Here is a 57,671-nt window from a genome sequence, read left to right as displayed (position 1 = left end):
CAGCGCGCCGGTGATCGCGCTCGGCGACCTGGCCGAGGACCATCCGCCGCAGCTCAAGACGCATGACCGATACGGGAACAGGATCGACGAGGTCGTGTACGACCCCGCCTACCACCAGTTGATGCGGCACGCGACGCGGATGGGACTGCACGGCGCGCCGTGGGTGGACCCGGCGCCGCATCCGCACCTGGCGCGCGCCGCGAAGATGCTGGCCTGGATGCAGGTCGATCCCGGGCACCTCTGCCCGATCAGCATGACCTACGCGGTGGTGCCCGCATTGCGCCACAATCCCGAATTGGCGTCCCGGTTCGAGGCCAAACTCGCGTCCCGCGAATACGATCCGGTGCTCGCTTCGCCGGAGTCGAAAGCCTCGCTGATCGCCGGGATGTCGATGACCGAGAAGCAGGGCGGTTCGGACGTGCGGGCGAACACCACCCGAGCGGTGGCGCGGCCCGACGGTTCGTATCGGATCACCGGGCACAAGTGGTTCACTTCGGCGCCGATGAGCGACTTCTTCCTCACCCTCGCCCAAACCGAGGCAGGGGTGACGTGCTTCTTCGTCCCGCGTGTCCTGCCTGACGGCAGTCGAAACACCTTCCTGCTGCAGCGACTCAAGGACAAACTGGGCAACCATTCGAACGCCTCCAGCGAGGTCGAGTACGACGACACGGTCGGATGGCTCGTCGGCGAGGAGGGGCGCGGCGTCCGGACCATCATCGAGATGGTCAACATGACGCGGTTGGACTGCACGCTGGGATCGGCGGCACTGATGCGCAGCGGGGTGCAACAGGCCGCATTCCATACCGCGCACCGTAAGGCCTTCGGGGCGTACCTGAGCGATCAGCCGCTGATGCGCAACGTGCTGGCGGACCTGGCCGTCGAGGCGGAGGCGGCGACGACGGTCGCGCTGTGGTTGGCAGACCTGACCGACCGCGCCGTCGCCGGCGACGGCCGGGCGGCGGCACTGCGCCGGATCAGTCTCGCCGTGAGCAAGTACTACGTATGCAAACGGGGACCGGCTCACGCGGCGGAGGCGCTCGAATGCTTCGGAGGCAACGGGTATGTCGAGGAGTCGCGGATGCCGCGGCTCTATCGGGAGGCTCCGCTGACATCGGTGTGGGAGGGCTCTGGCAACGTCGCCGCGCTGGATGTCCTTCGGGCGCTGGTCAAGCAACCGGAGGTTCTGTCCGTGTTCCTCGACGAGGTGAAGTCGGCGGCCGGCGCCGATGCGAACCTGGACCGCGCCGTCGCCGCACTGGAGTCGCAGTTCTCGGACTTCGAGAGCATCCAGTACCGTGCGCGCGGCGTCGTCGGCCAGATGGCGAAGGTCCTGCAGGGATCGCTCCTGGCCCGCTACGGGCACCCGGCGGTGGCCGACGCCTATGCGGCCTCGCGACTCGGTGAGAACTGGGGCGATGTGCTCGGTACGTTGCCGACCGGTATCGACGTGGGAACCCTCGTCGATCGCGCGACGCCGAAGGAGTGCGCGTGACCGTCGCCGTCGAGAAGCGGGGGGCGGTCACGATCGTCACCCTCGACCGCCCCGAGGTGCGCAACGCGGTCGACCATCACCATGCATCCGCACTCACAGCAGCATTCGAAGCCTTCGACGACGACGCGGATTCGTCGGTGGCGATCCTGCACGGCACAGGCGGGAACTTCTGCGCCGGAGCAGATCTGAAGGCGGTGGCCCGCGGGGACATCAAGATTGCCCAGCCGGACGAGGACGGCCCGGCCGGGATGGGGCCGACACGGTTGCTGCTGAGCAAGCCCGTGATCGCCGCGGTCGACGGCTATGCCGTTGCCGGCGGTCTCGAGTTGGCGATCTGGGCCGATCTGCGGGTGGCCGACCCCGGCGCGATGTTCGGTGTGTTCTGCCGCCGTTGGGGTGTGCCGTTGATCGACGGCGGGACGGTGCGGTTGCCGCGACTGATCGGGCATTCGCACGCGCTGGACATGATCCTCACCGGCCGCCCGGTGGGTGCCGAGGAGGCCAAGACGATGGGCCTGGCGAACCGGGTGAGCGCACCCGGGCGTGCGCTGGAGGAGGCGATCGAGTTGGCCGAGCAATTGGCGCAGTTCCCGCAGACGTGCCTGCGCGGGGATCGAATGTCCAGCTATGACCAGTTCGGACTCACGCTCGACGACGCGATAGCGCGGGAATGGGGACACGGCATGCGCTCGGTCGAGGAGATCTTCTCCGGTGCGGGGCGATTCGCATCCGGACTCGGACGACACGGCAATTTCGACGAGCACCAGATCGGACCGGGGGCGGCGCAATGAGTTTCGGTACTGAAGATCACCCCGGAGCCCGTCCGGCTGCCTGGTACGACAACTGGACGGAGGTGCCTGACTCGCCGTGGAACGGCCGGCCGGCGCCGGACGTCGAGCGCGAGTACACGACGTTGACCTACCAGCGCGACGGTCGGATAGCGCGGATCACCTTCAACAGGCCGGACCACGGCAACGCGATCACGCCGGACACCCCACTCGATCTCGCACACGCGGTAGAGCGCGCGGATCTGGATCCGCGCGTGCACGTGATCTTGTTGTCCGGCCGGGGCAAGGGGTTCTGCGGGGGCTACGACCTCGACATGTTCGCCGAGCGCGGGGGAGCGACCGACGGCCCCGACGAGGTCACCGGGACGGTGCTCGACCCGGTGGTCAACGCGGTCAACCACAACCCGTGGGGGACCTGGGACCCGATGATCGACTACGCGATGATGAGCCGCTTCAATCGCGGCTTCGCCAGTCTGATGCAGGCGAACAAACCGACAGTGGCCAAACTGCACGGGTTCGCGGTCGCCGGCGGTACCGACATCGCGCTGTACTGCGACCAGATCATCTGCGCCGACGACACCAAGATCGGCTACCCGCCGACCCGGGTCTGGGGTGTCCCGGCCGCCGGGATGTGGGCGCACCGCCTCGGCGACCAGCGCGCCAAACGACTGTTGTTCACCGGCGACTGCATCGACGGCGGACAGGCCGCCGAATGGGGCCTGGCCGTCGAGTCCTGCCCGGCGGAGGAGTTGGACGAGCGGACCGAGGCGCTGGTGGAGCGGATCGCGAGGATGCCGGTCAATCAGTTGATGATGGTCAAACTGACACTGAACTCCGCGCTCTATTCGCAGGGGGTTGCCAACTCCGGCATGATCAGCACCGTTTTCGACGGCATCTCGCGTCACACGCGCGAGGGCTATGCCTTCCAGATGCGGGCTGCGACGGCGGGGTTCCGGGAGGCGGTGCGCGAGCGTGACGAGCCTTTCGGTGACCACAAGCGGTCCGGGATGGGCGAGGCGTTGCCGGGTCCGGGCGCGTGATCGAGCGCGGGCGCACTTCCCGTCTCCTCACCGCACGCTCGATGATCCTCAGCGCCTTTCTGGGGGCGCCCGCCGAGGCCAGGGCCTCGGCGATCATCGCGATGGCCGAGGTTCTGGGCCTTCAGGAATCTGCGGTCCGGGTTGCGTTGACCCGCATGGTTTCCTCAGGTGACCTCGAGCGTGACAACGGGTTGTACCGTCTCGCACCGCGATTGCGTGAGCGTCAGGTGCGGCAGGACGAAGCCAGACATCCTCCGATGGTGAGCTGGAACGGGCAGTGGACGGTCGCGGTCGTGGGCGATGGCGGTGACGCCGATCGTGTCGAGGTTGGCGAATCCCTGCAGCAGATGCGTTTCCGGCCCCTTCGTGAGGGTGTGTGGATGCGGCCCAACAACATTGATGTCGCATTGCCCGCCGGTGTGGTGCGGTGCTGTTCGGTCTTCACCGCGGTGCCGGTCGACAGCTCGCGCGAACTGGCCCAGTCGCTGTTCCAGCCCGATGGATGGGCTCAGACGGCGCACGCGCTGCTTGCCGAGTCACCGGATACACCCTCGGCTCGCTTCGAACTCGCGGCGGCGATGATCCGGCACCTGATGGACGATCCACTGCTGCCTAGTGAGCTGACACCCACAGACTGGCCCGGACCGCGACTGCGCGGCGCGTATGAGGAATTCCGTGCCGAGTTCATCGACCTGGCCCGCACGCACCTCGGCCACGGCGGGGTGCGGTGAGTGCCGGAAGGACTCCGGACCTCAGACCATCTCCGCCACATACGGCCGCAGCCCGATCGCGGTGTCGACGCACACCGCCAGCAGGATCTGGACCTGTAGGTCGCCGAGCGGACGCTCCAGCGCCAACCGGGTGCCGACCACCGGCACCGCCACCGGCTTGACGATATGTTCCCACCACGGATCCGAGTGGTCCTCGCGGCACGCCTCGACCAGTCCCTCGCAGTTGCGGATGACGTCGAGCACGCCCACACGCTGACCCGCGGCGGTGATCAGCAGGTGATAGGCCGACGGCGTCTTGGGGTGCGCCGGAGCCGGCAGGAAGCGGAACAGTTCGGTCCCGTCGGGGGCGGACGCTGTGGACACCAGACCGCGGGTGATCAGCGCGACCTCCTGACCGTCGGCGGTGCTGACCACCGTGGGCAGGCCGCATCCGGAGGAGATGTACAGCACCGGCCCGTCGTGCACGGCCAGTCGGTGGATCCCGGAGCCGCCGCTCTCGAAGCCGAGCGACCCGCCCATGCGATGGCCGAGCGCGTCGAAGACCCCCTGGTCGGCGGTGGCGATCGGCTCGCCCGTGCCGCACCGGAAGACGAGCTGCAGCGCATCCTGCGCCGGCTGTTGAACGCGGGCTTCGATCACGAGACCCGCGCCCGATTCTGGGGCCATCCTCGAAGCGTAACCGGAATGTGACCCAAGTAACAGACCTGCGGCCCCGCCTGAACGAATCAGGCAGGGCCGCAGGATGTTTCGGGTGGTCAGTTCGCGCGGTTCACCGCGGACACCACCGCGCGCAGCGAGGCGGCGGTGATCGACGGGGCGATGCCGACGCCCCACAGGACCTTGGTGTCGCCGTTCGCGCACTCGATCGCGCACTCTACGTAGGCGGCGGCCATGGCGTCGTCGCCGGAGGACATCGCGTGCTCTTCGTAGTCGAGGACGCGGATGTTGAACCCGACGGTGGCCAGCGCGTCGACGAAGGCTGCGACCGGTCCGTTGCCGCTGCCGGTGATCTCCCGCTCGACCCCGTCGACCTTGACGGTGGCGATCAGGGTGTCCTCGCCGTGGTCGTCCTCGGCGTTGATGACCTTCTGCTTCATCCGCTCGAGCGGCGAGATGCGGTCCAGGTACTCCTGCGAGAACACGTCCCACATCGTCTTCGGGCTGACCTCGCCGCCCTCGGAGTCGGTCAGCTGCTGGACCAGGCGGGAGAACTCGATCTGTAGCCGGCGCGGCAGCTGCAGGCCGTGGTCGCTCTTCATGATGTAGGCGACGCCGCCCTTGCCGGACTGCGAGTTGACGCGGATGACGGCCTCGTAGGTGCGGCCGACGTCCTTCGGGTCGATCGGCAGGTAGGGCACCTGCCAGGTGATGTGGTCGACGTCCGAGTTCGCGTCGTCGGCGTCGGACTTCATCGCGTCCAGGCCCTTGTTGATCGCGTCCTGGTGGCTGCCGGAGAACGCAGTGTAGACCAGGTCGCCGCCGTAGGGGTGACGCTCGTGCACGGGCAGCTGGTTGCAGTACTCGACCGTGCGGCGGATCTCGTCGATGTCGGAGAAGTTGATCTGCGGGTCGACGCCGCGGGTGAACATGTTCAGGCCCAGCGTCACCAGGCAGACGTTGCCGGTGCGCTCGCCGTTGCCGAACAGGCAGCCCTCGATGCGGTCCGCGCCGGCCATGAAGCCCAGCTCGGCGGCCGCGACACCGGTGCCGCGGTCGTTGTGCGGGTGCAGGCTCAGCAGCACGGAGTCGCGGCGGGCCAGGTTGCTGCTCATCCACTCGATCGAGTCGGCGTAGACGTTCGGCGTCGCCATCTCGACGGTTGCCGGCAGGTTGACGATGACCGGGTCCTCCGGTGTGGCGCCGAGCACCTCGGTGACCGCGTTACACACCTCCAGCGCGTACTCCAGCTCGGTGCCGGTGTACGACTCGGGCGAGTACTCCCAGCGCCAGTGGGTGTCGGGGTACTTCTTGGCCTCGTCCAGCACCATCTCGGCCGCCGAGGTCGCGATCTTCTTGATCTGCTCCTTGTTGGCGCGGAACACCACGCGGCGCTGCAGCACCGAGGTGGAGTTGTAGAAATGCACGATGACGGTCTTGGCGCCGCGGCACGCCTCGAAGGTGCGCTCGATCAGCTCCGGGCGGCACTGGGTCAGCACCTGGATGGTGACATCGTCGGGGATCGCGTTGTCCTCGATGATCTCTCGGACGAAGTCGAAATCGGTCTGGCTCGCGGACGGGAACCCGACCTCGATCTCCTTGTAACCCATACGCACGAGCAGGTCGAACATGCGGCGCTTGCGGCCCGGGCTCATCGGGTCGATAAGCGCCTGGTTGCCGTCACGCAGGTCGACGGCGCACCACTGCGGGGCGCGGTCGATGACCTTGTCCGGCCAGGTGCGGTCGGGCAGCGAGATCGGCTCGACCTCATCCGCGAACGGGCGGTAGCGGAAGGTCGGCATCGAGGTGTTGCGCTGGGTGTTCCACGCCGGCTGGTCGGCCGGTGCGGGCCGGGACGGAACCGAGATGGACGGCGAACCGGAGGTGAAGGCGTCTGCGGGTGACATGGCGTTCTCCGAACGGGTGGGGACCGTCGAGGTGTGCTCGGTGGGGTCCTGTGATGTATCGACCGGCGCGTCGCCTCGAGGCGTGAACAGGCCCGCGACGGGGAGCCAGTCTGTGATCAGACCCCGTCGCGGCAACCAAGAAGGAGCGCACGCTGCATGTCAGGCAGTGTACCGCAGCAGGTCAGGCGCGTCGCGGCTGCCAGGTTGCGAGCGCCCAGATCGCGAACATGTTCAGCGCGATGAGCAGCACCGACCACCAGGGGTAATAGGGCAGCCACAGGAAGTTCGCGACGATCGACAACGCCGCCACGAAGATGGCCAGAACGCGCGCCCACGCGGCCCCGGTCATCACCGCCATGCCGACGAGCACGATGATCACGCCGAGGACGACGTGGACCCAGCCCCAGCCGGTGGTGCTCCACTGGTAGGTGTACTGCGGGCCGGCGACGATGATCTTGTCGGTCGAGATCGCCGAGATGCCTTCGAGGAGTTGCAGCACGCCGTTCATCAGCAGGATGATCCCTACCGCGATCGAACCGAACGCGGCGAAGCCCTGCTTGACGCCGCCGGTCGACGGGTCGACGGACTGGTGTGTGGCCATGACGGGAGTCCTTCCTGTCTGCGCGGGCGCTCCCCGCGCCGGGTCCCCTCCATGTTCGTTCCACGACGGTCGCCGTGGCTTCATCCGTTGTGGGTGAAGCAGCGCGCCCCGCCGGCTGAGAGTGTGGGTGCGTCAGGTGTTGGTGCCGCGGTCCGAAAGGGGGGACGAATGGGGACGTCCCAGCCGAATCCGCCCGACCGGCCCGACGAGCGGTTCACGCTCGCCAGCGAACGGACCTTTCTCGCCTGGATGCGAACATCGCTGGCGCTGATGGCCGGTGGGATCGCGATGATCCACCTGGTGCCGGAGTTCAGCACCTCCTGGGTGCGGCTGACTCTCGGTACCGCGCTCATGGTGCTGGCGGTGATCGCCGCTGTCGGAGGACTGACCCGCTGGTTGCAGGTGCAGCGAGCCCTCGAGCGTGGCGACCCGATGCCCGCGGCGGGTCACCTGTGGGTCATCGCGGTGGTCACCGTCGTCATCGTGCTGGTCGCCGCGGTCGCGGCGGTCGTCAGCGAACTGTCTTGATGCCGAGTCGCTTTGGCGCCTTCCGTGTCATGTCTGAGAAAGACCTACCGGGTGATACTCGCCGCAGAAGCTCGGGTGGCTGCATCACCCTGTGTGGATGACCCAGTGGGGGCGGTTCTCTGTCACGCTCGACGACGCACCGTCGCGTGCTCGCTGTGGACTGGAGGACGATCATGGGTTCATTGCTGCTCGACTTGATCCCGGAACTGCTCGGCATGGCCATCACCCCGGCGGCGATCGCCGGTTGCATCCTGCTGTTGCAGACGAAGCAGGCGTTGAAGAACGCCCTGGCCTTCGCGTCCGCGTTCATGTTGGCGTACATCGCCATCGGCGTCGCTGCCCTGCTCGGCGGTGCGACCCACCAGACGCAGCAGTCGGGGACCATCGCGCACTGGGCGGGCTTGGTGGTCGGGCTGATCTTCGTGGGGTGCGGAGTGGGCACACTGGTTCGTCACAGGTCCGCTGCGCAGCGGGACCCGAAGTGGATGGACCTGCTCGAGAAGGCCACGCCCCGAGTCGCGTTCCTCCTGGGGGCGGCGCTGTCGGTACTCAACCCGAACCTCGCGATCATGGTCTCCGGGATGAGCGTGATCGCCGCGGCCGACACCACTGTCGCCACATCGATAGGCGCCACCGTGTTGTTGCTGGTCGCCGCCGCGCTGGACTTCCTGGTGCCGATCGGCGCGTACGTCGCGTTCGGTGACCGTGCGAAGGCGGCGCTCGAATCCTCCAAGCGGTGGATGCTGACCCACAACGGGGGCTTGAGCATGGCCGTGTTCTTCGGGTTCGGTGCACTTTTTGTCATCCGCGGCGTCGTGGCGCTGGTGTGACGTCAAAATGCCGGCCCGGTCGGCGGATGACCCTAGGATTGGCGTAGATGATGGCAGTTCTCACAGATCGGGGAGACCGACATGAGTGACCGCACACCGGCAAAGAAGGGCGGCATCCTGTCCCGGGTGTCTTTCATGCAGTGGATCGCGCTGGTATTGGTGGTACTCGCCGTCATCTTCGTGCTGCTCAACCGAGAACATGTCTCGGTCAACTTTTTCGGTGTGACCGTGAGCGCCCCGCAGTGGCTGACGCTGATCCTGGTGTTCGCGGTCGGGTGGCTGACGGGCGTGTTCACCATGCGCCGGCGGCACGCGGCACCCAAGGCATAGCGGACGGCGCGGTCACTCCCGGACGATCTGGTGCGTCTGCGCGTCCTGCAATGCCTGCCTGGTCGATTCGCCGAGCAAGGCGGTGGCGTTGAACGTGTGAACCGACAGCCCGAGCCCCTGCAGGCGTTCCTCGTTCCAGTACTCGGCGAGGTCCTTGCTCAGCCCGGTCAGGTAGAGACGTCCGCCGGTCCGTTCGAGCCGGTCGGCGTAGTCGAGCAGCACGGCGAAGAAGGTGGCGCCCAGCGTGGTTCGGCCGCGTAGTCGCAGGATCACCTCCGGCGCTTCGGCGCCGTCGGGGTCGGGCAGCATCACCTGCAGCGTGCGCGAGCCTGCATAGAACAGGCTGCCGTACACGTCCAGGATGACGATGTCGCCGTCGCGCAGGTGCTTCGGCGCACGGACCTCCCGGAAGTCGTGCTCTGCCTCCGGGATGAGCCGAACCAGCCGCAGGTCCATCGCCTCTTGGTTGAGTTGCAGCAGCAGCGACAGGGCCACACCGATGCCGACGGCCGCACTGACCGGGAGCGCGAGTGTGGCGACCAGCGTGGTGACCAACGCGATCACCGAGGTCGACCCGCTCCGCAGGATCGTGGTGATCGTGCCCAACCGGATGGAACCGATCGCCGCGAAGATCAGGATCGCGGCCAGTGTCGGCATCGGCACCTTGCCGACGAGTCCCGAGAAGGCGATGAGGATCAGGACCATCCAGAGTCCGGAGAGGACCCCGCCCCAACGCGACTTCGCGCCGGCCGTGACATTGACCGCGGTCTGCCCGACGGACCCGCCGACGGGTTGCCCGCCGAACAACGCGGAGGCGATGTTGCCGACCCCCTGACCGGCGAAGTCCTGGTTCGGCATCGAGCGCGAGCCGTCGGGATTCGGCGCCACCTCGGCTACGCCGGCTCCCTGGACCAACACGATGACCGCGACGGCGGCCGCCGAAGCGAGTAGCGAAGGCGTCAGCAGTGTGAGATCCGGAATGCCGGGCAACGGGATGCCCCGCGGGATGGTCCCCACATCCGACACCCGGCGCACCGAGTCGAGGCCGAAGCCGATCACGACCATGGTCGAGGCGACCAGCGCGGCGAGTGAGCCGATCAAGGCGAACCGCGTCCGCATCAGCCCGATCAACACGGCCAGCGTGATCACCCCGGTCAACAGAGAACTCAGGTCGATGCGGCCGGGGTGGGTGACCAGATCGAGGGCCTTCGTCGCGGCCACCGATCCGCTGGCCTTGGCTCCGACCAGATCGGGTAGCTGACCGAAGACGATGTTCAGTGACACGCCGGTGAGGAACCCGGTCATCACCGAGTGCGAGACGAAACGCGTGTACCGGCCGAGTTTGAGCGCCGCCGCGACCAGCATGATCACGCCCGCCAGCAGGGTCAGCAGCCCCAGCGCGCGGGCCCGGTCGGGCTCGGGCACGCCCGCAAGCCCGGACCCTGCCGCCAATGCGGCCGCGCTGGTGGTGGCGACCACCATCAACTTCGTCCCGGTCGGCAGACTGCCGAATGTCCGCCCGGCGAAACTTGCGTAAAGACCGTTCACCGGATTGACGCCGGCGAGAAGTCCGCAGGCCATCCCGTCGGGCACGCTGCTGATCGCGCCGGGCAGTCCCGCGACCAGGTCTCGCCGGAAGTGTCTGCGCTCGGGCAGCCGCCCACGGCACCACTGTCCGGCAGCCTGTGTCAGCCGTCCGATGGTGTTGTTCCGCATGGCCCCGCTCCCGTGCTCGTCGGTGGTTCGCCAGTTCGAGGGTGGGGCAGAGACAGCTCCGGCGCGTCACCCGGGTGGGGTGATGCCGTCGGGGCCGAGTGGCACTTTCATCGAAGACCAATGGGCGGCAAGGAGCGTCGAATCCGCCCCGAAACCACGCATCAGGAGGTCGTGATGGATCCATACCCGGGACCGCAGCCGTCGTCGCATCTGCCCCCGGCGCCGAAACCGCCGGTTGTCGACGCGAAGACGTTGTGGGCCGGCGGGTGCGCGGCCGCGGTGGTGGCGGCGCTGATCGTGGTGCTCGGGCTGCTGGTGGTCAGGGGACTGCTCGACACGCCGGTGATCAGTCCACTCGGTACGAACTATTCGCAGGCCGCAACACTCGCGGGCTATGCGGCTGCGGCCGCACTGGTGGCCACTGCGTTGTTGCATCTGCTGCTGGTCTCGACTCCCACCGCGATGTCGTTCTTCAACTGGATCTGCACACTCGCCACGATCATCGCCGCTGTGCTGCCGTTCGCGCAGTACGGTTCGACCGCGTCGAAGGTGGCCAGCGCAATCGTCTACCTGATCGTCGGATTCGCGATCACGTCCCTGCTCGACGGGGTGGCCACCAGTGCCCGGAGGAAGGCTGCGACCAGGCAGCCGCGTCGATGACCTGCGTCCCCGGGCCGAGACGCAGGTCAGTTCAGCCCGCCGATGCCCTTGCCGATCAGCACCACGCCGATGACCAGCAGCAGCACACTCATCACCGCGGCGTTGTTGGCCTGCAGCCACTGTTTGAGCTCGTCGAGCGGTCCGCGCAACTTGTCGGCCGCGAGTAGGTAGCCGACCACCGGGATCACGACCGTGGAGGCCGCGATCACCACGAAGACGACAACGGCGACCGTCGCCTGGCCGGCAGCCAGCCCGGCCGATCCGATCGCGATGCCCGCGGCGATGCACATCAGCAGGTTCTTCGGGTTGACCGCGGCCAGCGCGAACCCCAGCCCGAGGCCCTTCGGCAAGGTCAGGTCGTCGATGGCTTGCATCCATTTCGGTGCCTCGCCGCTCGCGTCGCGACCGCGCCACTGCCGCGCGGCAAGGATCAGCAGCACCACACCGAGGAAGATCTTGATCGCGGCGGTGGCGGTTGACGGCTGCCCGTCCGACTGGGTGCCGCCGCCGACGAAGACGAAGATGACCGCGGCCACGACGATGCCGAGAATCCATCCGATGGCGAATCCGATGCTGGTGCTCTTGGCGCGCGCGGACATCAGCATCAGGATCGCCGCGATGATCGGAATCGGCGAGATCGCGACGCCCACGCCCAGGGGAAGAAGATCACCGATCACGCTGCCCATGTCTGGCCTCTCCGGTATCAGGGTTGTGTGAGGCGACGGTAGGTCTGCACAGTCGACGTCGCGTCACTCTCCGAGGGTGATCCACGTTCCGGTCGGGGCTCACCTCTCGCGGGTGATGTCGCGCGGCGGCGGACGGTGAACTGTGGAGGCAACATCGGCCGCCGCTCGGGGATGAAGGGGTGAACCGTGCACTACGAATTCGTGGTACGGGCACGCATGTCCGATCGCGCTGCCGCTGCGTTTCCGGAACTCACCGCCGAGTACTCCGCCGCGCGCGGCACCACCTCGCTGTTCGGCACCATCGCCGACCAGACGCAGCTACGTGGATTGTTGGCGCGCTTCGATTCGATGGCCTTGGAAATCATCGAATTGCGTCAGTTGCCCGGATTGCCGGATTCGAGCTGAAGCGGTCGACATATCCGTTCGCCGCGCGAACCCATGCGCATCGTGCAACTATTTCGTGAACCGAGAAACTTCCACCGTCGGGGGTGACGATGGTTCACGAGTACAAGGCGAGCAGCACCGTCGAAACGCAAGTTCCGGCAGTGCTGCCGGCACGATTGCAGCCGCCCATCTTCGGATGCGCGCTGATTCCCCGCGCACGGGTGCATCGGGCACTGCCCACACACGACGCCGGCGGCGCCGCGCTGACCGTCGTTGCTGCGCCCGCGGGCTCCGGGAAGACGGCGGCGCTGACCGAATGGACGCATGCGGTTCGTGCGAGCGGAACCCGGGTCTCCTGGCTGACGGTGCTGGCGGAGGACAACGACGTGGCGACTTTCGCCACGGATCTTTGTGCCGCGCTGTGCATCGACGGCGACATGGAGCCGATCCCCGGTCCCGCAGCAGCCACGGCGCAGGAGGCCGCGGACGCGGTCATGGCGGTGGTTGCTCGTCGTCCGGATCCGATCGTGCTCGTTCTCGACGACGTCCAACAACTGCGCAGCCCGGAATCCCTCGAGATGCTCGATTTGCTCGCCAGGTTCCATGCGGGCCGGTTGCGACTGGTGATGGCCGGCCGTTACGAGCCGGCGATGGGGCTGAGCAGGTTGCGATTGGAGGGCGCACTGGTCGCACTGACCGCCGACGATCTGGCGTTCACACCCGCGGAGGCCGAGCAGATATTCGCTCAGCACCTGCTCGCCCTGGACGGGCCCGACCTGGCCGCGCTGATGACGCGCACCGGCGGCTGGGCCGCCGGACTGCGGATGGCGGCGATCGCCCTCGTGGGCAGCGACGATGTCAGTGCCCGTATCGCCGAGTTCTCCGGGGACACAAGGACGGTCGCCGACTACTTGGCCGACGAGATCCTCGGCGCACTGCCGGACGCCATGCGGCTGTTCATGATCGCCACCGCGCAAGCAGACTTCTTCACCGTCGACTATGCGGAAGCGGTGGGGGCAACACCGGACGCGGGGCTGATGCTCGACGATCTCGCGCAGCGCAATTGCATGGTGGTCAGGCACGAGGGCCCCGACCCTCGGTTCAGCTATCACCCGCTGCTGCGCAGCTATCTGCTCGCAGAGCTCAACCGGCAGCCCGAGCGGGTGCGATGCGAGATCCACGGTCGTTTGGCGGAGTGGTTCGCGCGGGCAGGCGAGCCGGTGGCTGCCTTGGAGCATGCGGTCGAGGCCGGTCCCGCCGACGACGCGCTGTCGGACGCGTTTGCGGCACAGGGTATTCGTGCAGTGCTGGACGGTGGATCGGCCGCGCTGCTCGCACTGTTGGCCACCGTGCCCCCCCTCCGTGTCTTCGCTGCCGGGCGCCGCACTCGCACAGGCTGCCGCCGAGATCGACGGTGGTGACCCGGTGGCGGCCGACCTCAGCCTTGCCCGGAGCCTGTTGGGCCGGCGGACCGCAACGACCCGCCTCGCTGAGCAGGGCATCAGGATCCAGCGGTGCCTGTGGGGCGGCGAGCCGACGGATGCCTCGGACCCGTCGCTCGAATCGGAGGCGCCGGCAGACTGCGACGAATCGCTTCGCGCACACCAACTGCTGGGCGTCGGATGGACTCGATTGGTCCGCGGCGAGCGTGTGCAGGCGACAGCGGATCTCGAGGGCGCCGTCGCGCTCGCGAGGTCCGCCGGATGTGACCGCGCCGTGATGGCGGGCCTGTCGGCGCTCGCGATGGTCGCGATCGCGGGCGACACCCTTGCGGCAATGGACGAGCACAGTCGCACGGCGCTCGAATTCGCCGGTACGCATGGGCTGCAGGGCGATCCGACTGCTGTGACCGCCCATCAGGTGGCGGCGTGGGTGGCGCATCAGCGGTGTGACACGGACGCCGCGACAGTTCATGTGACGGCGGCCGAACAAGCCGCAGGGTCGGGCACCTACCCCGCGGTGCACACGTTGACAGCCGGACTGAAGGCCGTCATCGCGCTCGATCGGGCGGAGCGGCCCTATGGCTCGTCGATCACCCTGCACGGGGTGCTGCGCGAGATGGACTGGTCGCGGATGCCGGACCGCGCCACCGCGTGCGCCCTGTTGATTCAGGTTCAGATCGCACTCAGGGTAGGCGAGATCGCCTGGGCGCGCGAGAGTCTGGCGCTCGCGGAGAACCTCATTGCGGAAACTATGGAGACCGAGCTGATCCGGATCATCCTGCATCTGCAGCGTGGCCGCCTCGACACCGCGCGCGACAGGGTCCGGTTGCTCCTCCGCGGCGCCGTCCCGGCTCTCACCATGCGGGCTCCGGTGGATTGTGTGGTGCTCTCCGCCACGCTCGCAGAGGCCGCCGGGGACCACCCGGCGGCGCATCGGGGAATGGCCCACGCCCTGGAACTCGCCGTGCAGGATCGGCTGATCAGGCCGTTCCGTGACGGCGGTCCGGTTGTCGCGGCGGTGCTCGCCGCCGGGATGGGGCGCTTCGGACACCAGGACGACTTCGCGGGGGAGGTACTCGCGAAGCTGGAGGGACCGGACACCCCGCACACGGTGCTGCTGACGACGCGTGAGCTGGAACTGCTGGCGGAACTGCCGTCGATGCGGACCACCGAGGAGATCGCGGAGTCGCTGTACGTCTCGGTGAACACGGTCAAGACCCATCTGCGCAGCATCTACCGCAAGATGGACGTCCGGTCGCGACGAGAAGCCGTCGACACGGCGCGCACAATCGGGCTGCTCTGACCCGCGCGATCACCCCGATCGGGTGAGGTACCGACCAACGGACCGGCCGATGCTGGCGAAGGGGTAGTCAGCACCCGACACCCCACGGAATTCGCAGTCGCCGGTTCAACGCCGGCCCAGAGGGAGGCCAGGACTCGTGACCGGACAAGTAGACGCCACAGTAGCCGTCAAGACCCAGAACGAGCGGGCGGTCAGGGACATGCCGTTCGCAGACGACCAGGACTTCCGCGACGCCGAACGGGGGTTCGTGGGTGCGCTGGAACCGGGCGTGGTGAAGAGCGCCGGCGGGGACGTGGTGTGGGACAGCGACGGCTACGCGTTCCTCGACGGCGAGTGCCCGCCGACCGTGCACCCCAGCCTGTGGCGGCAGTCGAAGCTGTGCGCGATCCAGGGCCTGTACGAGGTGACCGACGGCATTTACCAGATCCGCGGCCTCGACCTCTCGAACATGACGCTCGTAGAGGGCGACACCGGTGTCATCGTGATCGATCCGCTCATCTCCGCGGAGACCGCGGCCGCAGGCCTGGGTTTGTACCGCAAGCACCGGGGCGACCGTCCGGTGACGGGTGTCATATACACGCACAGCCACATCGACCATTTCGGTGGCGTCAAGGGCGTCACCACCCAGGAGGACGTCGACGCGGGCCGGTGCCCGGTACTGGCGCCGGCGGGGTTCGTCGAGCACGCGGTCGCCGAGAACGTCTACGCCGGAACCGCGATGGGCCGGCGCGCGGCCTACATGTACGGTGCGGCGCTGCCGCGCGGTCCGGTGGGCGCGGTCGGTGCCGGCCTGGGCTCCACGACGTCGACCGGCATGGCCACGTTGATCAATCCCACGGTCGACATCGACCACACCGACCAGGTCGAGACCGTCGACGGGGTTCGCATCGAGTTCCAGATGACACCGGGAACCGAGGCGCCGTCGGAGATGAATTTCTACTTTCCCGACCGCCGCGCACTGTGCATGGCGGAGAACGCGACCCACACGTTGCACAACCTGCTGACGCTGCGCGGCGCGCTGGTTCGCGACCCGCACGTGTGGTCGAAATACCTCACGGAGTCGATCAACCGGTACGCAGCGAAGTCGGATGTGCTGTTCGCCTCGCATCACTGGCCGACGTGGGGAACCGAGCGGCTGACGGAGTTCCTCTCGGTGCAGCGCGACCTCTACGGCTACCTGCACGATCAGACCCTGCGCGCACTCAACAAGGGGGCCACCGGCATCGAGATCGCCGAGTCGATCCAACTGCCGCCGGCGCTCGAGCAGTCGTGGAGCACGCACGGCTACTACGGTTCGGTCAGCCACAACGTCAAGGCGATCTATCAGCGATACATGGGCTGGTTCGACGGCAACCCGGCCACCCTGTGGGAGCACCCGCCGGTAGAGGCCGCCAAGCGGCACGTCGAGTTCATGGGCGGGTCTGCCGAGGTGCTGACGAAGGCGCGCAAGTCGTTCGACGAGGGTGACTTCCGCTGGGTCGCGCAGGTGCTGAACTACGTGATCTTCGCCGATCCCGACAACGCCGAGGCCAGGTCACTGCAGGCGGACACCCTCGAGCAACTCGGCTTCGGCTCCGAGAACGGAACCTGGCGGAACTTCTTCCTCATGGGCGCCTACGAACTGCGGCACGGTTCGGTGGGAACGCCGACCAATACCGCGGCCCCCGATATCGCCGGTGCACTGTCCGTCGAGCAACTCTTCGACGCGCTCGCGTTGCGGGTCGACGGTCCGAAGGCCTGGGACGCCGACATCACGATCGACTGGAAGGTCACCGACGCCGATGTGGTGCACCGCAGCCGCCTGCACAACGGTCTGCTGGTGCACTACGACGTCGGGGGCGACCTGCCTGCTCCCGATACCGCGTTCGCGCTGACCAACGTGGACCTGCACCGGGTGCTGCTGGGGGCGGCGGACCCGAGTGAGCTCATCGCGAAGGGCGACATCAAGGTCGAGGGCGACGTCGCCAAGCTGGCCGAGCTGATCGATTACGTCGACAACCCCGACCCGGATTTCGCCATCGTCACACCGTGACCACGCGGGGCCGCTTGCGTCCAGTCCGGAAGCGGCCCCGTTTCGTTCGCCGAACTCTCCCTCACAGTTCTGGAGTACTCGATGCGTACGTTGATCCTCGGTGGCGACGGCTTCTGCGGTTGGCCGACCGCGCTGCACCTGTCCGCTCACGGCCACGACGTCACGATCGTCGACAGCCTGGTCCGCCGCCGGATCGACGACGAATTGGGTGTCCAGTCGCTCACGCCGATCCGGCCGCTGTCCGAGCGCTTGCTGGCGTGGCGGGAAGCGACGGAACGCGAAATCGACTTCGTCCAATGCGATCTGGCGCGGGACTACGACCGGTTGGTCGAACTGCTCGCCGAGAAGAACCCGGAAACGATCGTGCACTTCGCCGAGCAGCGGTCGGCGCCGTACTCGATGAAATCGCCTCGGCACAAGCGGTACACGGTCGACAACAACGCCAACGTCACCCACAACCTGCTGGCCGCGATGGTTCAGGTCGGGTCGCAGGCGCAGCTGGTCCACCTGGGATCGATGGGCGTGTACGGGTACGAGACGGTCCCGCTGGACCTGCCCGAGGGCTACCTCACCGTCACGTATCCCGACAACGACGGCCGGCCGCAGACTCGCGAGATCCTGTACCCGACGCAGCCGGGCAGCGTGTACCACCTGACGAAGTCCATGGACCAGTTGATGTTCCAGTACTACGCCCACAACGACGGGATCCGCATCACCGACCTGCACCAGGGAATCGTCTGGGGCACACAGACCGACGAGACGGATCGCGATGTGCGGCTGATCAACCGGTTCGACTATGACGGCGATTACGGCACCGTGCTCAACAGGTTCCTGGTCGAGGCCGCCATCGGCTACCCGCTGACCGTGCACGGCTCGGGCAGACAGACGCGGGCATTCATCAACATCCGGGACACGGTCCGGTGCATCCGCATGGCCGCAGAATCGGGTGACGAGGTGTCCGGGCGACCGCGGGTGATGAACCAGATGACCGAAACCCACCGTGTGATCGACCTGGCGCACCTGGTCGCGAACACGATCGGCGCGGAGGTGAACATGGTGCCCAACCCCCGCCAGGAGGCGGAGGAGAACCGGCTCAGCGTCCGCAACGACCGGTTGCTGAACCTGGGCCTGGAGCCGACGCTGCTGGCCACGGGGCTTATGCGCGAATCGGCCGAGATCGCGCATGAGTATGTCGGCCGAGTCGACACGAACCGAATCCCGTGCGTCTCATACTGGAACCGGCAACGCGAAACAGCGGCGGAGGGTGCCGATGTCTGACGACGAGGGCAAACACGCGAGCGATGCCCCGGGGGAGGGTGACCGTCCGGCCGATGGTGACGGCCAGGGGGCGGCCGAGCAACCCGAGGCCGACTACTTCCCCGGCGAGAAGGGCCGCCGCATCCCGAGGTCGGCGTGGTGGGTGCTGGGCGTCGCGGTGGTGGCGCTCGTGGCCTTCCTGATCGTCCGCCCGTACTGGTTCAAGGGCAGCACCTCGGACCTGCACGTGCCGGCGGACCGGCACTTCACCAAGACGCTGGCCGGGCTGGGCCAGGCCGACGGCGTCTGGCTGTCCGACGATGCGCCGTCGACCAGCTTCACGGTCCCGCTGCCGGTCGACGCCGAGCCCGGTAAAACCCAGCTGCGGCTGCACGGCTCGACTCAAGTGGCGCCGAACAGCACGGTGTTCCTGGTGGTCGCGATGAACGGGAAGACGGTCTACAAGCGCGCACTTCCGTCGGGCGACAACGTTCTCGACCAGACGATCCAGGTCCCGGCGGGCACGGTCGACAGCGGCGAGGTCCGGGTCCGGGTGCGGACCCAAGGTACGTTGCACGGTGACATCTGCATGCCGGACCATTCCGCCGGGATGCTGATCCACCTGACCCCGGACACGATGGTGGAGTCCGCACTCGGCGAGACTGTGCGCACCGTCCGCGACACGGTGGCCGGCTGGGACCGCCGACTCACGGTGGTCACCGCGGATCAGGGCGATCAATGGCGCACGGCGGCAGCCCAACTCGGCATCGCCTTGACCCAGCACGGCTACGACGTCACCTTCGCGTCCGGCGTGCCGGGTTCGAATGTGCAGGACACGATCCTGGTCGGCCCCGCGGACCGGCTCTTCGGCATGGGCTGGAAGGCCGGGGACACCAAGGGCGACGGCGTGGTGACGGGCACCGTCGCCGACGCGCCCGTCCTGGGCATCGTCGAGTCGCAGGCGGACGTGATCTCGCGCCTGCTGACAACGCCTGCGCTGGCCGCCGCGGACACCTCCACCAGCGCTCCCCAGGCTGTGGCCACCACCGCGCCGACGGGCAACCCGGTGACGCTGAGCAGCCTCGGCGCGGACCTGTCGGAGCAGCAGATCACCGAGAGCCAGCGGTGGCGGGTCGGGTACTCGCCCGCTGATCTCCCCGGCGGCATGTTGCCCAAGGACCTGCGGGTGGCCTTCCAACTGCCGGCCTCGCCCGCGGACCTGACGTGGATTCTCAACGTCCAGCTCAACGGGCGCCTCATCGACAGCAGGCCGCTGGCGCACTCGACGGAGCCGGTGGTGATCCCGCTGCCGCCGACGGCCCAGAAGGTGAACAACAACCTGGTCATCGAGGTGGAGCGCGACCGCGACCTCGGCGGCTGCGGTGTGCGGGTGACGAGCTATCCGATCCAACTGCTCGACACCTCGGTGCTGGATCTGGGCGACCAGCCCATGGCGGGCTTCACCGGGGTGCCACGCACCCTGGCCCCCGGGTTCGCGGTGTACGTGCCGGGTGCGAACCCGCAGGACACCGACAACGTGCTCACCGCCGCGCTGCCGACCCTCGCCACGTTCGTTCCGGCCCAGTACAGCCCGGCCTTCCACTGGAACGCCCAGCCCGCGCCGGGACAGCCGTTTGTGCTGTTGGGGCAGAGTCCGGACGTGAGCACCGTCGCGCACGTGCAGGACGGGCGACTGGTGGCAGGCAACGGGCAGCCGCTGAACGTGTCGTCGTTCGCGAACGGGGTCCTCAGTCAATGTGCAACCGGACCAGGCGGCGCGGGCGGGCTCGCCATCCAGCCTGTGGGTGAGGCGCCTGCGGTACCGACGCCCGATTTCGGTCAGGAATGCATCCAGGTCGCCACGACGGGAGGGAGTTTCGCACTCGACCCGAACGGTGCGGTGGTCCTGACCGGCCCGCCGCGCGCGGCTGCGCCGAGATGACCGACGTCGCCGGCCCACATCAGACGCAACCGGAGGCGATCGCCGACCACTTTCGGTCGGTGGACAGCGCGCCGGCGGGCATCTCGGTCAATCGACCCGCCAGTGCGAGCAACGGATTCCTGATCACATTCACCGGGCTCAGCATCATCGCGCTGTGCATCAGCACCTATCTGGTGGGCACCGGCCTGGCTGAGCGGTACGACCTGGTGGTCCTTGCCAAGAACCGCGGCACGGGCGGACTGCCGACGCGAACCTTCGTCATCGTCTTCTTCGTGACGTACGCCGCCTACGCGTACACGAACGTGTGGCGGCGGGTCGCCATCGGACTGTCGCTGCTCGGTAAGTTCGCGGTGGTCAGTGTCGCCTTCGACGGCATCGGGTGGGCGCTGGACCACCTGGACGTCATCAATATCCCGGTGGGTGTCCAGTCGTTCGGGTCCGCCCTCGTGGCACTGGCGATCTTTCCGCACACCATCCTGCGGCATGCCAAGCTGCCCCATCGCGATCAGCGAGCCCCGAGTCCGGTGGTGCCGGCGAGCGCCTACGTCAAGCTCTTCGTCTGCTTGACTGTCGCGATCGTGGTTGCGGTGTTCGTCGCCCGGGTCTTCTTCACGGCGGTGTTCGACATGAAGCAGATCGCCCTGCTCGGCGGCGTGGGGCCGGGCGCCTTCCTGTTCCAGCAGGTGTTCGCGATCACGACGGCGGGATTCGGTTGGCTGGTCATCCGGCGGTCCCGGCGCGCGAAGTTCACGCCACCGCTGGCCATCCTGGTGCCCGCCCACGACGAGGCGCACGACATCGCGGCGACGATCGAATCCGTCGACCGCGCCGCCGTCAGCTATCCGGGGCCCATTCACCTCTGCGTCGTCGACAACGCCTCGACCGACGAGACCACCGAGGTCGCCGAGCGGGCGATCGCCGACTGCACCGAGATCACCGGTGAAGTGATCCAGTGCCCGACACCAGGCAAAGCGATCGCGCTGAACCAGGGAATCGCGCATCTCCCACAGGAATTCGTCGTGCGCATCGACGCCGACAGTGTGATCGCGCCCGGGTGTCTGCAGACCGCGATGAGTCACTTCGCGAACCCCCGGGTCGGCTCCGTGGGAGGCCTGCCGTTGCCGGCCGAGGAGAAGACCTGGATTGACAAGGTCAGGCTCGTCGAGGTCTATCTGCGCCATGGCTTCTTCCAGGTCTCGCTCGACGGGTACCAGGGCGTGCTGGGCGTCCCGGGCATGTTCGCGATCTATCGGCGCAGTGCCGTACTCGAGGTGGGCGGAATGGTCCAGGGTATGAACGGCGAGGACACCGACATCTGCATCCGATTGGACGGCGCGGGCTACCACACGGTGGCCGATCCGAAGGCGGTGTACTACAGCGAGACCCCTGCGACCTACGCGCACCTGCGCGAGCAGCGAACGCGGTGGTTCCGCAGCATCTATCACCTGGCCGCGCACAACCGGGGGACACTGCTGCGCTGGGGGTCGATGACGGGACTGTTCGTGCTGCCGTTCCAGTTGGTCAACGCGGCGCGCCGCGCCATGCTGGCGCCGATCCTGATCTTCGCGCTGATCGCCGTGGCCGGGTTCCGCGCGACCTTCTCGGGCCTCCAATGGCAGCCGGAGATCGCCACCGTGCTGGGGATGCCATTGATCATGACGGTGTTCGTCCTCCTGCTGTGGCGTCCCGGTGCGATCAGGTACGTCCCGGCCTACCTGCTGTTCCGGTTGCTGCGCAGCTACTTCACGCTGGGTTCCGCATTGAGTTTGAGGTTCCCGCCGTTGAACCCGCACCTGCCCAGGCGGCAGAAGTAGCGCTGGTCAGCGTTCCGGCGCGGGGGTCGGTTGCAACGCGAGTCTGACCGTCATCTCCGGCCGGGCCGAGATCAGCAGCCACAGCGGCAGGATCGCCAGGCACAGCACGGGGAGGACGGCGATGTCGCCGACCACCGTCGCACCGAGGAACAGTGCGACCCAGCCGTCGCGCGAGACCACCATGGTCAGCGCGAGCACCCCCGAGCCGATGGCGAGCGCGAGCGGCACGCCGGGGGCCACGCTGTGCGCGACCAATCCGGCTGCGACGCCGACGAACACGGCGGGGAAGATGTGCCCGCCGCGGAATCCGCACGCAGCGGCCACCACCAGGGCAGCCAGTTTGACGACGGCGATGACGATCAGGCCTGCCGTGGAGTGATCCGCCGCGGTCGCGGTGAGTTCTTTCATCTCGTCGACGCCCTTGAAAAGGGTAATCTTGCCGCCCAGCGCACCCAGGAGACCGAGCCCCATGCCGCCGAGTGTGATCGCGATGAGTGGGTTGGGCAGCGCATGCAGAAGGCGGTGCAGCGGGTGGAACACGTAAATCGCGGCGACCCCCAGCAGTGCCGCCGCCAGCGTGATCACGATGGCACTGACCAGATCGATCCACTGCGGGTCGGCGTAGGCCGGCACGGTGACCGACAACTGCGGGCTGCCCAGCAGGTGCATGGTCAACGCCCCGGCTCCCGCGGCGACCAACGGCGCGAACAGTTTGTCCCAGAGCCGGCCGTCGCTGTGCATCTGCTTCATCTCGGTCAGCAGTAACGCCGCGGCGACGGGTGTCCCGAACAGCGCGCCGATAGTTCCGGAGGCGCCCAGGATGACGCCGAATGTCGTTGGCGCACCGTGCCAGAGTCTGCCGATGACCCACACACTTACCGCCACATTGATCGCGATGATCGGGTTCTCCGGGCCCAGGGACACACCGCCGGCCAGTCCGAGTACAAGTGCCAGCGCGAGGCTCGGGAGGACCCGCAAAGGCTGCGGTGGCCCGACCAACTCGACGGTGGCGGGGTCGGGACCGGCGCGGCCGGGCATCTTCCACACGACCAGGCCCACCGCGACGCCGGTGGCCGTCAGCACGCCGACCATCCACCAGCAGCTGTCCGCGCCGACATCGAACCGGCTGGGCAGCCAACTCCACAGAAAATGCTGAAGTTGCTCGGCGACCCGGGACACACCGATGAGGATCAGTGCCGACCCGACGCCGACGAGAAGTGCCGGAATCGCTCGAGCGGCGATCGTGCGCGTGTCAGGTGTTTGCGGCAGTGGAGAATTCACGGTGGACAACCCTCCGGTGGCAGGCGACCACAATGACGCTAGGCCGCTGGAGCCACGTCCACGTCGCCCGAACCGGGTGAGGCCGAACCAGGTGGGCGCCTGCACGAGCAGGTAGATCATCCGGACAGGATGAGTCGGCCTCGTCGCCGCAGCACGATCATGGTCGTCATGAGCGCAGATGCCGGTGACCGGGCCGTACCCGCATGGTCACTGCCGCGAGGGCTGATCGTGGTGCTCGGGGTGGCCGGCGCAGTGGTGGCGGTCGCCGGGATGAAGGCCTTCGCGAGCGTGCTCGGCCCGACCTTTCTCGCCTTGATGCTCACCATCGCGGTCAGCCCGGTGCAGGGCTGGCTGCGACGCAATGGATCGCCGCGCTGGCTCGCAGTGTTGACCGCGATCGTAGTGGTCAACGCGATTCTCATCGGCCTCGTGCTCGCGCTGGCGATTTCGATCGAGCAATTGGTCACCATCCTGCCGGACTACGCGGGCAAGGCGCAGGATCTGCTCGACGGACTGCACAACCTGCTGACGGGCTGGGGGGTGGGGTCCGGCCACGCGAAGGACCTGCTCGCGCACATCGATCCGCAGCGGCTGCTGCACCTCGTCGTAGATCTGACGAGCGGACTGCTCGGTGCGGGTTCGTATCTGGTGTTCCTGCTGGCGCTCCTGCTGTTCATGGCGGTCGATGCGACCGGATTCGTCGACCAGATGAGCGTCGCGGCCGGGCAACGTCCACACATCATCGAGGGGCTGACGTCCTTCGGCGCGGGCGTACGCAGCTACCTCGTGGTCTCGACGGTGTTCGGATTGATCGTGGCGGTCCTCGACGGAATCGCGCTGTGGGCATTGGGCGTCCCGTTGCCGATCCTGTGGGGGCTGCTGGCGTTCATCACCAACTACATCCCCAACATCGGCTTCGTCATCGGGCTCGCGCCGCCGGCACTGCTCGCGCTGCTCGACGGGGGGCCGTCGCTGATGCTGTGGGTGATCGTCGTCTACAGCGTGCTCAACGTCGTCATCCAGTCGGTGATCCAGCCGAAGTTCGTGGGTGACGCTGTCGGTTTGTCGGTGACGTTGACCTTTCTGTCGCTGGTGTTCTGGTCGTGGGTGCTCGGTCCGCTGGGGGCGATCCTGGCGGTCCCGCTGTCGTTGTTCGTCAAGGCCCTGCTGATCGACATCGACCCGTCGGCCCGGTGGCTGAGCGGCATGATCTCGGGCGGTCCGCCGGCGAAAGACACGCCCATCCAGGACGCCGCCGACGGCGATCCCGATCCCGCGGCGATGCAACCGGAGACAACCGCGGACACGGCGGCGGCCACGGAGGACGAAGCCGAGGAGTGATCACCCCGGGAAGGTCACCCGTTGCGGGTGACCTTCCCGTTTTTCCTTGCGCCCGAGGGAGATGACTTCACATGATGATCGGTGGACGCGGGTGATTCGATGATGGAAGGGCGGCATCGACGGTGACTACGACGACTGGATGGAACGAACTCGGACCGGTTGAGTTGGTGGTGCTGACCTTCCCTGGGACGAGTATCGACCGGGCGACGGTCGAGGAGATCAGGGACCTCGTCGCGCACGGACAGGTGACACTGCTCGACCTGGTCTACCTGGCCAAGGACGAGAACGGAAACGTCACGCAGGTCGACGTCGACGAAGACCTCGCCGGCGTCGGGCTCGCGGAACTCGCGCTCGATGCGAAGGCACTCGTCAGCGACGACGATCTGGAAGTCGTCCGCGAGTCCCTCGAGCCGGGAACCTCGGCGGCGCTGATCGTCTACGAGGAGACGTGGGCGCGGCGATTGGCTCTTCGGGTCCGGCAACAGGGCGGCGAGGTCGCGCTCCACATCCAGGTGCCACGGGACGTGCTGCAAGAAGCGGTCGAGGCCGCACTCTAGACAGGAGAACGACATGGTGTTCAGAGCCGGACGAATCGGGCGGCCGGGCCTTCTCGGAACGGTCGCTCGGACCGCGGTGGTGGCGGGTACGGCCAGTGCCACGGCCAACGCCGTCAACCGCCGGTCGCAGCAGCGTGCCGCCGAACAGCAGGCCTACGCAGAACAGCAGTACGCCCAGCAGGAGACCTATGCCCAGCAATCGGCGGCACCGCAACCGGCGACGCCGTCCCCCGGTGGCGAGGATCTGATCGCCAAGCTGCAGCAACTGCAGCAACTGCACGACTCCGGGGCACTGACGGACGACGAGTTCGCGGCGGCAAAGGCAAAACTGCTGAGCTGAGCGACAACGGTCATGACCGGCAAACGTCGGCGTCGGGGGCATGAAAACGGAGGCGGTGCCGGCCGCTATCTCCTCCGGAATCGACCGGAAGTGCGGGCTTTGCGGCGTCGCCGTCGATTTCACACGAGCATCATCACCGCGGCCTACATCTGTGTCGGCGCCGGCCTTGCGGTCGGGGTCGTGGACATCGGCCGCGGTCCGATGGTGGCGGCGGCCCCGGTGGTACAACTGCTCGGTGCGGTTGCCGGCGGGTTGCTCACGCTCATCGGCATCGTCATCTCGTTGCTGTTCTTGGTCATCCAGTTCACCGTCACAGCCCAGTCGCCGCGACTGAATCTGTTTCGGGACAACCTGCTGGTGGCGCACCTGTTCGGCTTCCTGCTGGGCGTACTCGTCAACGCGGTGGTCGCCGCGGCGTTGGTGTTCGGGCGGCAGACGGTGTCGCTGGTCGTGCCTGCTCTGGTGATCACCCTGGTGGTGGCGGGATTGGTGTTGCTACGGGCGGTGCAGGTCACCGCGATCAGGGCGGTTCAGCTGGCGCCGATACTGGAAGATGTTGCCGCACGCGGCCGGGAGGTCGTCGACGCGCTGTATGTTAGGCCGGTCGGGGCCGCTCGCCCGCCGCAGTTGCAGCCGGAATCCGACCTGTGCCGTGAGGTGCGCTGGGAGCGCCGCACCACTAGACTGCGGCAGGTCGATTTCCCGGAGCTGCTGAGCCGGCTTGCCGTCGAGGACGCGCACGCCCGGCTACTGGTCGCGCCCGGTGAACTCCTGCGCGAGGGGGCGGTTTTCCTGCGTATATACGGCGCGAGTGACAGAGCCCCGCTGGAGGGAATGGCCGAGCTGTTCGAGGTCGGTCGTGAGCGGACTTTCGACCAGGATCCGACCTTCGCGTTCCGGCTGCTGAACGATATTGCGCTGAGGGCGCTTTCGCCGGCGGTCAACGACCCGTACTCGGCGATCCAGGCGATCGACGAGATCGAGTCACTGCTGCGTGCCCTGGCCGTGCGGGATCTGGGAGTCGGTGTGCTCCAGGACGAGAACCTGGTGGCGCGGTTGGTATTCGAGCCGCCGACCTGGGATGACTATCTGCACAGTGCCGTCGACGAACTGTTCGACGTGGTGGATGCGGCCCGCAGTGTGCGACAGCGTCTCGAGGAACTGCTCGAGCACATTCGGACGATCGCGCCCGAGTCGCGGTGGGAGGCGATCGATGTACGGCGCGCCGAGCTCGATGAGATCGGTGGCACGACGCGCACTGCTGGTTCATGACGGACTGATCGGAGACCGGCTTGCACACTCCGGTACCGGTGGGGCAACGCCGGAGCCTCGACGAACTCGATGAACGATTCGACCTGGCATCCGGAGATCGACGGTCCAAACAGTCGGATCCTCGGTGTGGGTCTCGGAATAGCCACGGGCAGAGGTCGACTCGTCATTCACAGTCTCGGCTACGTGGTGGCCGGAGTGGTTCTGGTCGTTGTCCTGGGGTATGTCGTCGCGCAAGTCCTACCGAATCCGGCCAACGTGCTGACCAACTCGCAGGTGTCCGGGCGTACTTCGCCGACGCTGATGGACTTGTTGGCCGCAAGGCGCCGAGGTACTCGACACCACGATCCAGGGCGACGAGATCACTGTCACGGTTCTCGGTCCAGCCGATCTTCCACCGCTCGCCGACCTCCAACGATCAGCGGACGCGATTCTGCCCTGGCACGCGGATGTGACCGTCGTGCACAACGTGGGTGGTCTCGTCCGATGAGACGGGGCCGGCCCACAGGGGTGGGGCGCCACCGGCCGCCCCACCCCCAACCTGCTACGCGGACAATGCCACCAGCCCGATGATGGCGGCTGCGCCGCCGAGCAGGCCCGCCCCGAGACTGGCCAACTTGCTGTACTGCGTCAGGTTCTGTGCTGACGATCCCATGACGATGCTCCTTGAGTCTTGTCGATGCTGAGTTCTTTGCGGACTTGAACTGCTGCTTGCCGGCGCACTTGTGGTGCTGTGCCGGTTCAGTAGTCGGCGTCGGTGTACTTGATGACACCGCGTAGGTTGCGGCCGGCGAGCATGTCGTCGTAGCCCTGGTTGATCTCCTCGAGCCGGTAGGTTCGGGTGACGAGTTCGTCGAGCTTGAGTGCGCCGCTGCGGTAGTGGTTGAGCAGCTGCGGGATCTGGGTACGCGGACCCACACCGCCGAAGATCGCGCCCTGCACGCGCTTCTGCAGCAATGTCAGCTCGAACAGGTTGAGGGTGGTCTCCATCTTGGAGAAGTCACCCATGGCGGTGACCACCACCTGTCCACCCTTGCCGGTGAGGCTCAGCGCCGGCTGGATGATCTCGCCCTGGATGTCGCCGACGGTGATCACGGTGACATCGGCCATCAGGCCCCACGTCAGCTCGCGCACGGGTTCGAGGGCTTCCTCGATCGATGCGAAGGCGTGTGTGGCGCCGAGTTCGAGGGCCTTGGTGCGCTTGAACTCCACCGGGTCGACCGCCACCACGTGACGGGCACCGGCGGCGGCGGCGCCCTGAACCGCGTTGATGCCCACGCCGCCGATACCGACGACCACCACGGTGTCGCCGACCTTGGTCCCGCCGATCGCGGTGGCCGAGCCCCAACCGGTGGCCACGCCGCAGCCCAGCAGAGCGGCCTTGTCCAGCGGGATGTCCTTCTCGATCTTGATGACAGAGGCCTGGTTGACGGTGACGTAGGGGGCGAAGGTGCCGAGCAGGCACATCGGCATGAGCGGATCACCGTTCAGGCTCGCGCGATGGGTGTCGTCCGCGATCGCCAAGCCGGTCAGCAGGCGTGCGCCCTCGTCGCAGAGGTTCTGCAGGCCCTTCGAGCACGGGCGGCAGGTGCCGCAGGCGGGGATGAAGGCGAGCACCACGTGATCGCCTTCCTGAAACCCGGTGACACCGGGACCCACCTTGGTGACCACGCCGGCTCCCTCGTGGCCGCCGAGGACCGGCCAACTGGCGACGGGGCTGGCGCCGGTGCGCAGGTGATGGTCCGAATGGCACATACCCGACGCGGCGAGCCGGACCTGTACCTCGCCGGCCACCGGGTCGCCGAGGTCGATCTCCTCGATCTCCCAGTCGCCGCCGATGGTCCTGAGGACTGCTGCCTTGGTCTTCATTGATCGTTGCTCCTTGTTCTGCGTGATCTGTCGATGGGGTTGCGCGATACGTGGGCCGGGTCAGGGGGTGACGATGGCGAAGGACTGTTCGAATTTGTCGCAGAGCTCGAAAAGTGCAGCGGACGAGTCGATGTCACCGGTGACGGTCAGCGTCCCGGCGGATTCGGCGGCTCGTAGGTCGGCGGTGCCGAGGGCCAGACCGGCGAGCGTTGCCTTCGGCAGTCGCACGTGCGCCGAGTAGCCGTGATCGGGGATGAGTGTGCTCCGCACCAGGACTCCGTTGGTCAGCCGGATCAGCCGTTGCTCCCCGGTGTCGGTCACGGTGAACAACACGCTGAATGACTGTTCATATGCCTTGGGCCCGTTGAGTCGGATGGACAGGTAGTCCAGCAGCATGTCGGTGGTCATCGCACGTACGACGTCCGGCGCGACGGTGGTGGTGGGCAGCTTCTGCACTCCGTGACGCAGCTCCTGGGCGCCGCTGAGGTAGAAGTTGCGCCAGGGTGCGGACTCGGACTGGTACCCGAGCTGTTCGAATGCGTCGGCCTGCAACTCGCGGGCCTCGCGGTTGCCGGGGTCGGCGAACACCACGTGCCCGACGACCTGTGCGACCCAGCGGTAGTCGCCGTCGTCGAACGACCTGCGTGCCTTGCTCAGCACCGCGTCCGGACCGCCCATGAAGTCGACGTAGCGGCGTCCGGACTCGGCCGGCTCGTGCGGATGCAGGTTCGCTGGGTTGCCGTCGAACCAGCCGAGATACTTCTGGTAGACGGCCTTGACGTTGTGGTTGAGCGAACCGTAATAGCCGCGGTTGGCCCAGAACGTGGCCAGCGACTGTGGCAGCTCGATGCGTTCGGCTATCTCGACGGCGGTGCGCCCGTGCGCGGCCAGGCGCAGCGTCTCGTCGTGGATGTAGCGGTACAGGTCGCGCTGCTGTGCGAGGAACTCGACGATCTTCTCGCGTCCCCACACCGGCCAGTGATGGCCGATGAACATCACGTCGGTGTCGTCGGCGAACAACTCGATCGACTCGTGAATGTAGTTGCTCCAGGCGGCGGCGTCGCGAATCTCCGCTCCGCGCAACGTATACAGGTTGTGCATGTTGTGCGAGACGTTCTCCGCCATGCACAGCGCTCGCAACTCCGGCAGGTGGAAGTTCATCTCGGCCGGCGCTTCGGAGCCCGGGGTGTACTGGAAGACGAACCGCACTCCGTCGAGCACCAGTTCCTGGCCGGATTCGGTGATGAGGTCGGTGGGGGCGATCAGTGTCGTCGTGCCGTTTGTCAGGCCGATCCCCAGCCCGCAGGTCATCTGCCCCCGCGCTCCCGGGGCGATGCCGACACCGTACATGTACTGGGCGCGACGGGACATCGCCGTTCCGGCGTTCACGTTCTCGCTCACCGCGTGATCGAGAAAACCGACGGGAGCCACGACCCGCACCTGGCCGGTACGTGCCTGCTCGTCGGTCACCACTGCCTTGACGCCGCCGTAGTGATCGGCGTGGCTGTGGGTGATGACGACCGAGGTGACGGGCTTGTCGCCGAGGTGTTCTCGTACCAGCGACATCCCGGCATCCACCGCTTCGGTACTCAGCAGCGGGTCGATCACGATGTACCCGGTCTCGCCCTCGACGATCGTCATGTTGGCGATGTCGAAGCCGCGGATCTGATGCACGCGCTCGCAGACGCGGAACAGGCCGTGCTGCAAGTTCAACTGCGCCATCCGCCACAGGCTCGGATTCACAGTGCTCGGTGCGGCGGCGTCGAGGAACGCATAGGGCCGCAGGTCCCACACGACCCGGCCGTCAGGACCGGTGATGACCGGCGGATCGAGGGTGGTGACGAAGCCGCGCCGAGCGTCCTCGAAGCTCTCGGTGTCCGCGAAGGGGAGCGCGCCGAGTACGGCGAGATTGGCCTCGACCGTGGCGGAGGTGGCCGGTTTGGGCTCGATCGACATGGGGTCAGTTCCTTTCCGCTGCAGCGGAGATCAGTTCGCGCTTGAGGACCTTCCCGGTACCCGAGAGCGGGAGGGATTCACGGAATTCGAGCAAGCGCGGGTACTTGTAGGCGGCCATGTTCGCCCGGCACCACTGGACCAACGCGTCCTCGGTGGTGTCGGCGCCCGCGGAGGGAACGATGAAGGCCTTGACCTCCTCGCCGTGGGTGGGATGCGGAACACCCACCACCGCAACCATGCTCACCGCGGGGTGAGTCATCAGCACCTCTTCGAGTTCCCGCGGATAGATGTTGTAGCCGCCGCGGATGATCATGTCCTTGGCGCGGTCGACGACGTAGAAGTAGCCGTCGTCGTCCCGCCGCCCGATGTCACCGGTGTGAAACCAGCCGCCACGCATCGCAGCCGCCGTCTCGTCGGGGCGATCGTGATAGCCCTTCATCACGTTGTGGCCGCGGATCACGATCTCGCCGAGTTCCCCGTCCCGCACCTCGTGCCCGTCCTGGTCGACGACCTTGACCTGGACTCCCCAGATCGGGAGGCCGACCGACCCCGGCTTGGTGGGCCGGTCGGTCCGGTTGAAGGTGGCGATGGGACTGGTCTCGGACAGGCCGTAGCCCTCGAGGATCTGCACGCCGAAGCGATCCTTGAACTGGCGCAGCACCTCCAGCGGCAGCGCGGACCCGCCGGAGTTGGCCATGCGAAGGTGGCGCGCCAACTGATCGAGATCGGAAGGGTCGGACCGGGCGGCGTGCGCGAGCAGTGCCAGGTACATGGTCGGCACGCCGGCGAAGACGGTCACCCTCTCGCGCAGCATGAGCACCAGCGTCTCGCCGGGCTCGAAGCGAGGTTGCAGCACGACGCTCGCCCCGCCCAGCAGGGCCGTGTTCAACTGGCAGGTCAGGCCGAAGACGTGGAACAGCGGCAGAGCGGCCAAGTAGACGTCGTGGTCTTCGCTCCCGAACAACCGGCTGGCAACCTGGGCGTTCTGCAGCATGTTCGCGTGGGTGAGTTGAGCGCCCTTCGGCTGCCCTGTGGTGCCGCTGGTATAGAGGATGACGGCGGTGTCGTCGGCTGCTGTCGACGCGGATTCGAATGTGGGCGAATGACAGTCGAGTGCGGACCAGAGCGCAGTGGAGACTCCACGACCGGGCGTGGACGTGCCCAACTGGAAGAAACGCTCACAGGACTCGTTCGCCGCAAACGCATCCCAGGCATCGGATCCAAACGGGTCCTCGAACGCGAAGAACGCCTTGGCGTTCGAGTCGCGAAGGTGGTAGGCGATCTCGCGGGATCTCAGCAGGACGTTGACGGGTACGACGACACAGCCGGCCTTGAGGATCCCGAAGTAGACGACCGGGAAGTCCGGCACGTTCGGGCATTGCATGACGACACGGTCGCCGGGTTCGAGCCCGAGCGAGCGCAGCAGGTGGGCGACCCGGTTGGCGGCCTGATCGAGTTCCCGGTAGGTCATCCGGGTACCGGCCGCGACGATGGCAATGTGGTCCGGCGCCTCGCGCGCGCTGTCCTCGAGGATCACGGCGAGATTGAGCATGCTGGAGTTCTCCTGTTCGAAATCAGTTGGCGCAGTGCCGAGAAGAGGTGGTTGCGCGGGTCCTCAGGCGGGCTGCATCGCGTTCGGGTCTGATCAACGCGACCGCGGCGATGCCGCCGACGACGAGGATGATCCCGGTGAGCATGAAGACCGTGTCGTAGCCGTGGATCGGGGCCGAACCGGCGTCGCCGACGAGTCGGCCGGTCACGAACGGCGCAGCGACACCGGCCAGGGAATAGACCGCGACGAACGCGCCGAGCACGGCACCGCGGGACCGTGCCGGTGAGATCTGTCCGCACGCGGTGGTGGCGACCGTGAAGATCACGCCGGAGATACCCAGCCCCAACGCCATCAGGGCCAGCTTCATGGGGCCGTTGGGCACGTGGACGAATGCCCAGGTGCAGACGCCCGCGGCGATCACGACGCCGCCCCCCAGTGCGCCGCGTGCCCATCTGGCCGAGACGCCGCGCTTCATCAACCGCTGGGTGACGACACCCTGCGCGACGACCGCGACCGCGCCGGCCACCCACGGGAGGGCGGTGAGCAGGCCGGTCTGCGACTTGCTGTACCCCGCACCGTTCGTCAGATACGGCGGGAGCCAGGAGACGACCAGGGACAGGGACCAGTAGGCGGCGAACACGGCGATCGAGCAACCGATCCATGTCCCGGTCGACAGCACCCGGAGGGCCGAGACCGCGGGTACGTCCTCGACACCCTCAGCAGATGCTGGTTCGGCAGTGCCATGCGAGTGCGCACCGAGTGGGCCCTCCCTGCCTGCCACTGCCCAGACGACCGCCCACACCACGCCGGCCACGATCAGTGCGACGAACATCGATCGCCAGCCGTGATGCACCATCAGCCAGGTCAGTGTCGGTGCCGCGACCATCACCCCGAGTGCCGGGCCGAGGCTGAGCAGCGCCGCGGGGACGTTGCGGTCGGCGTCGACGAACCACTTCTGCACGGCATGATTGGCGACGCCGAATGCCGGGCCTTCCGCGGCGCCGAGCACGATCCGGGATGCCAGCAGGACACCGAATCCCGCCGCGCCCAGAACCGGCAGCAGCGCGACCGCCCAGACGACGGCGAGCACGAGCAACACCGGTTTGGTCGCGAACCGGTCGGCGATGAACCCGACGGCGAGCGCGGAGATGCTGAACAGCAGGAAGAATCCGCTGGCGATGGTGCCGTATTGCGCGGCGCTCAGCCCGAACTCGTGACGGATGTCGTTCGCGGCGAGTCCCAGGACGGCCTTGTCGCCGAAATTGATCATCATCAGCGCGAGCAGAAGTGCGGTCACGGTCCATCCGCGCGACCGCGAGACGCCGGACTGTCGGGCCGACGGTGCGGGAGACGCCGCGTCCGATGGGGCAGCGATGTTGGTTTGGGACATGAGTGCTCCTGTTTTCGGGCGCAAGGGGCCGCGCAAGGAACGAACGGTGGTGAGCAGTGTCCGATCGATTACAACCGGCACGTGACTGTGATATGAGCCACACGTTGTGCTGGATTCCACCGTAGGATGGGCCCACCAGGCCGGCAATGGCGATTTCGCACAAACCGACGCCTGGAGGGTGTGCGGGAGCACAATCTGCGGCGAAGGCGGGAACGATGAGTGGCGACGGACCGGTCCCTCGATCGGCGTTGGCGATCCTCGATCGGGTCTACAAGCGCTTCGATGCGGTGGCCAGGGCCGGCGCGGTCGGACCCTCTGCGGGCCACCTTCCGGTGGGCATTCGTGAGCAGGAAGTGCCGGCGACGGTCCGGCACTACCTGGCACTGGTGGTTCGCTCGTTGCGCGAGCACGAGCCGCTCCGGGAGCCGGACCTCAAGGGTGCGCGGAGCAGGGGAGCGCAACGCGCCGCCGAAGGTGTCCCGCTGTCATTGGTCCTACACAACTGGCACTACGGCGGCCGCATGTTCCTCCAGGCATGCGGGGAGGAGGCCGGTGAGGCGGACGTCGAGGGTCTGCGATACCTCATGCTCGGCTATTTCGACCTGCACGAGGTGATGGTCCGTGCCGTCGTCGATTCCTATCAGGCGGAGATGGCGGTGATCAGCAGTGAGGATCGCGGTGCCGACCATCTCCTGGCGCGACTGTTGCTCAGTGGGCAGAACGCGACCGAGGAAGCGGAACGCTTCGGGGTCCGACTGGCCAGGCGATATGCGGTACTGGCCGTGGCCTTCGCGGAACTCGCCGACGAACGCGGCGACGACGCGACCAGGCGTGCGGTCGCGGGCCGCCGCAAACTCCGACAGGTCCACCGGGTCCTGGTCGGTGGTGGCACCGAACAGGTCTTGGCACTGCTCGAACCCGAAGGTGGGCAGATCCTGATTCCGTGGGATGGTGAGAGCCCCCGGCGTGCTGCGCAGGTTGCTGCGGCACTGATCGACCGGATCGGTGCGGCGGCCGGGGTTGCGGTCACCGCCGGCCTGGTCGGCTATGCCGAGACCGACTCCCTCCCGGCGAGCAGCGCGCTCGCCCAGGACATCCTCGATCTGGCGGTGGCGGAGCGTAGCCCCGCGGGGCTGTACCGGATAGAGGATGTGGCGCTGAGCTACCAACTCACCCGGCGGACCGCCGGCAGTGATCACCTGCTGATGATCCTGGCGCCGCTCGAGCCGCATCCGGAACTGCTCGAAACCCTGGAGAGTTACTACGCGCACAACCTCGACCGGGCGCCGACTGCGCGTGATCTGCATGTCCACCCGAACACGGTCAACAACAGGATCAACAGAATCGAGGAACTGCTCGGTATGGACCCGAACGACGTCACCTCGATCATGCGACTCGGGGCAGCGCTGGAGATCAGGCGGGCGGCCCACCACCTCGCGGACTGAGATTGTGTGGTCGCACAAGCCTCTCGACGAAATCCCTTCCGCGCACACAGCCCACAGCGGGGAGACACCGGCGCAGAATTGTGATGTCAAACACTTGTCGTATCGGAGGCTGTCACCGTGACGAACGAAATCCCGCCCGCCGGAGTCGCTCCTGCCGTAGATCAGGCGCTTGCCGAACTCGTCGAAGGCGAGAAGGCGTGGGCGGGGATGTCACTCGCCGAGCGCCGCCGCTTGCTCGAACGCGTCCACGAACTCACCGTGTCCCACGCGGCGGAGTGGGTCGACGCGGCGATCGGGATCAAGGGACTCGACCGGAACTCCCCGCTCGTCGGCGAGGAATGGATATCCGGCCCGTACCCGGTGGCGACCGGTACGGCGGCGCTGTCCGCCAGCCTGGCGGCGCTGGAAGCAGGCCGTAGCCCATTGGACGGCGTCTCCTTCGGCGCTGCGCCCGGCGGCCGCACCGCGGTCAAGGTGTTGCCCGCCGGCGTCTACGACAAGTTGCTGCTCAGCGGTTTCAGCGCCGAGGTCTGGCTGGAGCCGGGCGTCGACGCCGACACGGCACGGAGGCAGGCGGGACTCGCGCAACTCGATCCCGCTCGGACCAACGGCGTCGGCGTGGTGCTCGGCGCGGGCAACATCACCTCGATCGCACCGCTGGACACGTTGTACGAACTCATCGCGCACAATCGCGTGGTCGCACTCAAGCTGAACCCGATCACCGACCCGCTGTTGCCGGTGCTGTCCAAGGTCCTCGAGCCGCTCATCGAGGTCGGTGCGGTCCGGTTGCTCACCGGCGGCGCCGACGTCGGCGCATACCTGGTGCGGCACGAACTGGTCGATCACGTGCACATGACCGGCAGCGCGCTGACCCACGACGCGATCGTGTGGGGCCCCGGCGAGGAGGGAGTGCGCCGCAAGGCCGCAGGTGAACCGGTGCTGGACAAACAGATCACCAGCGAACTCGGCGGCGTCTCGCCGACGATCGTGCTCCCGGGACGGTGGAGCCGCGCCGACATCGAGTTCCAGGCCGAGCACGTCGCGACTCAACGCCTGCACAACGGCGGGTACAACTGCATCGCCGCTCAGGTGGTCGTGCTGTCCTCGCGGTGGGCGCAGCGCGACGAGTTCCTCGAAGCGCTGCGCGGCGCCGTCGACCGCGCGCCTGCCAGGGCGGCCTACTATCCGGGAAGCGCTGCGCGCGTGGAGAGCGCGACACAGACCTATCCGGATGCGCAGCGTCTCGGTCCAGAGGGGGGCCGTGTGCTGGTCACCGATCCGGACGACCGAAAGCCGTTGCTGCAGACTGAGTATTTCGCGCCGGTGCTCGGGGTGATCGACGTCGACGCGGACGGAGCCGAGTTCGCGATCCGGGCCATCGAGGTTGCCAACGACCAGTTCGTCGGCACACTGGGTATCAACATCATCGCCCACCCCGCGACGATCTCGGAGTTCGGCGAGCGCTTCGATTCGATGCTCGAGGGACTGCGCTACGGCACGATCGCGGTCAACGCGTGGACCGGCGTCGGGTACCTCACCGCGAACGCCACCTGGGGCGCGTTCCCCGGACATACGCTCGACGACGTGCAGAGCGGAATCGGTGTGGTGCACAACGCCTTGCTGATCGACAGCCCGGAACGGACCGTGGTGCGGGGGCCGTTCCGGCCATCGCCGCGGTCGCTGATGCACGGCGAGTTCGCGATCTCGCCGAAGCCGCCGTGGTTCGTCGACAACCGCACCGCCGCGACGACCGGGCGGCTGCTGACCGGCTTCGCCGGTGCCCCGGCGTGGTCGAAGCTGCCGGCGATCTTCGCCTCGGCGCTGCGCGGATAGTCCGGACCGCCGGTGCGGGGCCGCCGACATCGGCGGCCCCGCCCGACTGTTCGCTCAGCGGTGATCGCGCACGATCATCAGCGGCACGTCGACCGAGTGCAGCAGCGCACGGCTCGTCGATCCGAGCAGCATGCCGCGGAACCCGCCACGACCCCGGCTGCCGACGACCACGAGCTGGGCGTCCGTCGCGGCATCGAAGAGCGCCTGTACCGGGCGATCCTTGACGACGACCCGGGTCACGGCGACGTCGGGGAAGCGCTCCTGCATCCCGGCGAGCGACTCCGACAGCGCGGCCTGCTCGGCGGTCTCGATCTGGTCCCACGGGATCTCGTCCTCGGCCCCGAAGGGATTCACCACCGGGAAGTCGGACCACGAGTGGACCGCGGTCAGCGGGGCGCCGCGGAACGAGGCCTCCTCGAAAGCAGCCTCGATGGCGGGTTCGCTGTTGCGGGTGCCGTCCACACCGACGACCACCGGGGCCGTCGCCGACACCGGCGCGGCCTCGCGGATCACCACCACCGGACAGGCGGCGTGCGTGGCGACCGAGGAGGTGACCGAGCCGAGCAGGCCGCCGCTGACCTCGCCGAGTCCGCGCGAACCGAGCACGATCGCGCGCGCGTGCTCCGACCAGTCGAGCATGCCCGCGATGGCAGAGCCGTTGCGGCGTTCGGTCAGCACCGTCAGCTTGCCCTCGCCCGCTGTCTCGATCGCGATCTTCGTGGCCTCCTCGAGCACGCGGGTGGCCTCCTCCTGCTGCGCGTCGAAGAAGCTCTGCGGCACCCCGATCCCGCCCGCGTACGCGACCGGCACCGCCATCGCGCTGACCAGCTGCAGCGGGGCATCGCGCAGGGCCGCAGACTGTGCGGCCCAGGCGACGGCGGCCTTGGAGGTGTCCGAGCCGTCGACGCCGACGACTACGGGAGGATTGATGAGCATGTTGTGCGCCTTTCTCTTTCGGGACTTTCACTCGGTCGGTGGGGTTTCGGTCAGGGGATCAGGACGGCGGCTCCGGTCACCCTGTCGTCGGCCAGGCCTTGCAAGGTCTCGAGCGCTCGGTCGAGCGGATGCGGCGTCGCGGTGACCTGGAGCCGGTGGCGCGCGGCGATGTCGAGAAAGTCGCGGGCGTCCGCCCGGGTGTTGGCGGTGACGCTGCGAATCCGTCGCTCGCGGAACAGGTGTCGCTGATAGTTCAGCGGCGGGACGTCGCTGAGGTGGATGCCCGCGATCGACAGCGTGGCGCCCGCATCCAGCGCCTCGAGGGCCGGCGGCACCAGGTCGCCGACGGGGGCGAACAGGATCGCGGCGTCCAGCGGCACCGGTGGTGGATCGGTGGCGCCCTGAACGGAGGCGGCGCCGAGCTCGAGCGCCAGCCGCCGGGCATCGACGCTGCGCGTCATCACGTGCACCTGCGCCCCGTCGGCCATCGCCACCTGGGCGGCCAGGTGCGCGCTGGCGCCGAACCCGTAGATGCCCAGCGCGCCTCCCGTGGGCAATTCCGCGCAGCGCAGCGCGCGGAACCCGATGATGCCCGCGCACAGCAGCGGGGCCAGCTCGGCGTCGGTGTAGCCGTCGGGGAGCGGCAGCATGAATGCGGCTGGTGCGCAGGCGAATTCTGCATAGCCGCCGTCGGAGTCCCAGCCGGTGTAGGTCGAGGACTCACAGAGGTTCTCGTCGCCGCGCCGGCAGACGCGGCACCGTCCGCAACTCGATCGCAACCACGGGATCCCGACGCGGTCGCCGACGGCGTGCGCGGTGACTTCCCCGCCGACCTCGACCACCTCGCCGACGATCTCGTGCCCCGGCACGACACCGGGGCGGTGCACCGGCAGATCGCCCTCGGACACGTGCAGATCGGTGCGGCACACTCCGCATGCCAGCACCCGGACCAGCACTTCGCCCGCCTCCGGTCGGGGGACCGGGATGCGCTCGAGGATCAGCGGATCCGAGTGGATCGGTGCGGGGTGGTGCACGCGCCAGGCCCGCATGTGCTCGGGTGGTGCGGCATCCATCGGTCCCCTTCGGTAGCCCTCGTCCCGATCCTGCCACCGCGCGCCGCAAAGGGCACTCGGACCGGGCCACGTCACATCCGGGCGCGGGCCTCGGCGAGGGCGTTCAGGCGGCGCGACCACTGTGCGGTCGTGGCGGTGTCCGGGCGGCCGTCCGGCGGCAGCGCCCACAGCCCGCCCAGCACGTCGTAACCCAGGTGGTGCAACTCGCTGTGCGCCGGCCAGCGCGGCGCGGTCCAGGCCGGATCGTTGTGCGCGGCGTCGACCCCGGCCATCGCCGACCCGGCCAGCTCGAACTCGAGATCCCGGCGCAGTTCGAGGACCGCGGGTGCGCCGGCCGGTGCACCGTCGAGCCGACGGGCGGTCGCGGCGATCAGCTGCGCGACCCGCCCGTCGACCCACCGCAGGATTCGGCGGTGCGAGCGTCGGTCCACCGTCCACAGCACCGCGAGCGCGACGCACACGCCGACCGCGGTCTCGACCAGACGCTCGCCCATCGCGGAGGCGGGCGACGCGGCGAGGGTGGCCGAGCCGCCCATCAGCAGCGCCAGCGGGGTGATGAACACGACCGCGATCCCGTAGTTGCGCGCGACGAGCATCTCGACCATGAACTGCAGCGCGGCGAGCAGCAGGATCAGCCACAGGCCGGTCGGGTCGAGCTCGTACAGCGCCGCGAACAGCAGCAGGCCGAGCGCGGTACCGACGATGCGGTGCACCCCGCGATACGTGCCCATGATGCGGTCGGGCCCCTGGTGCAGCACCAGTGCGGCCGCGATGACCGCCCAGTCGGGCCGTTTGCTACCGATCGCGACGGCGACCGTGCCCGCGATCAGGCAGGCGACCAGCAGCCGCAGGGCGGCGGTCCACGCATGGGAGTTCGGGTGCAGCGACCGCACCAGGCGGTAGCGGATGCCCGGCCGCGGCATCGGGACCAGCGGCCGGATGTCGTCGAGGTCCGAGTCCGGGTCGACGGTCGGGTCCGCGCTCAGTGCGGCCGACAACCGCACCTGGGTGGCCCCGAGTTGCCCCACCAGCGGGTGATCGCTGCGGTGCCGGCGCCGTTCCCTCGACCCGTCGAGCAGCCCGCCGTCGTCGAGGCAGTGCCAGGCGGCCTGCAGTTTCAGGGAGGCCAGGTGCCGCGCCCGCGGGGCGGTGGCGGAGGACCGGTCGGCGGTGGCATAGGCGTCGACGGCGGATCCGGCGGCGGCCACCGCGGCCCGCTCGGGGGCGCGCGGATCGCGCAGCAACCCGGACATCGACACGATCAGCGAGCTCGCCCCGCCGACCGCGCCCCAGCCGGCGATCTCCGCGGGCGGCATGCCGGATCCGGCGATCAGCGAGCCGATCTCGGTCGCCAGGATGAAGAAGAAGCCACCCGGCGGTCCGAGCCGCAGGGCATCGGCCGCGTAGGCGGCGGCCAGCCCGACCGTCGTCATCGCGACGACCACCCACAGCAGGAGGAAGTGGGTGTGCCCCTCGGCGATCGCGCGGTGCACCGGCCGGCCGACCAGGGCGCCGAACCACGCCGAACCGGCCAGTGCGACGGCGGCGATCGTCACCACCTTCCACCTGGCGCGGTAGGCCTTGCCCTCGCCGTAGAGCACCGCGAAGGCGCCGATGGCCACGGTGAGCGCCTGCTGGTGGTAGCCCAGCGCGGCGACGATCGACGCCGGGATCCCGAGCGCCAGCGCGGCGCGTACCGCACCGGGCCAGCGCTTGCCGACGGGCGGGAAGCCGAACAGCACCGCCCGCGGCGGGGCGGGGGCGGGCAGGTGCAGCGCGGTCACTCCCGGGGTGCCGCGCCGAACGGTCGGCCCCAGGTGCCGGCGAACGCCATCTCGGCCAGCGCCGGCCGGCGGCGGGGCCGCGCATCGGACTCACGGATCGCCTCGTCCGGGTGCTCGCCGGCGCCGAGGTGACCGAGCGCGATGACGACCGCCGGGCGGAACTCGTCCGGGATCGCGAACTGCGTGCGGGCAGCGTCGGCGTCGAATCCGGCCATCGGGTGCGCGACCATCCCGTGCGCGACTGCCTGCAGGCTCACCTGCGCGGTGGCCAACCCCAGGTCGAACATCGCGTACTCGAGGTCGCCCTTGGCGTTGCGGGACTGCGCGGCGCCGAGCACCAGGGCGCCGGCCGCGTGCGCCCAGGCCCGGTTGCCCTCGGTCAGCAGGTCGGTGAGGGCGGTGAAGGTCTCGTCGCCGCGCATCCCGGCGACGAAGCGCACCGGGAAGGTGCCGCCCCAGGACGCCGCGACCCGGCCGGCCTCGAGAGCGGACAGCAGTTCGGCTTCGCTCACGCCGGCGGTGGGATCGAGGTTGCGCGGACTCCAGCGCGCGGCGATCAGCGGGTGCAACTCGACGTTCGGATCGGCAGGTCGGTTGGGGTTCGCGGACACGCTTTCGAGCGTATGCCCACAGTGTTGTCTGTGACCGGTCACCGCCGGGCGGCGGCGGCCGATCTGCGACCGGTAGGGTTGCATTCTGGACCTTGTGTATTTGTTCCCCGAGTTGGAGGTATCCCAGCGTGGCCCTCGTCGTCCAGAAATACGGTGGATCCTCGGTGTCATCCGCCGAGCGAATCCGACGAGTCGCCGAGCGAATCGTGGAGACCAAGAAGCAGGGAAACGACGTCGTCGTCGTGGTCTCGGCGATGGGCGACACCACCGACGAACTGCTCGACCTCGCCCAGCAGGTGTGCCCGGCGCCGCCGGCGCGCGAGATGGACATGCTGCTGACCTCCGGTGAACGCATCTCCAACGCGCTGGTCGCCATGGCGATCCACTCGCTCGGCGCCGAGGCGCGCTCGTTCACCGGGTCGCAGGCCGGCGTGATCACCACCGGCTCGCACGGAAACGCGAAGATCATCGACGTCACCCCCGGCCGAGTGCGTGCCGCGCTCGACGAGGGCTCGATCGTGCTGGTGGCCGGGTTCCAGGGCGTGAGCCAGGACAGCAAGGACATCACCACGCTGGGCCGCGGCGGCTCGGACACCACCGCGGTCGCGCTGGCCGCGGCGCTCAAGGCCGACGTGTGCGAGATCTACACCGACGTCGACGGCGTGTTCACCGCAGACCCGCGCATCGTGAAGGACGCGCAGCGTCTGGACACCGTCTCCTTCGAGGAGATGCTCGAGATGGCGGCGTGCGGCGCCAAGGTGCTGATGCTGCGCTGCGTCGAGTACGCGCGCCGCTACAACGTGCCCGTGCACGTCCGCTCGTCGTACACCGACAAACCCGGAACGATCGTGTCCGGATCGATGGAGGACATTCCCGTGGAAGAAGCACTGATCACCGGCGTCGCGCACGACCGCAGCGAGGCCAAGGTCACCGTCGTCGGCCTGCCGGACACCCCCGGCTACGCCGCGCAGATCTTCCGGGCCGTCGCCGACGCGGAGATCAACATCGACATGGTGCTGCAGAACATCTCGAAGGTCGAGACCGGCAAGACCGACATCACCTTCACGTTGCCGAAGACCGACGGCCCGCGCGCCGTCGAGAAGCTGACCAAGATGCAGTCCGAGATCGGCTTCTCGCAGGTGCTCTACGACGACCTGATCGGCAAGGTGTCGCTGGTCGGCGCCGGTATGAAGAGCCATCCCGGCACGACCGCCACCTTCTGTGAGGCGCTCGCCGAGGCAGGCGTCAACATCGACCTGATCTCGACCTCGGAGATTCGCATCTCGGTGCTGGTCAAGGACACGGAACTGGACGACGCGGTGCGCGCGCTGCACTCGGCGTTCGATCTCGGCGGCGAAGAGGAAGCCGTCGTGCACGCAGGAACGGGGCGCTAGAGATGACCACCATTGCTGTTGTCGGAGCCACCGGACAGGTCGGCATCGTCATGCGCACGCTGCTGGAAGAGCGCAACTTCCCGGCGGACAAGGTGCGGTTCTTCGCCTCGGCGCGTTCGGCGGGAAAGAAGCTGCCGTTCCGCGGTGAAGAGATCGTCGTCGAAGATGCCGCCGCGACGTCCGACGCGGACCTGAAGGGCATCGACATCGCGCTGTTCTCGGCCGGTGCGACGCTCTCGCGCGAGCAGGCCCCGCGGTTCGCGGCCGCCGGTGCGACCGTCGTCGACAACTCGTCGGCGTGGCGCAAGGATCCCGAGGTTCCGCTCGTGGTCAGCGAGGTCAACCCGGAGCAGGCGAAGAACCCGCCGAAGGGCATCATCGCCAACCCGAACTGCACCACGATGGCCGCGATGCCGGTGCTCAAGGTGCTGCACGACGAGGCAGGCCTGCAGCGGCTGATCATCTCGAGCTACCAGGCCGTCTCCGGTTCCGGCATCGCCGGCGTCGAGGAGCTGCTCGGCCAGGCGCGTGCGGTGATCGGCGACGCCGAGAAGCTGGTGCACGACGGCAGCGCGGTCGACTTCCCTGCTCCGGACAAGTACGTCGCGCCGATCGCCTTCAATGTGCTGCCGTTGGCCGGTTCCCTGGTCGACGACGGCAGCGGCGAGACCGACGAGGACCAGAAGCTGCGCAACGAGTCGCGCAAGATCCTCGGGCTCCCGGACCTGCTGGTCTCGGGCACCTGCGTGCGGGTTCCGGTGATCACCGGGCACTCGCTCGCGATCAACGCCGAGTTCGCCCGGCCCCTGCCGGTCGAGCGCGCGCAGGAGCTGCTGCGTGCCGCGCCGGGCGTCGAGCTCGTCGACGTGCCGACCCCGCTCGCGGCGGCCGGCTCCGACCCGTCGCTGGTCGGCCGGATCCGTCAGGACCCGGGTGTGCCGGACGGTCGCGGGCTCGCGCTGTTCGTCTCCGGCGACAACCTGCGCAAGGGTGCGGCGCTGAACACCATCCAGATCGCCGAGCTGCTGGTCTGACGGCACCTGCCGAGTCGGACAGTCTGTCTATCGGAGAGCCACTCGCCCTCCAACTTCGGAAAGGAAGCCGATGATCGGCGTCAGTCGGGAGAATGCCGTCGTCACGCTGGAACTGCAGCGGCACGAGAAGCGCAATGCGCTGAACACCGAGTTGTGCAACGGCATTCGCGAGGGCATCGCGGAGGCGATCACCGGTGATGCGCGCGCCGTCGTCATCACCGGCGCGGGCACCGCGTTCTGCGCCGGAGCGGACCTGTCCGGCGACGCCTACGCGGCGAGCTTCCCCGAGGCGCTGGTGAACATGCTGCGCGCCATCGAGTCCGCGCCGATGCCGGTGATCGCCGCCATCAACGGCCCCGCGGTCGGTGCGGGCTGCCAGCTCGCGCTGGCGTGCGACCTGCGGGCCGTGGCGCCGGAGGGCAGCTTTGAGGTGCCGGTCGCGAGAGTCGGCCTGGCGCTGGACAACTGGTCGATCAAGCGGCTGTCGGCGCTGGTCGGCGGCGGGTTCGCCCGGTCGATCCTGCTGGGGGCCGAGCGAATCGGCGCCGAGCGGGCGCTTGCGGTGGGCCTGGCCAATCGCGGCGCCGACCTCGCCGCGGCCCAGCAGTGGGCGGCGGAACTCGCGGGTCTGGCGCCGCTGACCATGCGTCACCTCAAGCTGGTGCTCAACGACGACCACAGCCACGACGAGCCGACCGACGACCAGTTCATGGCGTTCTGCAGTGCCTGGTCCAGCGAGGACGTCAAGGAGGCGCGGCGCGCCCGCGCGGAGAAGCGCGCCCCGGCGTTCCAGGGCCGCTGAGCGCTCCTCGGAATGCCGCGTTCGTCGTGGAATCCGACGGGGTGGAATCCGGCGGGCCGATCCACGGCATGACCCGCCGGTAGCTGGGGGTCGTCGGCTGCCCAAAGTTCCAAATGTTCGAAGTGTCGCAAGTGTTGGAACTCTGGGTCGCGAGCAAGACGTGCCCGACGACGGTGCCGTACGAGGCTGACGGCGGCGCCCGGGCCTACAGGCCGCGCGCCGGCATGGTGCCGGTCGCCCGGAGCCGTTCCACCAATCGCTCGTGCATGATCGCGGTCTGCTGCGGGTTGTGGTGCCCGGCGTTCAGCGGATCGGCCAGGTTGTCGACCTCGGTGGGGTCGGACTGCAGGTCGTAGAGCTCGAATTGGGCGGGCACCGCACCCGAGGGGTCGAAGTAGGCGGCGTACATCCAGCGGTCCTCGCGGATCGCGCGGATCCGGTTGGGCGGGGTGACGATGCCCTGGCCGTTGGGGTTGCCGCAGTTGACGTCGTCGAAGGTGAACAGCACGCTGTCCTGCACACGGGCGGTCGGCGACTGCGGGTGGGCCGCGGCGTCCGCGATGACGGGCGACAGGTCGGTCCCGAGCAGCCTCCACTGCGCCGGGTTCGGTGCCTGCACGAGTGCGGCCAGCGTCGGCACGACGTCGATCAGCGACGCCAGGGCCGGTGTGCGGACCGGTGTGGGGAACAGTCGCGGGTTGCTGAACACCAGCGGTACCCGGACCGTCTCCTCGTACGCGTTGAAGATCTTCTGGCGGAGCCCGCCGTGGGACAAGCCCATCTCGCCGTGGTCGGCGATCCGGATGATCAGCGTGTCCGCCCTCAATCCAGGACGTGACTCGACGGCGTCGAGCACGGTCCCGATGTGGGCGTCGACCACCTTCTGGGTGAACGCGTAGAAATTGACGTAATTGCGCAGGGCGTCCTCGCCGAGCAACGGCCCCAACCCGTTCAGCAGCACCTGGGACTGCACCTGGGCGGTCGGCTTGTGCGCCAGGGCCAGTCGCTCGCCGAGCGTCGGCGGCAGATCGATGCCCTGTCGGAAGCAGCCGGGCGCGTCGATGCCGTAGTTGTCGCAGTCGCCCGCCTGTGCGTTCCAGGTCAGCGGATACGCGAGGATGTCGTGCGGGTTGGCGAACGAGACGACCAGTGCGAACGGTGAACCCCCGGTGTCGACCGTGTGCAGGTACTGCGCGGCCTGGGCGGCCACAGCCGAATCGTGGTCGGCGCAGCCGCCGCCGAAATGTTCGGGCTTGGTGTCGCCGCCGTAATCGGGTGGGATCCAGCCGTGGAAACCGTAGCCGGCCAGGTCGGCGCTGGTCGGCTCGCCCCCACCGACGTCCTTGCTCATGTGCCACTTTCCGCGGTACTGCACGTCGTAACCGGCCGACGCCAGCACCGTGGCCAGGTTCGGCAGGTCGAGCGGCAACTGCGGTTCGGTCGGCGACAGTGTCCCGCCCTCGGTCAGCGTGGACGTCACCCCGTGCTGCGCGGGATACAGGCTGGTGAAGAAGGTGCTGCGGCTGGGCGAGCACATCGAGGTGTTGCAGAACGATCGGGTGAAGGTCAGGCCGGTGTCGGCCAGGCGTTGCCGATTGGGCAGGTTGGCCTCCGGCCAGCCCGACGGCCAGTACATCGGCTGACGTTCCTGATCGGTGATGAGGACGATGATGTTCGGTCGGCGCTGCGGCCCGGCGGGGTTCGGCGACGCGTCGGCAAGAGGCGCGTGGGCCGATGCGGTCCCCGCGAGAAGTAGCGCGCCCGCGCCGCCGAGGAAGGTTCTGCGCGGCACCTCGCCGAGGTGTGCGTGCGGTGCGTCCCGTGTGGTCAAGCCGATCGCCTCCCCGCAGGGCTTCGGGTTCGTCGATTGTCCCGCAGCGCGCGGCCGAGGCGGGCGGAATTCGGTGACACCGAGACGGGACGGCAGGGTGTGAACCTCACGAGTGGGTCTCACAGCGGTCACCTCCGGAACACGTTGCCGACCTAAACCGACCGGTCGGCCTATCGTCGGACTGTGGCGGCAGAACTGCGAGCAGATCTGGTCTGCGAGGGCGGTGGGGTCCGCGGCATCGGGTTGGTCGGTGCCGTGGAGACGCTGTCCGCCGCGGGCTATCACTTCCCCCGCGCGGCCGGGGCCAGCGCGGGGGCGATCGTCGCGTCGCTGGTGGCGGCGCTGCAGCGGTCGGGTCAGCCGATGTCGCGGCTGCGCGAGATCGTGTACGGGCTCGACTACCGCAAGTTCGCCGACAGCAGCCTGCTCGGCCGGGTGCCGGTGGTCGGCGGGCCGCTGTCGTTGCTGACCTCCGACGGGCTGCACGAGGGCGAGTACCTCGAGAAGTTGCTGGGCCGGATCCTCGGGGAACTGGGGGTGCGGACCTTCGGCGATCTGCGCACCGACGACCCGCAGACGCAGTTCGCCTGGTCGCTGGTCGTGGTGGCCAGTGACCTGTCGCGCCGCCGGATGGTCCGTATCCCGTGGGATCTGCCCGCCTACGGGCTGCGACCAGACGAGTTCCCGATCGCGCGGGCGGTGCGGGCATCCGCCGCGGTACCGTTCTTCTTCCGGCCCGTCCGGGTGAACGGGGCGACCTGGGTCGACGGCGGTCTGCTCGCCGACTTCCCGGTGAAGCTGTTCGACCGCCCGGACAGCGTGTCGCCGCAATGGCCGACCTTCGGGATCCGGTTGAGCGCACGGCCGGGCATCCCGCCGACACATACCGTGCACGGCCCGCTGTCGCTGGCGCTGGCCGCACTCGAGACGCTGATCGGCAACCAGGATTCGGCGTATGTGGACGACCCGTGCACGGTGCGGCGCACCATCTTCGTGCCGGCGCAGGGGATCAGCCCCATCGACTTCGCGATCACCCGGGCGCAGCTGGAACAGCTGTACCAGACGGGAACCGTTGCGGCGCAGGACTTCCTCAAGACCTGGAACTTTGCGGACTACGTCGCGGCCTGCCGCTCCAGCGGACGGGCGGCATCCGCGGGCTGACCCCGAGGCGGCCGCCGCAGCAGGCTCAGGCCCAGCGCGGTCGCCGCGACGATGACGGCGCACGTGGCCGGCACGTACTCGCCCCACCTGTCATAGACCGTGGCAGAACCGGCCAATGGGACCGAGACCACCAGTGCACCATGACGATCCGCGGCCAGCCAGCCGATCTTTCGCCCGTGGGCGTCGAAGGCCGCGGAGACCCCGGTCAGCGCGGCCTGTACCACCGGGCGCCCGGTCTCGGCCGCGCGTACCGCGCCGAAGGAGGCGAGTTGCGCCGGGGCCCAACTGCCCTGGAAGGTCGCCGTCGAGGACTGGTACACGATCAGCTGCGCGCCGGCCCGCGCCTGGTGGCGCGCCAGGTCGGGAAAGGTCTCCTCGAACGAGGTCAGCGGCCCGATGCGGACGCCGTCGACGTCCATGACGACCAGGCGGTGACCGGGCTGGCGGTTCTGCCCCGCGGCCGCGGTGATCCGGCTGAGCCAGCCCAGCTGGTTCCGGAACGGTACATACTCGCCGAACGGCACCAGCCGCGTCTTCTGATACGTGGCCCGGATGCCGTGTGCGTCGACGAGCATCGACGTCTTCGCGATGGCGTCCCCGGTGCCGATCCGCGCATCGACGTCGACGAGCAGGGGCGCGCCGATGTCCTGGGACAGCGCGGTCAGCCGGCCGAGCACGTCGGGACGGCGGGGGAGGTCGGCGCTGACGCTGCTCTCGGCCCATACCGCCAGATCCACGTGGGTGCCGAGCGAGCGGGTGATCCGCTCCTGCGCGCCGAGCAGGTCGTCGTGCACCGCGCCGATGCCCGGCTGGACCAACGCGACGGTCATGCTGCCGGGGCCGGCGGGTGCGGGACGCGTCGCGTACCAGAGCGGTCCGGCGCCGACCGCGACGACGGCGGCGGCCAGGCCGAGGCAACGCACCGGGGTGCCGCCGACGATCAGCAGGCAGACGGCGGTGTTGGCTGCGACGATCGCGAACCCGATCAGCCAGATGCCGCCGAGCCCGGCCAGGCCCAGCAGCATCGGGTGTTGCCACTGCGTCGCGCCGAGCAGTGACCACGGCCCGCCCAGCCACTGCCAGGACCGCACCGTCTCGATCAGCACCCAACCTGCGGGGACCGCGATCAGCGCGAGCAGCGACCGTCCGAGTGTGACCGGGTTTCGCAGCAGCGGCCGGGTCAACAGCGCCCACGGGATCCAGAGCAGCGCCAGCAGCCCCACCGCGAACGGGAAGAAGAAGGTCAGGTTCGGCGCCAGCCAGTACTCGTTTGCGGCGAGGAACCCGAATCCGGCCAGGAATCCGCGCACTGCGGCCTCCCGGTTCGTCTGGGCGGACCGGATCAGCAGCAGAACGGGGACCAGCACGACCCAGGCGAGCATGCCGAGATTCAGTTCGGGGAAGGCCAGTAGCGGCAGGGTTCCGAGGACGAGGATCCCCACACGGGGGAGCCATCGCGATCCCATGCCGGAATCGCGCGGTCGGCCCCGTGCCGCGGCGGTCACGCCTCCATGGAATCACGTCCGGGTCCGGCTGCCTCCCGGATTCGTCGCCCGGCCTCGATCATCCGAGGTGGACGGGCCCCTCCGCGGGGACGTCGGAGCGCTTGGCGCGCACCAGGACCAGCACCACCGGGCAGATGAGCGCGACCAGTACCGCAGCCCACGCGAAGGTGTGCACGTAGCCGGACACCTCGGTGGAGAAGAAGTAGTCCTTGAGCTGATCGAGGAAGTCGCGGAACGACTCCGGCAGCATCGACAGCTGCGCGGCCGAAGGGGGCTTCGCGGTTGCCAGGTCGGTCGGGATCATGCCGGTCGGGAAGCCGGCCGGCGGGGTCGGCATCGGATTCGCCGCGCGGAAGGCGTCTTTCGCGGCGACGTAGATGGTGGTGAACAGCGCGGTACCCAGCGCGCCGCCGATCTGGACCGTGGCGTTGGCCAGCGCGCTGGCGGCACCGGCATCGTGGTCGGCGACCCCGACGAGCGCGACGTTCTGCATCTGGACCATCAGCAGTCCCAGTCCGAACCCGAACAGCAGCAGTCCGGGCAGCACGCCGGTGACGTACGAGCTGTGGATGTCGAGTTGCGTCGTCCACAGCAGGCCCGCCGCGGCGATGACCGGGCCGGCCGCCATCAGCGGCTTCGGCCCGATCCGCGTGCCGAGCTGCGAGGACACCCCGGCCGCGATGACGATCGCGACCGTCATCGGCAGGAAGGACAGGCCCGAGACGACGGGGCTGAAGCCGAGCACGAGTTGTGTGTAGATCGTCAGGTAGAGCATGCCGCCCAGCAGTGCGGCGCCGACCAGGGCGGACCCGATGTAGGCGGCCCCGCGGTCGCGGTGCAGGGGAATGGCCAGCGGCAGAATCGGATTGGCGGAGCGTGCCTCGACCGCCACGAAGACCGCGAGCAGCACGAGTCCGGCGATGATGAAGCCGAGGGTCGAGGCGGTGGTCCAGCCGTGCTCGGCCTGCGCGAAGCCGTAGACCAGCGAGCCGAGGCCGAGCGTGATCAGCACCGCGCCGGGCAGGTCGTAGCTGGTGTCGCCGTGTGCGCGGGACTCCCTCATCACCGCGGCGGCTGCGGCGATGGCGAGGACCGCGACGGGCACGTTGACCAGCAGGCACCAGCGCCAGGTGAGGTACTCGGTGAGGATGCCGCCGAGCAGCAGGCCGATGGCGGCGCCACCACCGGAGATCGCGCCGAACACCGCAAACGCCTTGGCTCGTTCCTTCTCCTCGACGAACGTGGTCGTGACGATCGCCAGCGCGGCCGGGGCGAGCAGTGCGGCGAACACACCCTGACCGGCGCGGGCCGCGAACAGTTCGATGCCGTTCTGGGCGAGGCCGCCGATCCCGGAGGCGACGGCGAAGCCGGCCATCCCGACCATGAACGAGCGTTTGCGGCCCCAGTAGTCGGCGATCCGGCCGCCGAGCAGCAGCAACGCGCCGAAGGCCAGGGCGTACGCGGTGATGGCCCACTGCCGGTCGACGTCGCTGATGCCGAGGTCCTCCTGGGCCTGGGGCAGCGCGATGGTCACGATGGTGCCGTCGAGCACGACGGTCAACTGTGCGAGCGCGACGATGCACAGCACCAGCCAACGGCGGGCGTGATTGGGATTTGCAGGGCCCGCTTCAGGCTGGGCGGGGGCTGTCGTCTGAATCGCCATGTGTGTACTTCCCCGGATGTGATCGGTGAACGGTAAAAGGGTGAACTCGGTGTCACGGGCAAGTCAAACAAAACAGTTTGTTTGTGATGCAGGTCTCGTTGTCGCAAGGGGTTAGCCTGGCCCCATGCGCACCGACACCGCCAAGGCCGGCACCTCCCGGGGGGAGGCGACCCGGCGCCGCATCCTGACCGCGGCGCGGGACGAGTTCGCGGCATACGGCCTCGGCGGGGCGCGGATCGACCGGATCGCGTCGGAGGCACGGGCCAGCAAGGAGCGCATGTACGCCTACTTCGGCGACAAGCAGGCGCTGTTCGATGCCGTGCTCGAGGAGAGCCTGGACCGGTTCCTCGACGAGGTTCCGTTCGACGCGGAGGATGTGCCGGAGTACGCGATGCGACTGTTCGACCACTTCGTGTCCGAGCCGGAGATCCAGCGGATGCTGCTGTGGGGTCAGCTGCAGGGCGACGGTGAGCGTATGCACCGCCTCGGCGAGCGGGCGGCCGAGGCGCGCATCGAGGCCATCGGGGACGCGCAGGACCGGGGACTCATTGCGCCGCAATGGGAACCGCTCGACCTTGCCACCATGGTGTTCGCGGTCGTGATGGGCTGGGTGAGTGCGCCGGGCGCCGACTGCAACCTCGTCGAGGGGCAGTCCGAGCTGGCCCGTCGCCGCACGGTGGTCGGCGAGGCGGTGCGCCGGATCTGCGCGCCGTAGGGGTGAGTGCTGTGCCGTGGGGATCGATCTCGATCGAGGCGGTGGTCGCGGAACGCAAGTTGGCGTTGATGGCGGAGTTGGGGTGCGCCGGAACGCGCAGGTGACGGCGACGTCGACTACACGCCCAGAACCGCGCCGGGCTGATTCGTGCGGGGGGCCTGATGCGCCGCGTCGACCTGACACGGCGAGCGGGGGCCGCCCGACGCCGCGTCCATTGTGGCGCGCGTCGGGCAGTCCCCGTCAGGTTTTGTGCCGGCGGCCGGACGGCTCCCGGATGTGGTTGCCGTCGCCGCTCTACGGGTGTCAGTCAGAAGGGTTGCTGATCGCCGCGGAGGGTGAGCTGATGAGCGACGATCCTGCCGACGAACCGGCGTTGAACAGGGTGGCGATTGCGCCCAGGATGCCGTCGATGAACGTCGATCCGGTCATGGGTACTCCTTGGATCATCAGGTGCAGCCCGACTCTCGCGCTGACCTGACCGAGCAAACCATCGCGCTGCGAACTTCGAAAGACGATGTGGTGCATTCACATTGGCTTGGTACCGCAACCATAGCTTTCATAGGTTCGGGACGGGCAGACGAATGCCGCTCCGCCCCGGGGAACCCTTTGCGCGTCATGGGTGACCGCTTTGATGCAACTGTGCAGCAATCGAATCTGCAGCGCATTCACAGTCTCGTCGTGTTAGCTGAGGCGTGCTCGGCTGTCGGGTCGGCCGAACTTCATATCACACATGGACTAGGCCACCTGGAGGCTCGGCGAATGAACCGTTCAATCGTTCTCGGCACGACCGTCACCGCAGGTGCCCTGACTGCCCTGACCGTCTTCGCGGCCCCGGCCGGGGCCGCGCCCGCCCCCGCGCCGTCGGTGCCCCGCACGCTCGCTGCCGCGGTCTGCGGAGTCCCGACGCGGACCTCGATCACCTTCCAGTCCCCGATCCCCGGCCTGGAACTGGGCAGCGCCAACGAGCACGTGGCCCGGACGGGCCTGTCGATCGTCAAGCTGTACATCGCCGACTACGCACTGCGGCACGGTGACGGATCGGCTCAGGACCGCGCGCTCGCCGAACACATGATCCGGTACTCCGACGACAACGCCGCCGACCAGATGGCGGCAAAGTATCCCAATGCCATCAATGCAGAAGCCGCCGAATACGGACTGGCGGACACCAGCGAAGGCCCGACCTGGGGCACCTCCTGGACCAGCACCGCCGACGTGGCGAAGTTCCTCATGGACAAGGAGGAGACCGACCCGACGTCGCCGGTCCTCGGCTGGATGGCCACCGCCTCACCCGTCGCCGCCGATGGGACACAGCAGAACTGGGGAACCGTGCACCTGCCGGGCGTCATCGGGACGAAGTGGGGTTGGTCGTCGTTCGGTCCCAACCAGGTTGCCTCGGCCTCGTACGGTCCCGGCTTCACCGTCTCCGCGGAGACCGCCGGCCAACCCGGCGACGAGACGGCCGACGTCATGAGTGCGCTGCCGCGACTCTTGCTCGGCGGCGCCGGCAGTTGCTGAAGTCCTCAGGAAGTGGGGAGTTCCTGTACACCGGCAGGCTGCGCACACAGTGGGAGCCGCACGGTGAACGCTGTTCGCCCCGGAATGCTCTGCACGTCGATGGTGCCGTGATGCGCCTTGACCACCGCGTCGACGATCGACAGGCCGAGTCCGGTGCTGCCCGCCCTGCGTGAGCGCGAGCTGTCGCCGCGGGCGAACCGCTCGAAGATGTCCGGCAGCAGCGCCTCCGGGATCCCCGGTCCGTCGTCGGACACGGTCAGGACCGATGTGCCGCCCTCGCTGCGCAGCGCCGTGGTCACGCTCGTTCCCGGCCCGGTGTGATTGCGCGCGTTGGCAAGAAGATTCACCAGCACCTGCTGCAGCCGGGCGGGGTCGCCCAGGACGTACACCGGATCCTCCGGAAGTTCCAGGTTCCAATGATGATCCGGACCGGCCACGTGCGCGTCGCTGACCGTGTCGACGATCAGCGGACACAGGTCGACCGGCTCTGCCTCCAGCGGCCGACCGGAGTCCAGCCGGGCCAGCAGCAACAGGTCCTCGACCAGTGTGCTCATCCGATTCGATTCGGAGGCAACCCGGCTCATCGCGTGCGCGACCTCGTCGGGCACCTCACCGCCCGCCCGTTGGGCGAGTTCGGTGTAGCCGCGGATCGAGGTCAGCGGGGTACGCAGCTCGTGGCTCGCGTCGGCGACGAACTGGCGCACCCGGGTCTCGCTCGCCTGCCGCGATTTCAACGCGCGCGCAATGTGTTCGAGCATGCCGTTGATCGCGCCGCCCATCTGCCCGACCTCGGTGCGCGGGTTGGTGTCCATGTCCGGCACCCGCACCGGAAGACGCACCTCGCCCTCGTGCAGTGGCATGTCGGCGATCGCGCGTGCGGTGGTGGCGACCCGGTACAGCGGCTGCAGTGCGCGCCGGATGACCCACAGTCCGGCGACCGTCGCCAGCACCAGCGCGGCCGCGGCGACGACGACGAACGTCACCAGCACGCGCAGCAGCGTCGCGTTCACACTGGCCAGCGACAGACCGGTGATGATCTCGTGCCCCTCCCAGGTACGCATCGCGAGCACCCGGTACTGGCCGAGACCGTCGACGTCGAGCGTGTGGGGCCGGCCGTCGACCGGCAGCTCGGCCAACTGGCCCTTGGCCGTTGAGGTCAACGCGGCCCGCGCGCCGGTCTTCGTGAGCGTCCCGGCGTCGACGTTCCCGTCCGTGATGATCGCGGCGATGGTGCCCGGAGGCTGACCGGGCGCGTCGAGGAAGTCGGGTCCGGGACCGGGGTGCACCCAGCGGCCCGGGGGCGGCGGCGGCCTTTCGGCGATCATGGCCGACCGGTGACCGGCGTCGGTGAGCGAGGTGTCGAGCTGCCGAATCAGATACTGGCGCAACGCCAGCTGGGTCGTGATACCGACCGCGGTGCAGACGATCAGCAGCAGGGCCACCACGCCGATCACCAGCCGTGCCCGCAGCGACCACCGCCGCGGCGACCATCGGCGGGGCCGGTCAGCCGGCAGGCTTGAGGACATATCCGGCGCCGCGGACGGTGTGGATCATCGGTGCACGACCGCTGTCGATCTTCTTGCGAAGATACGAGATGTACAGCTCGACGACGTTGGAGCGCCCACCGAAGTCGTAGTCCCACACGCGGTCGAGGATCTGGGCCTTGGACAGCACGCGCCGCGGATTGCGCATCAGGTAGCGCAGCAGCGCGAACTCGGTGGACGTGAGCTCGATGTACTCCCCGGCCCGCGAGACCTCGTGGCTGTCTTCGTCGAGCATGAGGTCCCCGACGACGATCTGCGCGCCGTCGGTGTCCGCGCTGACACCGGTGCGGCGGAGCAGCGCGTGCATGCGCAGGACCACCTCCTCGAGGCTGAACGGCTTGGTCACGTAGTCGTCGCCGCCGGCGGTGAACCCCGCGATGCGGTCCTCGGTGGAGTCCATCGCCGTCAGCAGCAGCACCGGTACGCGCGACTCGAGTGAGCGCAGTCGCGCGAGCACGTCCAGCCCGCTCATGTCGGGCAGCATGACGTCCAGCACGACCGCATCGGGCCGGAACTCATGGGCGATGGAGATCGCTTCGGCGCCGTCCCCGGCCGTGCGGATCTGCCAGCCCTCGTAGCGCAGCGCCATCGAGACGAGCTCGGCCAGCGCCGGCTCGTCGTCGACGACCAGCACGCGGATCGGGGTGCCGTCGGGGCGCCGCAACACCGGACGGTTCGATGCGGCGGCGGCCGGCCCGGACGACGCGGCCGACGAGCGAAGTGGCGGGTTGGCGGTGGTCATGGATACACCATGCCTCGACGCACTGTGTCTTCCATGAGCTGTTCCTGTGTCCTGTCTGTGAACTGTGTAGATGGGTCCGACGGGGCCGATGTCGTCTTCGCGGTGCGGTCGGCCGCTCATCCGGCATATCCCGACAGGTTGTAGACGGTGGCCGAGCCGACCTGCTGAGCGGTGAAGTGAGCTGTGACCCAGTCGGTGATGTCGGCGTGCGAGTCGCCGCCCCACCCGCCCTGGGCTGCAGGGTGACCTGCCGCGGGCCGCTGGGATCCGTGCGGAGTTGCGCCGCGGTCGCCTCCGTTCTGCACGACGTAGTAGGTCACCTGGTGGTTCTTCACGTCCGCGATGAACTGGCTCAGTGTCGGGGTCGGATCGGAGCCGGTGAACCCGCCGATCGCCATCACTGCGGTACCGCTGCCCAGTTCGAGCTGTGCCGCCGCCGAGGACCGGTCGATGGCCGCCGACCAGCGGGTGGTCGCGGAGACGAGCATCTGGTCCAGTTCCGGGTTCGATGTGGACTGCCCGAACCCGCCATGGCCGCCGCCGAAGCCGCCCCGGGCGCTCGACACGGGACCGACGGTCGGTCCGCCGCCGCTGTGCGCCGTTCCGATCGTGGCGATCGAATAGGCGGCCGGACCGGCCAGGGAGGCGATGATGCCCGCTGCGATCGCGACCGTGGCCGCACGCCGGATCCGGTGCACGCGCGGAACCAGCAGCGCGGCCGCCGCGATCAGCGCGACCGCGACGATGACCCACCGCAGGGCGGGCATCCACTGCGCATTGCGGCCCAGGATGACCCAGCCCCACACGCCGGTGGTGGCGATCAGCGCGGCCAGGCCGATGCGGCCGAACGGCGCCTTGCGGCGGGTCCACATCTCGTGGATGCCGATGGCGAACATCCCGGCCACCGCCGGTGCGAGCGACAGGCAGTAGTACGGATGCACCATGCCGCTCATGTAACTGAGCACCAGGCCGTCGACGACGATCCAGCCGCCGAACACGATCGCCGCGCCGCGCACCAGATCGGTGCGGGGAGCGTGCCGTCGGGCGACCAGCACCAGCACCAACGCCAGCAGGGCGGCCGGGATCAGCCAGCCGATCTCGAAGCCGAACTCGCCGCTGAACAGGCGGGGAAGCCCGCTGACCTGGCCGCCGAATCCGCCGAAGCCGTGCCCGCCGGGACCGGCGTGGGCAGCGGCTTGATCCCTGGCCGCGCCGGCCCATGCGCCGTGGGCGCCGCCGGTTGCGCCGTGCGTCCCGCCGGGCGCTCCGTGTCCGCCGCCGTGGTTGCGGCCGAGCACGCGGGCGAAGCCGTTGTAGCCGAGGACGAGGTTCATGAAGTTGTTGTCGGTGGATCCGGCGAGGTAGGGGCGGGTGGCGGCGGGCCAGAGGAGGGTGATCAGGATGTACCAGCCGGAGGCGGCGGTGAGGGCGGCGGCGGCGCCGAGGAGGTGTAGGAGGCGTTTGCCGAGTGTGGTGGGGGCGACGATGAGGTAGGCGAGGCCGAGGGCGGGCAGGACCATGAGGCCTTCGAGCATTTTGGCGAGGAACGCGAGGCCGAGGGCGACGCCGGCGAGGGCGATCCATTTCGCGGAGGCTTTGGGTAGGGCGCGGAGGGTGGCGTAGGCGGCGGCGGTCATGGCCAGGACCATGACGGCGTCGGGGTTGTTGAAGCGGAACATCAGGGCGGCGACGGGGGTCAGGGCGAGGGCGGTGCCGGCGAGCAGGCCGGCTCCGCGTCCGGCGATGCGGGTGATGGCGCCGTAGAGGAGGGCGACGGCGGCGACGGCCATGAGTGCTTGGGGGATGAGCATGCTGGCGGAGGAGAAGCCGAAGATCTGGCCGGAGAGGCCCATGACCCATTGGGACAGGGGTGGTTTGTCGACGGTGATGAAGTTGCCGGTGTCGAGGGAGCCGAACAGGAGTGCTTCCCAGTTGGTGGAGCCGGCTTGGGCGGCGGCGGCGTAGAACTGGTTGCCCATGCCGTTGACGGTGATGTTCCACAGGTAGGTGACGGCGGTGCCGGCGAGGAGTAGGACCAGGCCGGCTCGTTCCCACCCACGCCGCGACAGGCCCAGGCGGCGCGGAGGCGGCGGATTCTGGTCGACCGGTGTGGGGATGTCTGCGACGGCCACGCTTGTCTGGTTCACGCCACCATTGACGCAGCTCCACTCATGAGCAAGCTATGAATCGTCTGCGTGTGCTCTGTATGCGCGGCGTGAGGGCGCTGGGCGGTCGGTGTGACGCCTGTTATGGGACACATTGAGCAGCAATGACTCTCATCATCACGACTCGGTTGCGCTGGTGGGTACGTACTTCGCGACGTTCATCCTCGCGGACGTCACTACCGCCAACAGTCTCGGGCTCGATGCGGCCCGGGTGCGGACGGAG

The 57,671-nt window shown here is 68.4% G+C and carries 49 protein-coding genes and 1 pseudogene (2 of these 50 cut by a window edge); 29 read left to right on the top strand and 21 right to left on the bottom strand.

Annotated elements, in window-relative coordinates:
- The 4 genes in view from G4X40_RS04970 to G4X40_RS04955 are tightly spaced (at most 41 nt apart) and all read left to right on the top strand, a layout consistent with a single transcriptional unit that may run on beyond the window.
- On the top strand, positions 1 to 1,492 hold the 3' portion of the coding sequence (locus G4X40_RS04970) for an acyl-CoA dehydrogenase family protein (protein WP_277830554.1). Its footprint begins 143 nt before the window's first position; 1,492 of the gene's 1,635 nt are visible here — the last part of the coding sequence; its start codon lies off the left edge, out of view; it ends in the stop codon at positions 1,490 to 1,492.
- The gene (locus G4X40_RS04965) at positions 1,489 to 2,283 is read left to right on the top strand and encodes a crotonase/enoyl-CoA hydratase family protein (protein WP_277830553.1); all 795 of its coding nucleotides are present in this window, start codon (positions 1,489 to 1,491) and stop codon (positions 2,281 to 2,283) included. Before G4X40_RS04970 ends, G4X40_RS04965 begins: the two co-directional genes overlap by 4 nt.
- Positions 2,280 to 3,320 carry a crotonase/enoyl-CoA hydratase family protein gene (locus G4X40_RS04960; protein WP_277830551.1) on the top strand — a complete coding sequence of 347 codons (1,041 nt, stop codon included), beginning with the start codon at positions 2,280 to 2,282 and terminating at the stop codon, positions 3,318 to 3,320. Before G4X40_RS04965 ends, G4X40_RS04960 begins: the two co-directional genes overlap by 4 nt.
- A gap of 41 nt (positions 3,321 to 3,361) precedes the next feature.
- Positions 3,362 to 4,051 carry a PaaX family transcriptional regulator C-terminal domain-containing protein gene (locus G4X40_RS04955; protein WP_277831291.1) on the top strand — a complete coding sequence of 230 codons (690 nt, stop codon included), beginning with the start codon at positions 3,362 to 3,364 and terminating at the stop codon, positions 4,049 to 4,051.
- A gap of 21 nt (positions 4,052 to 4,072) precedes the next feature.
- On the opposite strand, the gene G4X40_RS04950 is transcribed toward G4X40_RS04955, so the two are convergent.
- The 3 genes from G4X40_RS04950 to G4X40_RS04940 all read right to left on the bottom strand — a co-directional run bounded on the left by G4X40_RS04950 (position 4,073) and on the right by G4X40_RS04940 (position 7,216).
- On the bottom strand, positions 4,073 to 4,717 hold the full coding sequence (locus G4X40_RS04950; protein WP_277830550.1) for a hypothetical protein: 645 nt from the start codon (positions 4,715 to 4,717) through the stop codon (positions 4,073 to 4,075).
- A gap of 89 nt (positions 4,718 to 4,806) precedes the next feature.
- Positions 4,807 to 6,615, bottom strand: coding sequence for a 2-isopropylmalate synthase (gene leuA, locus G4X40_RS04945; protein ID WP_277830549.1), 1,809 nt, complete (start codon positions 6,613 to 6,615; stop codon positions 4,807 to 4,809).
- 181 nt (positions 6,616 to 6,796) lie between these two features.
- Positions 6,797 to 7,216 (bottom strand): DUF7144 family membrane protein, encoded by a 420-nt coding sequence (locus tag G4X40_RS04940; RefSeq protein ID WP_277830548.1) that lies wholly within the window; start codon positions 7,214 to 7,216, stop codon positions 6,797 to 6,799.
- 168 nt (positions 7,217 to 7,384) lie between these two features.
- Between G4X40_RS04940 and G4X40_RS04935 the strand changes: the two genes are divergently transcribed.
- From G4X40_RS04935 to G4X40_RS04925, 3 genes are all read left to right on the top strand, one after another.
- Entirely contained in the window at positions 7,385 to 7,744 is a 360-nt protein-coding gene (locus G4X40_RS04935; RefSeq protein WP_277830547.1) for a YidH family protein, read from the top strand.
- Between the two features lie 173 nt (positions 7,745 to 7,917).
- Positions 7,918 to 8,574 (top strand): GAP family protein, encoded by a 657-nt coding sequence (locus G4X40_RS04930; protein WP_277830546.1) that lies wholly within the window; start codon positions 7,918 to 7,920, stop codon positions 8,572 to 8,574.
- Between the two features lie 81 nt (positions 8,575 to 8,655).
- Complete coding sequence (locus tag G4X40_RS04925; RefSeq protein WP_277830545.1) at positions 8,656 to 8,904, top strand: LapA family protein; 249 nt, start codon at positions 8,656 to 8,658, stop codon at positions 8,902 to 8,904.
- A 12-nt stretch (positions 8,905 to 8,916) separates the two neighbouring features.
- On the opposite strand, the gene G4X40_RS04920 is transcribed toward G4X40_RS04925, so the two are convergent.
- Positions 8,917 to 10,620, bottom strand: coding sequence for a SulP family inorganic anion transporter (locus tag G4X40_RS04920; RefSeq protein WP_277830544.1), 1,704 nt, complete (start codon positions 10,618 to 10,620; stop codon positions 8,917 to 8,919).
- 174 nt (positions 10,621 to 10,794) lie between these two features.
- Between G4X40_RS04920 and G4X40_RS04915 the strand changes: the two genes are divergently transcribed.
- Positions 10,795 to 11,280, top strand: a complete 486-nt coding sequence (locus G4X40_RS04915; RefSeq protein WP_277830542.1) for a DUF6069 family protein — start codon at positions 10,795 to 10,797, stop codon at positions 11,278 to 11,280.
- Positions 11,281 to 11,306: 26 nt separating this feature from the next.
- Here G4X40_RS04915 and G4X40_RS04910 read toward each other — a convergent pair whose 3' ends face one another.
- Positions 11,307 to 11,966: a GAP family protein gene (locus G4X40_RS04910; RefSeq protein ID WP_277830540.1), complete on the bottom strand. Its 660-nt coding sequence runs from the start codon at positions 11,964 to 11,966 to the stop codon at positions 11,307 to 11,309.
- Between the two features lie 186 nt (positions 11,967 to 12,152).
- Here G4X40_RS04910 and G4X40_RS04905 point away from each other — a divergent pair, with 186 nt between their 5' ends.
- From G4X40_RS04905 to G4X40_RS04875, 7 genes are all read left to right on the top strand, one after another.
- Positions 12,153 to 12,371 carry a hypothetical protein gene (locus G4X40_RS04905; protein WP_277830538.1) on the top strand — a complete coding sequence of 73 codons (219 nt, stop codon included), beginning with the start codon at positions 12,153 to 12,155 and terminating at the stop codon, positions 12,369 to 12,371.
- Positions 12,372 to 12,460: 89 nt separating this feature from the next.
- Positions 12,461 to 13,771, top strand: coding sequence for an AAA family ATPase (locus tag G4X40_RS04900; protein WP_277830536.1), 1,311 nt, complete (start codon positions 12,461 to 12,463; stop codon positions 13,769 to 13,771).
- Positions 13,713 to 15,095, top strand: coding sequence for a LuxR C-terminal-related transcriptional regulator (locus G4X40_RS04895; protein WP_277830534.1), 1,383 nt, complete (start codon positions 13,713 to 13,715; stop codon positions 15,093 to 15,095). Before G4X40_RS04900 ends, G4X40_RS04895 begins: the two co-directional genes overlap by 59 nt.
- A 199-nt stretch (positions 15,096 to 15,294) precedes the next feature.
- On the top strand, positions 15,295 to 17,127 hold the full coding sequence (locus G4X40_RS04890) for an alkyl/aryl-sulfatase (RefSeq protein WP_277831290.1): 1,833 nt from the start codon (positions 15,295 to 15,297) through the stop codon (positions 17,125 to 17,127).
- Positions 17,128 to 17,208: 81 nt separating this feature from the next.
- On the top strand, positions 17,209 to 18,405 hold the full coding sequence (locus tag G4X40_RS04885) for an NAD-dependent epimerase/dehydratase family protein (protein ID WP_277830533.1): 1,197 nt from the start codon (positions 17,209 to 17,211) through the stop codon (positions 18,403 to 18,405).
- Entirely contained in the window at positions 18,398 to 20,326 is a 1,929-nt protein-coding gene (locus G4X40_RS04880; RefSeq protein ID WP_277830531.1) for a hypothetical protein, read from the top strand. The genes G4X40_RS04885 and G4X40_RS04880 overlap by 8 nt, the downstream gene beginning before the upstream one ends.
- Positions 20,323 to 22,140, top strand: a complete 1,818-nt coding sequence (locus tag G4X40_RS04875; RefSeq protein WP_277830530.1) for a glycosyltransferase — start codon at positions 20,323 to 20,325, stop codon at positions 22,138 to 22,140. Before G4X40_RS04880 ends, G4X40_RS04875 begins: the two co-directional genes overlap by 4 nt.
- 6 nt (positions 22,141 to 22,146) lie before the next feature.
- On the opposite strand, the gene G4X40_RS04870 is transcribed toward G4X40_RS04875, so the two are convergent.
- Entirely contained in the window at positions 22,147 to 23,421 is a 1,275-nt protein-coding gene (locus G4X40_RS04870; protein ID WP_277830529.1) for an ion channel protein, read from the bottom strand.
- Positions 23,422 to 23,589: 168 nt separating this feature from the next.
- On the opposite strand from G4X40_RS04870, the gene G4X40_RS04865 reads away from it, so the two are divergent.
- The 5 genes and pseudogenes from G4X40_RS04865 to G4X40_RS22915 form a co-directional block, all read left to right on the top strand.
- Complete coding sequence (locus tag G4X40_RS04865) at positions 23,590 to 24,762, top strand: AI-2E family transporter (protein WP_277830528.1); 1,173 nt, start codon at positions 23,590 to 23,592, stop codon at positions 24,760 to 24,762.
- Between the two features lie 122 nt (positions 24,763 to 24,884).
- Positions 24,885 to 25,319 carry a DUF6325 family protein gene (locus G4X40_RS04860; RefSeq protein ID WP_277830526.1) on the top strand — a complete coding sequence of 145 codons (435 nt, stop codon included), beginning with the start codon at positions 24,885 to 24,887 and terminating at the stop codon, positions 25,317 to 25,319.
- 13 nt (positions 25,320 to 25,332) lie between these two features.
- Entirely contained in the window at positions 25,333 to 25,659 is a 327-nt protein-coding gene (locus tag G4X40_RS04855) for an SHOCT domain-containing protein (RefSeq protein ID WP_277830523.1), read from the top strand.
- A 12-nt stretch (positions 25,660 to 25,671) separates the two neighbouring features.
- Complete coding sequence (locus G4X40_RS04850) at positions 25,672 to 26,931, top strand: DUF2254 family protein (protein ID WP_277830521.1); 1,260 nt, start codon at positions 25,672 to 25,674, stop codon at positions 26,929 to 26,931.
- Positions 26,932 to 26,951: 20 nt separating this feature from the next.
- Positions 26,952 to 27,261: pseudogene (locus tag G4X40_RS22915) on the top strand (DUF389 domain-containing protein); the annotation flags it as partial.
- Between the two features lie 408 nt (positions 27,262 to 27,669).
- Here G4X40_RS22915 and G4X40_RS04840 read toward each other — a convergent pair.
- From G4X40_RS04840 to G4X40_RS04825, 4 genes are read right to left on the bottom strand one after another with little or no spacing between them, the layout of a single operon-like run.
- Positions 27,670 to 28,797, bottom strand: a complete 1,128-nt coding sequence (locus G4X40_RS04840) for an NDMA-dependent alcohol dehydrogenase (RefSeq protein ID WP_277830520.1) — start codon at positions 28,795 to 28,797, stop codon at positions 27,670 to 27,672.
- 60 nt (positions 28,798 to 28,857) lie between these two features.
- On the bottom strand, positions 28,858 to 30,753 hold the full coding sequence (locus tag G4X40_RS04835; RefSeq protein WP_277830519.1) for an alkyl/aryl-sulfatase: 1,896 nt from the start codon (positions 30,751 to 30,753) through the stop codon (positions 28,858 to 28,860).
- A 4-nt stretch (positions 30,754 to 30,757) separates the two neighbouring features.
- Positions 30,758 to 32,305 carry a long-chain-fatty-acid--CoA ligase gene (locus G4X40_RS04830; protein ID WP_277830518.1) on the bottom strand — a complete coding sequence of 516 codons (1,548 nt, stop codon included), beginning with the start codon at positions 32,303 to 32,305 and terminating at the stop codon, positions 30,758 to 30,760.
- Between the two features lie 22 nt (positions 32,306 to 32,327).
- Positions 32,328 to 33,602, bottom strand: a complete 1,275-nt coding sequence (locus G4X40_RS04825) for an MFS transporter (RefSeq protein WP_277830516.1) — start codon at positions 33,600 to 33,602, stop codon at positions 32,328 to 32,330.
- A gap of 308 nt (positions 33,603 to 33,910) precedes the next feature.
- On the opposite strand from G4X40_RS04825, the gene G4X40_RS04820 reads away from it, so the two are divergent.
- On the top strand, positions 33,911 to 35,140 hold the full coding sequence (locus tag G4X40_RS04820) for a PucR family transcriptional regulator (protein WP_277830515.1): 1,230 nt from the start codon (positions 33,911 to 33,913) through the stop codon (positions 35,138 to 35,140).
- Positions 35,141 to 35,269: 129 nt separating this feature from the next.
- Positions 35,270 to 36,973, top strand: a complete 1,704-nt coding sequence (locus G4X40_RS04815; protein ID WP_408642138.1) for an aldehyde dehydrogenase family protein — start codon at positions 35,270 to 35,272, stop codon at positions 36,971 to 36,973.
- A 54-nt stretch (positions 36,974 to 37,027) separates the two neighbouring features.
- On the opposite strand, the gene G4X40_RS04810 is transcribed toward G4X40_RS04815, so the two are convergent.
- The 4 genes from G4X40_RS04810 to G4X40_RS04795 form a co-directional block, all read right to left on the bottom strand.
- On the bottom strand, positions 37,028 to 37,909 hold the full coding sequence (locus G4X40_RS04810; protein WP_277830514.1) for a universal stress protein: 882 nt from the start codon (positions 37,907 to 37,909) through the stop codon (positions 37,028 to 37,030).
- A gap of 50 nt (positions 37,910 to 37,959) precedes the next feature.
- On the bottom strand, positions 37,960 to 38,958 hold the full coding sequence (locus G4X40_RS04805; RefSeq protein ID WP_277831286.1) for a zinc-binding alcohol dehydrogenase family protein: 999 nt from the start codon (positions 38,956 to 38,958) through the stop codon (positions 37,960 to 37,962).
- Positions 38,959 to 39,053: 95 nt separating this feature from the next.
- Positions 39,054 to 40,766, bottom strand: a complete 1,713-nt coding sequence (locus G4X40_RS04800; protein WP_277830513.1) for an FUSC family protein — start codon at positions 40,764 to 40,766, stop codon at positions 39,054 to 39,056.
- Positions 40,763 to 41,377 (bottom strand): nitroreductase family protein, encoded by a 615-nt coding sequence (locus tag G4X40_RS04795; protein ID WP_277830512.1) that lies wholly within the window; start codon positions 41,375 to 41,377, stop codon positions 40,763 to 40,765. The genes G4X40_RS04800 and G4X40_RS04795 overlap by 4 nt, the downstream gene beginning before the upstream one ends.
- Positions 41,378 to 41,505: 128 nt before the next feature.
- Here G4X40_RS04795 and G4X40_RS04790 point away from each other — a divergent pair, with 128 nt between their 5' ends.
- The 3 genes from G4X40_RS04790 (at position 41,506) to G4X40_RS04780 (ending at position 44,607) form a co-directional block, all read left to right on the top strand.
- Positions 41,506 to 42,771 carry an aspartate kinase gene (locus G4X40_RS04790; protein ID WP_277830510.1) on the top strand — a complete coding sequence of 422 codons (1,266 nt, stop codon included), beginning with the start codon at positions 41,506 to 41,508 and terminating at the stop codon, positions 42,769 to 42,771.
- Positions 42,772 to 42,773: 2 nt separating this feature from the next.
- Positions 42,774 to 43,805 carry an aspartate-semialdehyde dehydrogenase gene (locus G4X40_RS04785; protein ID WP_277830508.1) on the top strand — a complete coding sequence of 344 codons (1,032 nt, stop codon included), beginning with the start codon at positions 42,774 to 42,776 and terminating at the stop codon, positions 43,803 to 43,805.
- A gap of 70 nt (positions 43,806 to 43,875) precedes the next feature.
- Positions 43,876 to 44,607 carry an enoyl-CoA hydratase gene (locus G4X40_RS04780; protein WP_277830506.1) on the top strand — a complete coding sequence of 244 codons (732 nt, stop codon included), beginning with the start codon at positions 43,876 to 43,878 and terminating at the stop codon, positions 44,605 to 44,607.
- Positions 44,608 to 44,812: 205 nt separating this feature from the next.
- Here G4X40_RS04780 and G4X40_RS04775 read toward each other — a convergent pair whose 3' ends face one another.
- The gene (locus tag G4X40_RS04775; protein ID WP_277830505.1) at positions 44,813 to 46,438 is read right to left on the bottom strand and encodes a sulfatase-like hydrolase/transferase; all 1,626 of its coding nucleotides are present in this window, start codon (positions 46,436 to 46,438) and stop codon (positions 44,813 to 44,815) included.
- 195 nt (positions 46,439 to 46,633) lie between these two features.
- Here G4X40_RS04775 and G4X40_RS04770 point away from each other — a divergent pair, with 195 nt between their 5' ends.
- A complete protein-coding gene (locus tag G4X40_RS04770; RefSeq protein ID WP_408642137.1) occupies positions 46,634 to 47,599 on the top strand; it encodes a patatin-like phospholipase family protein in 966 nt (321 codons plus the stop codon).
- On the opposite strand, the gene lnt is transcribed toward G4X40_RS04770, so the two are convergent.
- Together lnt and G4X40_RS04760 are read right to left on the bottom strand one after the other, a co-directional pair.
- Positions 47,551 to 49,065 carry an apolipoprotein N-acyltransferase gene (lnt, locus tag G4X40_RS04765; RefSeq protein WP_277830503.1) on the bottom strand — a complete coding sequence of 505 codons (1,515 nt, stop codon included), beginning with the start codon at positions 49,063 to 49,065 and terminating at the stop codon, positions 47,551 to 47,553. The genes G4X40_RS04770 and lnt overlap by 49 nt on opposite strands.
- A gap of 97 nt (positions 49,066 to 49,162) precedes the next feature.
- Entirely contained in the window at positions 49,163 to 50,767 is a 1,605-nt protein-coding gene (locus G4X40_RS04760; protein ID WP_277830502.1) for an MFS transporter, read from the bottom strand.
- Positions 50,768 to 50,891: 124 nt separating this feature from the next.
- Here G4X40_RS04760 and G4X40_RS04755 point away from each other — a divergent pair, with 124 nt between their 5' ends.
- Positions 50,892 to 51,482 (top strand): TetR/AcrR family transcriptional regulator, encoded by a 591-nt coding sequence (locus G4X40_RS04755; RefSeq protein WP_277830501.1) that lies wholly within the window; start codon positions 50,892 to 50,894, stop codon positions 51,480 to 51,482.
- Positions 51,483 to 51,785: 303 nt separating this feature from the next.
- Here G4X40_RS04755 and G4X40_RS04750 read toward each other — a convergent pair whose 3' ends face one another.
- Complete coding sequence (locus G4X40_RS04750; RefSeq protein ID WP_277830500.1) at positions 51,786 to 51,911, bottom strand: hypothetical protein; 126 nt, start codon at positions 51,909 to 51,911, stop codon at positions 51,786 to 51,788.
- 330 nt (positions 51,912 to 52,241) lie between these two features.
- Here G4X40_RS04750 and G4X40_RS04745 point away from each other — a divergent pair, with 330 nt between their 5' ends.
- Complete coding sequence (locus G4X40_RS04745) at positions 52,242 to 52,997, top strand: serine hydrolase family protein (protein ID WP_277830499.1); 756 nt, start codon at positions 52,242 to 52,244, stop codon at positions 52,995 to 52,997.
- 5 nt (positions 52,998 to 53,002) lie between these two features.
- Here G4X40_RS04745 and G4X40_RS04740 read toward each other — a convergent pair whose 3' ends face one another.
- The 3 genes from G4X40_RS04740 to G4X40_RS04730 form a co-directional block, all read right to left on the bottom strand.
- Positions 53,003 to 54,523, bottom strand: coding sequence for a sensor histidine kinase (locus G4X40_RS04740; protein WP_277830498.1), 1,521 nt, complete (start codon positions 54,521 to 54,523; stop codon positions 53,003 to 53,005).
- Positions 54,501 to 55,205: a response regulator transcription factor gene (locus G4X40_RS04735; protein WP_277831285.1), complete on the bottom strand. Its 705-nt coding sequence runs from the start codon at positions 55,203 to 55,205 to the stop codon at positions 54,501 to 54,503. The genes G4X40_RS04740 and G4X40_RS04735 overlap by 23 nt, the downstream gene beginning before the upstream one ends.
- Positions 55,206 to 55,399: 194 nt before the next feature.
- Entirely contained in the window at positions 55,400 to 57,430 is a 2,031-nt protein-coding gene (locus tag G4X40_RS04730; protein ID WP_408642114.1) for an ArnT family glycosyltransferase, read from the bottom strand.
- Between the two features lie 112 nt (positions 57,431 to 57,542).
- Between G4X40_RS04730 and G4X40_RS04725 the strand changes: the two genes are divergently transcribed.
- Positions 57,543 to 57,671, top strand: partial view of a hypothetical protein gene (locus tag G4X40_RS04725; RefSeq protein ID WP_277830497.1) — the 5' portion only. It continues 189 nt past the right edge of the window; 129 of the gene's 318 nt are visible here — the first part of the coding sequence; its start codon is at positions 57,543 to 57,545; the stop codon falls past the right edge of the window.

Origin of the sequence: Speluncibacter jeojiensis, from assembly GCF_029589495.1 — a bacterium.
Classification (GTDB): domain Bacteria; phylum Actinomycetota; class Actinomycetes; order Mycobacteriales; family Mycobacteriaceae; genus Speluncibacter; species Speluncibacter jeojiensis.
Note: the sequence above shows the minus strand (reverse complement) of the source record. Positions and strands in the feature narration are given on the sequence as shown.

Bases quoted from the DNA above. Each gene is read 5' to 3' on its own strand.
- G4X40_RS04960 (WP_277830551.1), top strand. From the start codon at position 2,280: ATGAGTTTCGGTACTGAAGATCACCCCGGAGCCCGTCCGGCTGCCTGG.
- G4X40_RS04955 (WP_277831291.1), top strand. From the start codon at position 3,362: ATGATCCTCAGCGCCTTTCTGGGGGCGCCCGCCGAGGCCAGGGCCTCG.
- G4X40_RS04950 (WP_277830550.1), bottom strand. From the start codon at position 4,717: ATGGCCCCAGAATCGGGCGCGGGTCTCGTGATCGAAGCCCGCGTTCAA.
- leuA (WP_277830549.1), bottom strand. From the start codon at position 6,615: ATGTCACCCGCAGACGCCTTCACCTCCGGTTCGCCGTCCATCTCGGTT.
- G4X40_RS04940 (WP_277830548.1), bottom strand. From the start codon at position 7,216: ATGGCCACACACCAGTCCGTCGACCCGTCGACCGGCGGCGTCAAGCAG.
- G4X40_RS04935 (WP_277830547.1), top strand. From the start codon at position 7,385: ATGGGGACGTCCCAGCCGAATCCGCCCGACCGGCCCGACGAGCGGTTC.
- G4X40_RS04930 (WP_277830546.1), top strand. From the start codon at position 7,918: ATGGGTTCATTGCTGCTCGACTTGATCCCGGAACTGCTCGGCATGGCC.
- G4X40_RS04925 (WP_277830545.1), top strand. From the start codon at position 8,656: ATGAGTGACCGCACACCGGCAAAGAAGGGCGGCATCCTGTCCCGGGTG.
- G4X40_RS04920 (WP_277830544.1), bottom strand. From the start codon at position 10,620: ATGCGGAACAACACCATCGGACGGCTGACACAGGCTGCCGGACAGTGG.
- G4X40_RS04915 (WP_277830542.1), top strand. From the start codon at position 10,795: ATGGATCCATACCCGGGACCGCAGCCGTCGTCGCATCTGCCCCCGGCG.
- G4X40_RS04910 (WP_277830540.1), bottom strand. From the start codon at position 11,966: ATGGGCAGCGTGATCGGTGATCTTCTTCCCCTGGGCGTGGGCGTCGCG.
- G4X40_RS04900 (WP_277830536.1), top strand. From the start codon at position 12,461: ATGGTTCACGAGTACAAGGCGAGCAGCACCGTCGAAACGCAAGTTCCG.
- G4X40_RS04890 (WP_277831290.1), top strand. From the start codon at position 15,295: ATGCCGTTCGCAGACGACCAGGACTTCCGCGACGCCGAACGGGGGTTC.
- G4X40_RS04885 (WP_277830533.1), top strand. From the start codon at position 17,209: ATGCGTACGTTGATCCTCGGTGGCGACGGCTTCTGCGGTTGGCCGACC.
- G4X40_RS04880 (WP_277830531.1), top strand. From the start codon at position 18,398: ATGTCTGACGACGAGGGCAAACACGCGAGCGATGCCCCGGGGGAGGGT.
- G4X40_RS04875 (WP_277830530.1), top strand. From the start codon at position 20,323: ATGACCGACGTCGCCGGCCCACATCAGACGCAACCGGAGGCGATCGCC.
- G4X40_RS04865 (WP_277830528.1), top strand. From the start codon at position 23,590: ATGAGCGCAGATGCCGGTGACCGGGCCGTACCCGCATGGTCACTGCCG.
- G4X40_RS04855 (WP_277830523.1), top strand. From the start codon at position 25,333: ATGGTGTTCAGAGCCGGACGAATCGGGCGGCCGGGCCTTCTCGGAACG.
- G4X40_RS04850 (WP_277830521.1), top strand. From the start codon at position 25,672: ATGACCGGCAAACGTCGGCGTCGGGGGCATGAAAACGGAGGCGGTGCC.
- G4X40_RS04840 (WP_277830520.1), bottom strand. From the start codon at position 28,797: ATGAAGACCAAGGCAGCAGTCCTCAGGACCATCGGCGGCGACTGGGAG.
- G4X40_RS04835 (WP_277830519.1), bottom strand. From the start codon at position 30,753: ATGTCGATCGAGCCCAAACCGGCCACCTCCGCCACGGTCGAGGCCAAT.
- G4X40_RS04830 (WP_277830518.1), bottom strand. From the start codon at position 32,305: ATGCTCAATCTCGCCGTGATCCTCGAGGACAGCGCGCGCGAGGCGCCG.
- G4X40_RS04820 (WP_277830515.1), top strand. From the start codon at position 33,911: ATGAGTGGCGACGGACCGGTCCCTCGATCGGCGTTGGCGATCCTCGAT.
- G4X40_RS04810 (WP_277830514.1), bottom strand. From the start codon at position 37,909: ATGCTCATCAATCCTCCCGTAGTCGTCGGCGTCGACGGCTCGGACACC.
- G4X40_RS04805 (WP_277831286.1), bottom strand. From the start codon at position 38,958: ATGCGGGCCTGGCGCGTGCACCACCCCGCACCGATCCACTCGGATCCG.
- G4X40_RS04785 (WP_277830508.1), top strand. From the start codon at position 42,774: ATGACCACCATTGCTGTTGTCGGAGCCACCGGACAGGTCGGCATCGTC.
- G4X40_RS04780 (WP_277830506.1), top strand. From the start codon at position 43,876: ATGATCGGCGTCAGTCGGGAGAATGCCGTCGTCACGCTGGAACTGCAG.
- lnt (WP_277830503.1), bottom strand. From the start codon at position 49,065: ATGGGATCGCGATGGCTCCCCCGTGTGGGGATCCTCGTCCTCGGAACC.
- G4X40_RS04760 (WP_277830502.1), bottom strand. From the start codon at position 50,767: ATGGCGATTCAGACGACAGCCCCCGCCCAGCCTGAAGCGGGCCCTGCA.
- G4X40_RS04755 (WP_277830501.1), top strand. From the start codon at position 50,892: ATGCGCACCGACACCGCCAAGGCCGGCACCTCCCGGGGGGAGGCGACC.
- G4X40_RS04750 (WP_277830500.1), bottom strand. From the start codon at position 51,911: ATGACCGGATCGACGTTCATCGACGGCATCCTGGGCGCAATCGCCACC.
- G4X40_RS04745 (WP_277830499.1), top strand. From the start codon at position 52,242: ATGAACCGTTCAATCGTTCTCGGCACGACCGTCACCGCAGGTGCCCTG.
- G4X40_RS04740 (WP_277830498.1), bottom strand. From the start codon at position 54,523: ATGTCCTCAAGCCTGCCGGCTGACCGGCCCCGCCGATGGTCGCCGCGG.